General features: G+C 64.0%; 58 protein-coding genes. 45 read left to right on the plus strand and 13 right to left on the minus strand.

Annotated elements, in window-relative coordinates:
• The 4 genes from WA904_RS13435 to WA904_RS13450 form a co-directional block, all read right to left on the minus strand.
• Positions 1-335, minus strand: a 335-nt coding sequence (locus tag WA904_RS13435) for an amidase family protein (protein WP_425197628.1), incomplete at its 3' end; no start/stop codon positions are given.
• Between the two features lie 2 nt (positions 336-337).
• Positions 338-1315 carry a Bug family tripartite tricarboxylate transporter substrate binding protein gene (locus tag WA904_RS13440; RefSeq protein WP_425197629.1) on the minus strand — a complete coding sequence of 326 codons (978 nt, stop codon included), beginning with the start codon at positions 1313-1315 and terminating at the stop codon, positions 338-340.
• Positions 1316-1350: 35 nt separating this feature from the next.
• Positions 1351-2694 (minus strand): aspartate aminotransferase family protein, encoded by a 1344-nt coding sequence (locus WA904_RS13445; protein WP_425197630.1) that lies wholly within the window; start codon positions 2692-2694, stop codon positions 1351-1353.
• Positions 2695-2710: 16 nt separating this feature from the next.
• Positions 2711-3838 (minus strand): NAD(P)/FAD-dependent oxidoreductase, encoded by a 1128-nt coding sequence (locus WA904_RS13450; RefSeq protein ID WP_425197631.1) that lies wholly within the window; start codon positions 3836-3838, stop codon positions 2711-2713.
• 77 nt (positions 3839-3915) lie between these two features.
• On the opposite strand from WA904_RS13450, the gene WA904_RS13455 reads away from it, so the two are divergent.
• The 5 genes from WA904_RS13455 (at position 3916) to WA904_RS13475 (ending at position 9185) form a co-directional block, all read left to right on the plus strand.
• Positions 3916-4524: a helix-turn-helix domain-containing protein gene (locus WA904_RS13455; protein WP_425197632.1), complete on the plus strand. Its 609-nt coding sequence runs from the start codon at positions 3916-3918 to the stop codon at positions 4522-4524.
• A 575-nt stretch (positions 4525-5099) separates the two neighbouring features.
• Entirely contained in the window at positions 5100-5513 is a 414-nt protein-coding gene (locus tag WA904_RS13460; protein ID WP_425197633.1) for a PepSY domain-containing protein, read from the plus strand.
• Positions 5514-5538: 25 nt separating this feature from the next.
• Positions 5539-6015: a DUF2271 domain-containing protein gene (locus WA904_RS13465; RefSeq protein ID WP_425197634.1), complete on the plus strand. Its 477-nt coding sequence runs from the start codon at positions 5539-5541 to the stop codon at positions 6013-6015.
• A gap of 10 nt (positions 6016-6025) precedes the next feature.
• Complete coding sequence (locus tag WA904_RS13470; RefSeq protein WP_425197635.1) at positions 6026-8233, plus strand: PepSY domain-containing protein; 2208 nt, start codon at positions 6026-6028, stop codon at positions 8231-8233.
• On the plus strand, positions 8214-9185 hold the full coding sequence (locus tag WA904_RS13475; protein ID WP_425197636.1) for an FAD:protein FMN transferase: 972 nt from the start codon (positions 8214-8216) through the stop codon (positions 9183-9185). The genes WA904_RS13470 and WA904_RS13475 overlap by 20 nt, the downstream gene beginning before the upstream one ends.
• An 88-nt stretch (positions 9186-9273) precedes the next feature.
• Here WA904_RS13475 and WA904_RS13480 read toward each other — a convergent pair whose 3' ends face one another.
• The gene (locus tag WA904_RS13480) at positions 9274-9606 is read right to left on the minus strand and encodes a BON domain-containing protein (protein ID WP_425197637.1); all 333 of its coding nucleotides are present in this window, start codon (positions 9604-9606) and stop codon (positions 9274-9276) included.
• A gap of 456 nt (positions 9607-10062) precedes the next feature.
• Between WA904_RS13480 and WA904_RS13485 the strand changes: the two genes are divergently transcribed.
• Together WA904_RS13485 and WA904_RS13490 are read left to right on the plus strand one after the other, a co-directional pair.
• Positions 10063-10371, plus strand: coding sequence for a hypothetical protein (locus WA904_RS13485; RefSeq protein ID WP_425197638.1), 309 nt, complete (start codon positions 10063-10065; stop codon positions 10369-10371).
• 30 nt (positions 10372-10401) lie between these two features.
• Positions 10402-11274 (plus strand): lytic transglycosylase domain-containing protein, encoded by an 873-nt coding sequence (locus WA904_RS13490; protein WP_425197639.1) that lies wholly within the window; start codon positions 10402-10404, stop codon positions 11272-11274.
• A gap of 24 nt (positions 11275-11298) precedes the next feature.
• Here the strand turns inward: WA904_RS13490 and xdhB are convergent, their stop codons facing one another.
• Positions 11299-13686, minus strand: a complete 2388-nt coding sequence (gene xdhB, locus WA904_RS13495; RefSeq protein ID WP_425197640.1) for a xanthine dehydrogenase molybdopterin binding subunit — start codon at positions 13684-13686, stop codon at positions 11299-11301.
• On the minus strand, positions 13683-15266 hold the full coding sequence (xdhA, locus tag WA904_RS13500) for a xanthine dehydrogenase small subunit (protein WP_425197641.1): 1584 nt from the start codon (positions 15264-15266) through the stop codon (positions 13683-13685). The genes xdhB and xdhA overlap by 4 nt, the downstream gene beginning before the upstream one ends.
• Positions 15267-15344: 78 nt before the next feature.
• Here xdhA and WA904_RS13505 point away from each other — a divergent pair, with 78 nt between their 5' ends.
• From WA904_RS13505 to WA904_RS13530, 6 genes are all read left to right on the plus strand, one after another.
• Positions 15345-16274, plus strand: coding sequence for a LysR family transcriptional regulator (locus WA904_RS13505; RefSeq protein WP_425197642.1), 930 nt, complete (start codon positions 15345-15347; stop codon positions 16272-16274).
• A 55-nt stretch (positions 16275-16329) separates the two neighbouring features.
• Positions 16330-17895 (plus strand): ABC transporter ATP-binding protein, encoded by a 1566-nt coding sequence (locus tag WA904_RS13510; RefSeq protein WP_425197643.1) that lies wholly within the window; start codon positions 16330-16332, stop codon positions 17893-17895.
• Positions 17882-18967 (plus strand): ABC transporter permease, encoded by a 1086-nt coding sequence (locus tag WA904_RS13515; protein WP_425197644.1) that lies wholly within the window; start codon positions 17882-17884, stop codon positions 18965-18967. Before WA904_RS13510 ends, WA904_RS13515 begins: the two co-directional genes overlap by 14 nt.
• Positions 18967-19887: an ABC transporter permease gene (locus WA904_RS13520; protein WP_425197645.1), complete on the plus strand. Its 921-nt coding sequence runs from the start codon at positions 18967-18969 to the stop codon at positions 19885-19887. Before WA904_RS13515 ends, WA904_RS13520 begins: the two co-directional genes overlap by 1 nt.
• A gap of 39 nt (positions 19888-19926) precedes the next feature.
• Positions 19927-21078 (plus strand): BMP family ABC transporter substrate-binding protein, encoded by a 1152-nt coding sequence (locus WA904_RS13525; RefSeq protein ID WP_425197646.1) that lies wholly within the window; start codon positions 19927-19929, stop codon positions 21076-21078.
• Positions 21079-21176: 98 nt separating this feature from the next.
• Positions 21177-22217, plus strand: a complete 1041-nt coding sequence (locus WA904_RS13530; protein WP_425197647.1) for an adenosine deaminase — start codon at positions 21177-21179, stop codon at positions 22215-22217.
• Between the two features lie 30 nt (positions 22218-22247).
• Here WA904_RS13530 and WA904_RS13535 read toward each other — a convergent pair whose 3' ends face one another.
• Positions 22248-23060: a response regulator transcription factor gene (locus WA904_RS13535; RefSeq protein WP_425197648.1), complete on the minus strand. Its 813-nt coding sequence runs from the start codon at positions 23058-23060 to the stop codon at positions 22248-22250.
• Positions 23061-23214: 154 nt separating this feature from the next.
• Here WA904_RS13535 and WA904_RS13540 point away from each other — a divergent pair, with 154 nt between their 5' ends.
• The 7 genes from WA904_RS13540 (at position 23215) to dcd (ending at position 29010) form a co-directional block, all read left to right on the plus strand.
• Positions 23215-23601: a surface-adhesin E family protein gene (locus WA904_RS13540; protein WP_425197649.1), complete on the plus strand. Its 387-nt coding sequence runs from the start codon at positions 23215-23217 to the stop codon at positions 23599-23601.
• A 222-nt stretch (positions 23602-23823) separates the two neighbouring features.
• A complete protein-coding gene (locus WA904_RS13545; RefSeq protein ID WP_425197650.1) occupies positions 23824-24912 on the plus strand; it encodes a BMP family ABC transporter substrate-binding protein in 1089 nt (362 codons plus the stop codon).
• A complete protein-coding gene (gene queE, locus WA904_RS13550) occupies positions 24909-25541 on the plus strand; it encodes a 7-carboxy-7-deazaguanine synthase (RefSeq protein WP_425197651.1) in 633 nt (210 codons plus the stop codon). Before WA904_RS13545 ends, queE begins: the two co-directional genes overlap by 4 nt.
• On the plus strand, positions 25538-25900 hold the full coding sequence (locus tag WA904_RS13555) for a 6-carboxytetrahydropterin synthase (protein WP_425197652.1): 363 nt from the start codon (positions 25538-25540) through the stop codon (positions 25898-25900). Before queE ends, WA904_RS13555 begins: the two co-directional genes overlap by 4 nt.
• A gap of 55 nt (positions 25901-25955) precedes the next feature.
• Positions 25956-27245, plus strand: coding sequence for a guanine deaminase (guaD, locus tag WA904_RS13560; protein WP_425197653.1), 1290 nt, complete (start codon positions 25956-25958; stop codon positions 27243-27245).
• 604 nt (positions 27246-27849) lie between these two features.
• Positions 27850-28218 carry an RNA recognition motif domain-containing protein gene (locus tag WA904_RS13565; RefSeq protein ID WP_425197654.1) on the plus strand — a complete coding sequence of 123 codons (369 nt, stop codon included), beginning with the start codon at positions 27850-27852 and terminating at the stop codon, positions 28216-28218.
• Between the two features lie 219 nt (positions 28219-28437).
• Positions 28438-29010: a dCTP deaminase gene (dcd, locus tag WA904_RS13570; protein WP_293592825.1), complete on the plus strand. Its 573-nt coding sequence runs from the start codon at positions 28438-28440 to the stop codon at positions 29008-29010.
• Positions 29011-29205: 195 nt separating this feature from the next.
• On the opposite strand, the gene WA904_RS13575 is transcribed toward dcd, so the two are convergent.
• Entirely contained in the window at positions 29206-29628 is a 423-nt protein-coding gene (locus WA904_RS13575; RefSeq protein WP_425197655.1) for a universal stress protein, read from the minus strand.
• Positions 29629-29661: 33 nt separating this feature from the next.
• Complete coding sequence (locus tag WA904_RS13580; protein ID WP_425197656.1) at positions 29662-30105, minus strand: universal stress protein; 444 nt, start codon at positions 30103-30105, stop codon at positions 29662-29664.
• 107 nt (positions 30106-30212) lie between these two features.
• On the opposite strand from WA904_RS13580, the gene WA904_RS13585 reads away from it, so the two are divergent.
• The 10 genes from WA904_RS13585 to WA904_RS13630 all read left to right on the plus strand — a co-directional run bounded on the left by WA904_RS13585 (position 30213) and on the right by WA904_RS13630 (position 38785).
• Positions 30213-32498, plus strand: coding sequence for a heavy metal translocating P-type ATPase (locus WA904_RS13585; protein ID WP_425197657.1), 2286 nt, complete (start codon positions 30213-30215; stop codon positions 32496-32498).
• Positions 32499-32636: a cbb3-type cytochrome oxidase assembly protein CcoS gene (gene ccoS / locus WA904_RS13590; RefSeq protein ID WP_077595553.1), complete on the plus strand. Its 138-nt coding sequence runs from the start codon at positions 32499-32501 to the stop codon at positions 32634-32636.
• 64 nt (positions 32637-32700) lie between these two features.
• The gene (gene ccoN / locus WA904_RS13595) at positions 32701-34134 is read left to right on the plus strand and encodes a cytochrome-c oxidase, cbb3-type subunit I (RefSeq protein WP_425197658.1); all 1434 of its coding nucleotides are present in this window, start codon (positions 32701-32703) and stop codon (positions 34132-34134) included.
• Positions 34135-34147: 13 nt separating this feature from the next.
• Positions 34148-34777 (plus strand): cytochrome-c oxidase, cbb3-type subunit II, encoded by a 630-nt coding sequence (gene ccoO, locus WA904_RS13600; RefSeq protein ID WP_425197659.1) that lies wholly within the window; start codon positions 34148-34150, stop codon positions 34775-34777.
• 9 nt (positions 34778-34786) lie between these two features.
• A complete protein-coding gene (locus WA904_RS13605; protein WP_425197660.1) occupies positions 34787-34924 on the plus strand; it encodes a cbb3-type cytochrome oxidase subunit 3 in 138 nt (45 codons plus the stop codon).
• A gap of 93 nt (positions 34925-35017) precedes the next feature.
• A complete protein-coding gene (gene ccoP / locus WA904_RS13610; protein WP_425197661.1) occupies positions 35018-35938 on the plus strand; it encodes a cytochrome-c oxidase, cbb3-type subunit III in 921 nt (306 codons plus the stop codon).
• 13 nt (positions 35939-35951) lie between these two features.
• The gene (gene ccoG, locus WA904_RS13615) at positions 35952-37382 is read left to right on the plus strand and encodes a cytochrome c oxidase accessory protein CcoG (protein ID WP_425197662.1); all 1431 of its coding nucleotides are present in this window, start codon (positions 35952-35954) and stop codon (positions 37380-37382) included.
• Positions 37383-37416: 34 nt separating this feature from the next.
• The gene (locus WA904_RS13620) at positions 37417-37692 is read left to right on the plus strand and encodes a FixH family protein (RefSeq protein ID WP_425197663.1); all 276 of its coding nucleotides are present in this window, start codon (positions 37417-37419) and stop codon (positions 37690-37692) included.
• Positions 37693-37718: 26 nt separating this feature from the next.
• A complete protein-coding gene (locus WA904_RS13625) occupies positions 37719-38000 on the plus strand; it encodes a hypothetical protein (RefSeq protein WP_077595546.1) in 282 nt (93 codons plus the stop codon).
• Between the two features lie 155 nt (positions 38001-38155).
• The gene (locus WA904_RS13630; protein ID WP_425197664.1) at positions 38156-38785 is read left to right on the plus strand and encodes a phosphoribosyltransferase; all 630 of its coding nucleotides are present in this window, start codon (positions 38156-38158) and stop codon (positions 38783-38785) included.
• A 34-nt stretch (positions 38786-38819) separates the two neighbouring features.
• On the opposite strand, the gene WA904_RS13635 is transcribed toward WA904_RS13630, so the two are convergent.
• Positions 38820-39290 carry a universal stress protein gene (locus tag WA904_RS13635; protein WP_425197665.1) on the minus strand — a complete coding sequence of 157 codons (471 nt, stop codon included), beginning with the start codon at positions 39288-39290 and terminating at the stop codon, positions 38820-38822.
• A gap of 141 nt (positions 39291-39431) precedes the next feature.
• Between WA904_RS13635 and WA904_RS13640 the strand changes: the two genes are divergently transcribed.
• From WA904_RS13640 to WA904_RS13670, 7 genes are all read left to right on the plus strand, one after another.
• Entirely contained in the window at positions 39432-40901 is a 1470-nt protein-coding gene (locus tag WA904_RS13640; protein WP_425197666.1) for a PAS domain-containing sensor histidine kinase, read from the plus strand.
• On the plus strand, positions 40898-41542 hold the full coding sequence (locus WA904_RS13645; protein WP_425197667.1) for a response regulator: 645 nt from the start codon (positions 40898-40900) through the stop codon (positions 41540-41542). Before WA904_RS13640 ends, WA904_RS13645 begins: the two co-directional genes overlap by 4 nt.
• Before the next feature lie 91 nt (positions 41543-41633).
• Positions 41634-42473 (plus strand): universal stress protein, encoded by an 840-nt coding sequence (locus WA904_RS13650; RefSeq protein WP_425197668.1) that lies wholly within the window; start codon positions 41634-41636, stop codon positions 42471-42473.
• 175 nt (positions 42474-42648) lie between these two features.
• Positions 42649-43053 carry a response regulator gene (locus WA904_RS13655; RefSeq protein ID WP_425197669.1) on the plus strand — a complete coding sequence of 135 codons (405 nt, stop codon included), beginning with the start codon at positions 42649-42651 and terminating at the stop codon, positions 43051-43053.
• Between the two features lie 232 nt (positions 43054-43285).
• Positions 43286-44074 carry a fumarate/nitrate reduction transcriptional regulator Fnr gene (gene fnr, locus WA904_RS13660; RefSeq protein ID WP_425197670.1) on the plus strand — a complete coding sequence of 263 codons (789 nt, stop codon included), beginning with the start codon at positions 43286-43288 and terminating at the stop codon, positions 44072-44074.
• Positions 44075-44090: 16 nt separating this feature from the next.
• Positions 44091-45014: a DnaJ C-terminal domain-containing protein gene (locus WA904_RS13665; protein ID WP_425197671.1), complete on the plus strand. Its 924-nt coding sequence runs from the start codon at positions 44091-44093 to the stop codon at positions 45012-45014.
• Entirely contained in the window at positions 44995-45312 is a 318-nt protein-coding gene (locus WA904_RS13670) for a chaperone modulator CbpM (RefSeq protein WP_425197672.1), read from the plus strand. Before WA904_RS13665 ends, WA904_RS13670 begins: the two co-directional genes overlap by 20 nt.
• 31 nt (positions 45313-45343) lie before the next feature.
• On the opposite strand, the gene WA904_RS13675 is transcribed toward WA904_RS13670, so the two are convergent.
• Positions 45344-45676 (minus strand): ArsR/SmtB family transcription factor, encoded by a 333-nt coding sequence (locus WA904_RS13675; RefSeq protein WP_425197673.1) that lies wholly within the window; start codon positions 45674-45676, stop codon positions 45344-45346.
• A gap of 103 nt (positions 45677-45779) precedes the next feature.
• On the opposite strand from WA904_RS13675, the gene WA904_RS13680 reads away from it, so the two are divergent.
• From WA904_RS13680 to WA904_RS13715, 8 genes are all read left to right on the plus strand, one after another.
• Positions 45780-46640, plus strand: a complete 861-nt coding sequence (locus tag WA904_RS13680; protein ID WP_425197674.1) for an MBL fold metallo-hydrolase — start codon at positions 45780-45782, stop codon at positions 46638-46640.
• Between the two features lie 165 nt (positions 46641-46805).
• Positions 46806-47885 carry an efflux RND transporter periplasmic adaptor subunit gene (locus WA904_RS13685; RefSeq protein ID WP_425197675.1) on the plus strand — a complete coding sequence of 360 codons (1080 nt, stop codon included), beginning with the start codon at positions 46806-46808 and terminating at the stop codon, positions 47883-47885.
• A gap of 7 nt (positions 47886-47892) precedes the next feature.
• Positions 47893-51189: an efflux RND transporter permease subunit gene (locus WA904_RS13690; protein ID WP_425197676.1), complete on the plus strand. Its 3297-nt coding sequence runs from the start codon at positions 47893-47895 to the stop codon at positions 51187-51189.
• A gap of 41 nt (positions 51190-51230) precedes the next feature.
• Complete coding sequence (locus WA904_RS13695) at positions 51231-52502, plus strand: NAD(P)/FAD-dependent oxidoreductase (RefSeq protein WP_425197677.1); 1272 nt, start codon at positions 51231-51233, stop codon at positions 52500-52502.
• Between the two features lie 34 nt (positions 52503-52536).
• Positions 52537-52761 carry a YgaP family membrane protein gene (locus WA904_RS13700; RefSeq protein ID WP_293592775.1) on the plus strand — a complete coding sequence of 75 codons (225 nt, stop codon included), beginning with the start codon at positions 52537-52539 and terminating at the stop codon, positions 52759-52761.
• Positions 52762-52789: 28 nt separating this feature from the next.
• Entirely contained in the window at positions 52790-53236 is a 447-nt protein-coding gene (locus WA904_RS13705) for an OsmC family protein (protein ID WP_425197678.1), read from the plus strand.
• Positions 53237-53351: 115 nt separating this feature from the next.
• On the plus strand, positions 53352-54698 hold the full coding sequence (locus tag WA904_RS13710; protein WP_425197679.1) for a DUF3422 family protein: 1347 nt from the start codon (positions 53352-53354) through the stop codon (positions 54696-54698).
• Between the two features lie 78 nt (positions 54699-54776).
• Positions 54777-55157 carry a rhodanese-like domain-containing protein gene (locus tag WA904_RS13715; RefSeq protein WP_425197680.1) on the plus strand — a complete coding sequence of 127 codons (381 nt, stop codon included), beginning with the start codon at positions 54777-54779 and terminating at the stop codon, positions 55155-55157.
• A gap of 149 nt (positions 55158-55306) precedes the next feature.
• On the opposite strand, the gene WA904_RS13720 is transcribed toward WA904_RS13715, so the two are convergent.
• Positions 55307-55432, minus strand: coding sequence for a helix-turn-helix domain-containing protein (locus WA904_RS13720; protein WP_425197681.1), 126 nt, complete (start codon positions 55430-55432; stop codon positions 55307-55309).
• Positions 55433-55469 lie beyond the last annotated feature (37 nt).

Consider the following 55469-nt stretch of genomic DNA (forward strand, 5'->3'; position numbering starts at 1 on the left):
CGTGCCACCAGCGCGTTGTCGGCCGCCGGCACGTTGCCGCGCAGGCGCACGTTGCCATAGGTGGTGAGCAGGCCCTCTGTGTCCTGCAGGTCCTTGATGCCCATGGGCAGGCCGTGCAGCGAGCCCAGCGGTGCGCCGCGCATCACCTGCGCCTCGGCCTGGCGCGCGGCTTCGCGGGCGCGGGTGAAGTCGGTGGCGCAGATGGCGTTGATGGCCGGGTTCAGGGCTTCGATGCGTGCGATGCAGGCATCCAGCAACTCGACCGGCGAGAGCTGGCGGCTGCCGATCAGGCGCCGCAGTTCGACGGCCGATGTTTCGACGAGAGTGGTATTCATCTTCAATCTATTTTGATCTGCGAGCGTTCGGCGATGGTTTTCATGCGGGCAATGTCGGCGGTGACCATGCCGGCCCAGTCGGGAATGGTGCTGTACGCGGGCTCGAAACCGGCGGCCTTCATTTTTTCCTGGGTGTCGGGGCTGGCCATCAGTGTGGCCAGTGCTTTATCGAGCCGGGACTTGACGTCCGCCGGCAGGCCGCGCGGCGCCACCAGCGCGAGCCAGGCCGTCATGTCGAAACCGGGGTAACCGGCCTCGGCCACGGTGGGCACATCGGGCATCACGCCGGAGCGTTTGGCTGAGGCGACCGCCAGCACCTTGATCTTGCCGCTTTTGAGCTGGGGCGCTGCCGCCACCACGGTGTCGAAGCTCACCGGGATCTGACCACCTATCAGGTCGGTCATCAGCGGCGCACTGCCTTTGTACGGGATGTGCATCATCTTGAGGCCGGTGGCGTTATTGAACATTGCGCCGGCAAAGTTGGAGCTGGTGCCGTTGCCGAAGCTGCCGTAGACAAACTTGTCGGGGTTGGCCTTGGCGGCGGCCACCAGTTGCGGCACGTTTGCTGCCGTCACCGACGGGTGCACCAGCACGGCCAGTGCTACCGAGCCAACCATGCCGATGGCGTCGAAGCCTTTTGCCGGGTCATAAGGGAGCTTGGCCTGCACCGCGGGGTTCAGCGTGAAGGTGGAGTTGGAGCTGATGAGCAGGGTGTAGCCGTCTGGCTTGGCATTGGCCACAGCTGCTGCACCAATGGCGGTACCGGCGCCCGGTTTGTTTTCCACCACGACGGGTTGGCCCAGCTGCTCCTCGAGTTTTTTGCCGAGGATGCGGGCCAGTACATCAGCCGCGCCGCCAGCGGGGTAGGGTGCCACCAGAGTGACCGGCCGTTCGGGGTAGCCGGCCGCGCAGGCGAGTCCGGCGAAAAGCAGGCTGCTGGCAAGGAGTGCACGGCGAAAAGTATTGATGGTGTGTTGCATGGTGAACCTCGTTTAAAAAAGGAATGAAAAAAATGTCAACGGGGGATGGGAATGCCAGACCCGGCTGCCGGCAACAGGGAGCTGCGCGCTGCGACCACTGCCTCCAGCGCGGCAACAAACTCGTCGGCCTGCGCATCGCCGAAGGGCAGCGAGAGCGCGACCAACCCGCGCCGCGCCAGGAAGATGCCGCGCTCCAGCAGGTCGAAAAACAGCAGGGCCTTGACGCGGTCATCGGTGCCAGCCAGGTCGGCCGCGTTGCGCAGCGGCCGGTCGGTGGCGTGCAGTTGCATGACCGAGCCCAGGCCGGTGAATTGCAGGCCCACGGTGTGGCGCTGGAACACACCGTTGAGCCGTTCGCGCAGGTGTTCGCCGCGCTGATTCAGTGCTTCGAGTGCGGTGGGGGTAAGCACCTGGGTCAGGCCGGCCAGGCCGGCGGCCATGGTCAGTGCATTGTTGTTGAAAGTGCCGGCATGGCCCAGCGCATCGGCGCGGCGCGGATCGAACCGTTCCATGACATCGGCCCGGCCGCCGAAGGCGCCGAAGGACAGGCCGCCGCCGAAATATTTGCCCAGCGTGGTGAGGTCCGGCGTCAAGCCCAGCAGCGCCTGCCGCCCGCCGCTGGACAGGCGCGAGGTCATGACTTCATCGAGGATCAGCAAGGCGCCGCATTCACTGGCCAGCGTGCGCAAGCCATGCAGAAAGGTGGGGTCCGCGGGAATGCAGCCGCCGGCGCCCAGCATGGGTTCAACCAGGATGGCCGCCAGTTGCGGGCCGTGGGCCTGTACCAGCGTGCGCACCGCATCGATGTCGTTGTAGAGTGCGACCACGAAATCGTGCGGCACGTTCACCGGCGAGCCGCCACCGCCAAACGACAACACACCGCCGTGGTAGGCGCCGTTGAACACCAGCACCTTGCGCCGGCCCGTGTGCGCGGTGGCCGCAGCCAGCGCCATCAGGTTGGCTTCGGTGCCCGAGTTGGTAAAACGCAGCAGCGCCATGCCGGGAAAACGGCGCTGGATTTCATGCGCCAGCGCGGCCTCGCGCGCGGTGTGCGAAGACAGGCTCAGGCCGTCCTGCAGCGCAGCCACGATGGCTTGCCGGATCACCGCATTCGAGTGGCCGTAAATGCCCGCCGTGAACTCGCCCAGCGCGTCCAGGTAGCGGTGGCCGTCGGCATCCCACAGGTGGCAGCTTTCGCCCCGCGCCATGTACAGAGGGAAGGGCGTGTAGAACAGCACACTGCGCGTGTTGCCCGCGGGCAGCACGTCGGCGGCCTCAAGCAGTAGCAGCTCGCTGGCGGGGTTGTTCGCTCGGTAGCGGGCAGTGGCCTCGGCCAGGGCCGCATCAAGCGCGGCGGCGGGAAAGGTGGGGCTGCTCATGGGAGGTCAGGGTTGGTCAACGCAAGCGGGCCGGTGACAGCGCGGCAGCGTCGACGCCATGTTGAACCAGTTCGGTCGGCAGGGCTACACCGCGCAGCAGGGCATCGGCCAGCGCACTCGCGCCGGCCGCGCTCTGGATGCCGTAACCTCCCTGTGCCGCGAGCCAGAAAAAGCCGGGGCAGGCAGCATCCCGGCCGATCACCATTTCACCGTCAGGCACAAACGAGCGCAGCCCGGCCCAGGTGCTGCTGGGACGGCGGATGCTCAAGGTGGTGACCGACTCGATCTGGTGGATGCCCATGGCAATGTCCAGTTCTTCGGGCACCACGTCGTGCGGCACGGTGGGGTCGGCGTTGGCAGGCGAGCCCAGCAGCTGGCCGGCGTCGGGTTTGAAGTAGTAACTTTCATCCATGCCCACCACGGCTGGCCAGCCGGACACGTCCACACCTTCGGGCGCCTTGAAGGTGAAGGCGCTGCGCCGGTGCGGCACCAGCCCGATGGGGGCAGCACCGAACAGGCCCGCCAGTTCGTCGGCCCAGGCGCCAGCGGCATTGACGACCATGTGGGTGCGCACGGCCTGGCCGTCGGCGAACTGCAGCGTCCAGCATTGTCCGTCGTGTGTGGCCTGCGTCAGCGTGGTGCCGGTGCGCAACTCGCCGCCCTGCTGGCGGAAGCCGCGCAAAAAGCCTTGGTGTAGCGCGTGCACATCAATATCCTGGGCACCCGGGTCGTACAGGCCGCCATGCACCATCTCGGGCCGCAGGCAGGGCACGCGCGCCAGGGTGGCGCGGGCATCCAGCACTTCCAGGCCGGGACAACCTGTGGCCAGTTCGGTGCGGGTCTGCGCCATCAGCGCTTCCTGCCCGGGGGTGGCGACATACAGCGCTCCGCGGGGATGCATGAGGGGCGCTGTGGCAAATCCTTCGGGAGGGTGCTCGTAAAAGGCACGGCTGGCGCAGGTGAGTGCCCGCACGGCCGGCGGGCCGTAACTTTCCATGAACATGGCGGCCGAGCGGCCGGTCGAGTGGTAGCCGGGCTGGGCCTCGCGCTCCAGCAGCAGCACGCTTTGCTGGCCGGCCGCGCGCCAGGCCAGGGACGCACCGGCCATGCCGGCGCCCACAATGATCAGGTCATATTCTCGCATTTGAGAATTCTCACATGCGAGAATCATGCCTGTCCAGTGCCGTCTGTCTGCTTTCAGTTCGAACAAGGGAAAACACCATGCCTGCACGCTCTGCCCGCACCTCCGCCGCTGCCCCCGAGGCCGACCGGGCGCAGCTTGGCCTGCAACTGCGCGAACACCGCAAGGCAAGGCGGCTGACCTTGAAAGACCTGTCCGGCCGTTCCGGCGTGGCGCTGTCCACGCTGTCCAAAATGGAACTCGGCCAAATTTCTGTCAGTTACGAAAAGCTGGCCGCCGTGGCCCGCGCGCTGGCACTGGACGTGGGGCAGCTGTTTGATGCGCGCGCCGCAGCACCGGCTGGCGCACAAGCGCCGTCGGTGGTGTGGTCTTCGGCCGATTCAGGGCCGGCCTACAGCTCGGGCAACTACGACTACCGCATGCTGGCCACAGGTTTCCCGGGCAAACGGATGACGCCACTGTATGGCCGCATCGTGGCGCGCAAGCGGGACCAGTTCCCGGATTTCATACGGCACCAGGGGCAGGAGTTCGTCATGGTGCTTGCAGGCCGCGTGGCCATTCACTTCGAAACCGGTGAAACCATAGAGCTGGGTCGCCACGAAACCGCTTACTTCGACAGCGGCGTGGGCCACATCTACCTTTCCCTGGGTCGCAGCGACGGGCAGGTGGTGGTGGTGATGAGCGAGTAGCGGTAAGGGCTCACTCGGGCCTTGCGGCGGGGACCTTCAGCACGCTGATCGCCCGCATGAAAGGCGGCTCGCCGACGGCCTTGCTGCCGAACACGTTGTCTTCTCGGTTGGACTCGGGCCCAGAGATCCATCCTGAAGCGGACGAAAAACTGGAGATTCGCGTCGAGCAGCAACTGCACGAAGTGAAGAAAAATCACAGGCTCGACCGCTCATTCTTCAAGCCCCGTCTGCCGCCTATATTTCGGACTGCTGGGTAATGGGGTATGAACAGCCCCTGGTTGGCGGGACCCATCCGGGCACCACATTCCCAAGCCAGACAGAACAGGGCAGCGACGGGTCAGCCCAGCTGCACGAGACCACAGGCCCGCGGTTTGCTTTTTGGGTGATGAACAGAAGATGAATGCGCCATTCAGCATGCATACAGGGTGGCTTTTCCACAATCTCATTGAACAAGAAGGCAGAACCATGATGCGTATCAACGTTGCAGCTGGAATTTGGCTGCCGGGCACCAGCCCTGGCATTGGCGGCACCGTAAACCGTTCATCATGTGCTGACCCGTTTTAAAGGACCCTCCCATGAAATACCCCACCTCTTTGCGCCCCGGCTTGCTGGTTTTGTCAGTGGGCCTGGCCGTCCTACCCGCATGGGCCGGTGACGATTGCGATGCGCCGCTCAATCGCTGGCAGACGCGTGAGGCTGTGCGGCAGATGGCAGTCGCACAGGGCTGGCAGATCCAGCGGCTGAAGATCGACGACGGCTGCTATGAAATTCGCGGCACGGATGTCCAGGGACGCACCTTCAAGGCCAAGATCGACCCGGAAACCCTGAAAGTGTTGAAGATGAAGCAAGACGACCACCAACGTTCCCGGGAACGAGATCGTGGTCAGGAGGGTGCCGCGCAGCAGGAACGACCGCCGCAACCGGATGGCGCCGCGGCGCCATCGCCTTTGTTGACCCCTGGCGGCGCGCCGCGCGGCCAGATCCAGTAACCGCCAATCCCACAGGAGCATCACCATGTCCAAACCTCTTTTGACCATTTTGGCCAGCGCCTGCGCGCTGGCGCTTCCCGCACTGGCACACAGCCGACCGGTCACGCTGACCGCCCAGCTCAAGAACTACGGTGGCGACGGCGCCTACCTGGCGGCGTACCTGATCGATGCCAAAGGCGCCTATGTGCGCACACTGTGGGTGGCCGGCGGCAAGGCGAAGTACCACAAGCACTTGTCTGACTGGAGCCGCCTCTCGGCCGGTGACGCCAAGCGCCTGGACGGCGTCACCGGTGCCAGCGTGGGCGCGGGGCGCACACTCAAGGTCACAGCCGATCTGGCGGATGCACTGATTGACGCGGGCTACGAAATCCGCATCGACGCCGCTGCAGAAAACATGCGCGACAGCCCGTCGGAGGTCCGCGTACCGCTGTCCAAAGCCAACGCCGGCAAGCCGCAGGCCGGCAAGCAGTACATCCAGTCGGTGACCTTCCAACTTCAATGAAGGGTCTCGCATGAGCTGGAAAGCCATCCACCGCTGGCTGGGCCTGACCGTTGGCACACTGGCCGTGGTGCTGGGCGTCACCGGCGCCATCCTGGCGATCGATCCGGTGCAGCAGGCGTGGCAGGTACCTGCCACACCGGGCGATTTGGCCGTGGCTACGCTGGTTGAGCGCGTGACGCGCACCGTCCCGGGCGCGGAAGAAATTCGCCACCTGCCATCGGGTGCCATCGTGGTGTTCAGCTTTGCCGGCGACCAGCCGCAGGCGTCATACGTGGACCCGGCCGATGGCCGGGTGCTGGGTGCGTGGCAAGCCTCGGCGCTGCCGCGCTGGGTGAAGAACCTGCACCGCTCGCTGTTGCTCGGCGACGCCGGGCGCTGGGGCGCAGCGGGCATTGCGCTGGCCATGGGTTTGTTGTGCGTCTCTGCCCTGGTGCTGCTGCTGCGGCGCATGGGCGGCTGGCGGCGGCTGGCGGCGCGGGTGCGTGGCTCGCTGGCGCAGCGCATCCACGTGGTCGCGGGCCGTGTGGTGCTCGCCGTCCTGTGCCTGACATCGCTCACGGCGCTGACCATGAGCGCCTCGACCCTGGGCCTCGTGGCACTGGACACCAGGACCGAGCCTGAAGTGCTCTCGGCGGTCAACGGCAAGCCAGCCTTGCCCGGCGCACAGCTCGCCACGCTTCAAGGCCTTGCGGTGCGTGATTTGCGCAAGCTGAATCTTCCCGGCGCCAGCGACCCGGAGGACACCTGGAAGGTCGCCACCGCCCAGGGTCAAGGTTGGATCGACCGGTACTCGGGGCAAATGCTGGCCTGGCAGGACGCCACCTTTGCGCAGCGCGTTTACGACCTGGCCGTGGTGCTGCACACGGGCGAATCCGCCTGGCCCTGGGCCGTGGTGCTCGGGCTCGTGGGCGCCAGCGTGCTGCTGTTCTGGCTGTCGGGCGTTGTCATTTGGTGGCAGGCACGCCGCCAGGCGCCACACATCACGGGCAACACCCCGCTGGCACAGGCCGACGTGCTCATCTTTGTTGCCAGCGAAGGCGGCAGCACCTGGGGTTTTGCCCAGACGCTGCAAGACGCGCTGAACCAGAGCGGCCATCGCGTTCACACCAGCGCGCTGGAAAACTTTCGAACCACGGCCGCCACGCGGCAGGTGTTTGTACTTGCTGCAACCTATGGTGAAGGCCAGGCCCCGGCCCACGCCAGCCACGCCCTGGAGCACATCGCCAGGCTCAACGCCAGCGCGGTGCCGGTGACGGTGCTGGGCTTTGGCGACCGGCAGTTCCCGGCCTTCTGCGCCTTTGCCCAGACGCTGGACCAGGCGCTGCGCGCGCAGGGCTGGCCGGCACTGCTGCCGCTCGAGTGCATTCACCAGCAATCGGGCCAGCAGTTCGCGCGCTGGGGCGTTGCCCTGGCACAGGCGCTGGGCGAACCCCTGGTGCTGGAGCATGTGCCGCGCGTGCCGCCCACTGCAGCGCTCACGCTCATGGCGCGCCAGGACTACCCCGGTGCGACCGGGCAGGCCACGGCGATCCTGCGCTTTGCCTGGCCTGCACAGGGCCCGGGTGCACGCCTGCGCGGGCACGGTCTGGCGCGGTTTGCAGTAGGCGACCTCGTGGGCATCGTGCCGCCGGGTTCGGCCGTGCCGCGCTACTACTCGCTGGCGTCGGGCTGGGAAGACGGGTTTCTGGAAATCTGCGTGCGTCAGATGCCGGATGGCCTGTGCTCTACGCACTTGCTGGGCCTGCAGAAGGGGGACAGCATCACCGCCTTTATCCGGCCCAACCCCGGTTTTGCACTGCCGCGAACGCGGCGACCTGTGCTGCTGATCGGGTCGGGCACAGGCGTGGCGCCGCTGGCCGGCTTCATCCGCCGCAACGACAGACGCAGCCCGATGCACCTGTACTTTGGTGGACGCGACCCGGCGCGGGATTTTTACTTCGGCCCCGAAATTCAGCGCTGGCTCGGCGAAGCGCGCCTGACAACGCTGCAGACGGCTTTTTCCCGCGTGCCCGACGGCGGCGGCTATGTGCAGGATGCCCTGCGCCGAGACGCCGAGCGCGTGCGCGGCCTGGTGGCACAGGGCGCCATCGTGCGCGTTTGCGGAAGCCGCGCCATGGCGCGTGGCGTGGCCGAGACGCTGGACGTGGTGCTGGCACCACTGCAGTTGAATGTATCGACGCTGAAAGCAAAGGAGCGGTATGCCGAAGATGTCTTCTGAGCCCGCCACGGCCTGCAAGCGGACCACCCTGCACGGCCCGACCATGGGCACACGCTGGTCTGCCAGTATCGACGCCGACCACACCATGGACCTGGTGGCCTTGCACCAGGACCTCGCCGCTGCGGTGGGGCAGGTGGACGAGCAGATGTCGCCCTGGAAACCGGACAGCGGCCTCATGCGCCTGAACCGCGCGCCCGTGGACGACTGGGTGGACCTGCCCGCTGAAATACTGGAGGTACTGGACTGTGCGCTCGACGTCCGCCGCCTGAGCGCGGGTGCATTCGATCCGTGCGTTGGGGCACTGGTTGATGCCTGGGGGTTTGGCGCGGTGCGCGATGCACCCGACGCGCAGGCGATCCGCGCCGCACGCCAGCCCTCCCCCCTCACTGCGCACGGGTGCCTGGAGCTGGACAGGCCCTCAGGCCGCGCCCGCAAGTGTGCGCCCTTGCAGCTCGACCTGTGCGGCATCGCCAAGGGCTACGCGGTGGACCGCATGGCCACCGTGCTGCAACAGCACGGTGTGCGGCATGCGCTGGCAGCGCTGGATGGTGAGCTGCGCGCCGTGGGAGCCCAGGCCAGCGGCGTGCCCTGGGCGGTGGCGCTCGAACGCCCCGAGGCGGGACACCGCGCGGTGCACGGGGTCATCGAGCTGGAAGATCTGGCCGTGGCCACCTCGGGCGACTACCGGCGTTATCTGGAGGTGGGCGATGCGCGCCTCGCGCACACCATGGACGCGCGCCGCTGTGCGCCTGTGAACAACGCCGTGGCATCGGTCACCGTGCTGGCGCGTACCTGCATGCAAGCGGACGCCTGGGCCACGGCCTTGCTGGTGGCAGGCCCCGACGACGGTCTGGCCATGGCACAGCGTATGGGGATGGATGTGTTGTTCCTGCTTCGCCGCCCCGAAGGTTTGGTGGAGGTGGGGCTGGGTCGGTTTGGCAGACAGGATTAGGGCCTGTTCGCACTTGCATAAATAGTGTGAACAGGCCCTAGTCAGCACCGCCGCGTCAGGCAGGGTGACCGGATCGCGGGGCTGTGCTTCACTGCTTGACGGTCAACTCATCGTGGATGGTATGGGCGCCCTGGGCGGCCCGTGCGGCGCTGATGGCGGTGTCGATCTGCGCCTGGCTTGACACTACACCCGTGAGCCGAACGTCGCCCTTGGTGGTGACGACAGTGATGTCAAGCCCTGCCAGACCGGGTGCCTTGTTCAGTGCAGATTTGACATGGGTCGTGATATCGGCGTCTGAAACGTTGGCAACTGCGCTGGCAGCCGGAGTCAGCGTCGCGCTCGGGTTCTCTGCCTTGTTGCATGCGGTCAGCAGCAGCGTGCAGCAGGCGGTCAACAGGAAGACCTGGTTGATGGATGTCATGGGATTCCTTCGTGGGGTGTGGGCGATAAAAGCGCTTTGCTCTGCGGCTTTAACCGGCGGGAAAGGTTTAAAGGGTTGAGGGCCAGTGGTCTGCTCTGGACCTTGGCACCATGTTGCAAGCGTGCGGCTGAACCTAAGCTGAACAAGAACGCGCGCTCGGCGGCGTTTGAGGCAATTCGTTGCGTCATTGACCCGTGTGGGTTTTTTGACGGGGCATATTCAGCGGAGAGGGGGAATGTGACCATCCTGGCGAGAATGTTGGAAGTTGTTTCCTGAAATGAAAATAGCCAGATACCCGCATAAATGCTGGATGCATCGCTATCAAATTTGCATATTCCCGAACAGGAAATCGCCATATGAAAGCAAGTTCCACAACGGCCATCGGCCTTGTCCTACAGGATGGGTTGGTCAGCCTGCCTAGAGTTGCAACGATCGGCAAAAGAAGGATTTGTTTTTATGTCTTATGCAGAAACGGGGTCGGGCTTCATCCGCACACATGACGACAGGGCGCTTGACGGCGCGGAATATGGCAAATGGGCCAGTGATTTTGCCCACGCCTATTACGCGCTGGTCAAAGGCGAGGCCGACCTCGGCGACCTGATGGACCAGGGTTACGAGTTATGGCCGGAGCGCATGCATGACTCGCCTCTCGACGTAGCCCAGGAGCGGTTCGATGCCATTCCCGACGCAGCGCGCAGGCGTTATCTCGCTGGAGGGGAGGCCTATGAAGCCTTCGAGCAATGGCAGGCCTCCCTTGCGGACTGAGGCTGTGAGTCGCACTCCGGCATGAGGGTGGTGACGTCTCTTTCCCGATGTCTGTTCTCCCTCGGCGTGCCGGCCCTGTTGTGTTTGCATGTGTCGCCCGCCAGGGCGGACATCTGGGGTTATGTGGATTCGGAGCGGATCCCGCATTTCGCCACCAGCCGCCTCGACGAGCGTTATGAGCTCCTCCTCAAGGACAGCGACGCTGTAGAACCGTTCCGGCCCATGGCCGGCGCAGGACCGGCGCCGAGGGAGGCGCCGAAGACCGTCGAAACGGAAGCTTCCGAAGTTGTTCCGGTGGTTGCCAGCGTCGCCAGCGCCCGCACCGTGTCTCCCAGGTTGCTGGATTTTTTCGAGCAGTCCAGCACTTACAAGGCGGTCAGCCCCTTGCTGCGCGAGGCCTCGAAAACCCATGGCATTGACTATTCGCTGCTGCAGGCCTTGATCAGCACCGAGTCGGGCTTCAACGCCCATGCCGTTTCGCCCAAGGGCGCGGTCGGCTTGATGCAGGTGATGCCGCCTACAGCGGAGCGTTATGGCGTGACGGCAGGCAAGAACAGCACCGTCGCCAAAAAGCTGACCAATCCCAAGGTCAACATCAAGACCGGTGCCAGGTACTTGGCGGACCTGATCAGGATGTTTCCGGGGCGGCTGGAACTGGCACTGGCTGCCTACAACGCGGGAGAAGGTGCGGTACAACGCGCCGGGAACAAGGTTCCCAACTATCCCGAAACCCAGAAGTATGTCAAAACCGTCATGCAGCTCTATACCGGCCTGGAGCCTTCTGCCGACGCCGCAGCCACGGCGACGTCCAACGGTCGGGTGCGTGTGGAAATAGGGGGCGGCAACACGGCACGTAAATCCACGGCACGGCTGGTGGAACCTGCGTCTTCCCGCTCGCGCTGAGTTCCCGGCCCTGGCGGTTCAGTCTCAGCTGTTGCGCAAAGCTTTGAGTACGTTTTCGGCAGTGGCCGGCGCATCCAGCCGGACAGTGCCATCACGCGCTGCCGCCACTGCCTCCTTCAGCGCCTCCAGCACGCTGATCGCCAGCATGAAAGGCGGTTCGCCAACCGCCTTGCTGCCGAACACGTTGTCTTCGCGGTTCGGCTCGGGCCAGAGCTCAATTTTGAAGTGTTCGGGAATGTCGCCGGCCGCCGGGATTTTGTAGGTGCTGGGTGCGTGGGTCGTCAGCAGGCCCTTGTCGTTCCACACCAGCTGCTCGGTGGTCAGCCAGCCCATGCCCTGCACAAAGCCGCCTTCGATCTGGCCGATGTCGATGGCCGGGTTGATGCTGGTGCCGACGTCGTGCAGGATGTCGACCTTCAGCACACGGCTTTCGCCGGTGAGTGTGTCGATGGCGACTTCGCTGCAGGCCGCGCCGTAGGCAAAGTAATAAAACGGCCGGCCAGTCAGCGTGGTCTTGTCGTAATGGATTTTCGGCGTGCGGTAAAAACCGTCGCTCCAGAGCTGGATGCGGTTGGCGTAGGCCATGCGCACCACCTCCGGGAAGGGCCGGCTGCCTTTGGGCGAACTGATGGCACCACCGGCAAACGACACGGCGCCGGCGCCGCAGCCGTCCAGCCCGGCGACGAATTGCGCCAGGTTGTTCTTCACGTTGCGCGCGGCGTACTGCGCAGCGCGCGCATTGAGGTCCGTGCCGGCCGAGGCAGCGGTGGCCGAGGCATTCGGGATCTTGCTGGTGTCGCTCGCCGTGGCCAGCACGTCCTCAAAGGCCACGCCCAGTTCGTCGGCGACGACCTGCGCGACCTTGGTGTTCAGGCCCTGGCCCATTTCTGTGCCGCCGTGGTTCACCTGCACGCTGCCATCGGTGTACACGTGCACCAGTGCGCCGGCCTGGTTGAACAGCGTGGCGGTGAACGAGATGCCGAACTTGACGGGCGTGATGGCGATGCCGCGCTTGATCACCGGGCTTTTTGCATTCCATGCCGAAATGGCCTCACGCCGGCTCCGGTATTGGGCGGAAAGCTCCAGTTTTGATAGCAAGGGGTCGAGGATGTTGTCTTCGACCTTCATCTGGTAGTGGGTGACATTTCGCTCTTCAATGCCATACAGGTTGCGCTTTCGCACATCCAGCGGGTCCAGACCCAGATGCCGCCCGATGTCGCCCAGAATGGTTTCGATCAGCACCACGCCCTGCGGACCGCCGAAGCCGCGGAAGGCGGTGTGGCTTTGGGTGTTGGTTTTGCAGCGGTAGGACGCGATCTCCACGTCCTCGAGAAAATAAGCGTTGTCGGTGTGGAAGATGGCGCGGTCGGCCACCGGGCCGCTCAGGTCGGCACTGAAGCCGCAGTTGGCCGCCATCATCAGCTTCAGGCCCGTCAGCCGGCCGGTGTCGTCGAAACCCACGGTGTAGTCATAAGCAAACGGGTGGCGCTTGCCGGTGACCATGAAGTCATCGTCGCGGTCCAGCCTCAGCTTGATGGGGCACTTGAGCTTGTTCGCGGCAATCGCCGCCCACACGGCCAGATGGCCGGCCTGCGTTTCCTTGCCACCAAAACCGCCGCCCATGCGCCGGCATTCGACGCGCACCGCATGGTTGTCAATGCCCAATGCGTGCGACACCCAGTGCTGCACCTCGCCGGGGTGCTGGGTGCTCGAGTACACCAGCCACTGGTTCTGCTCCTGCGGCACGACATAAGCCACCTGGCCCTCGAGGTAAAAATGTTCCTGGCCGCCCACTTCAAGCTGGCCGCTGAGTATGTGCCGGGCCGCCTTCAGCGCTTTCGCTGCATCCCCGCGTTTGACAAACACGGGCGGCAGCACATAACTTTCGGCCTTCAGCGCATCGCGCACTTTCAGGATGGCCGGCAGTTCCTCGATATTGAGCTGGACCTTGCGCGCGGCACGGCGTGCCTCCATCACCGAGCCTGCCACCACCAGGCCGATGACCTGGCCGATGTGTTCCACGGTACCGGTGGCAAACACAGGTTCGTCATGCACAAAGGTGGCCAGCAACGGGTCGCCGGGAATGTCGCGCGCCAGGATCACATCGCGCACGCCGGGCATGGCCAGCGCGGCCGTGGCGTCCACGCCGAGCAGGCGGCCGTGCGCCACGGTGGAGAGAATGGGCGCGGCGTACAGCGTGCCGCGTGCCTCGCGCATGTCGTCGACGTAGGTGGCGGCCCCGGCGACCTGGGCGCGGGCGCTTTCATGTTTGTGCGAACGGCCGGCGGCGCCGTGGGCGGGTTTGCTCCCGGCAGCAGGAGCGGCCACGGGCGGCACGGGAAGCAGGGGCACGGTCGGGTTGTCGGCGCGGCTGACCGGGCCTTCGTCGTGGTTCCTTTCCCGGGCGTTCATGGGGACTCCTCTACCAGAACGAAGGATTCCAGGTTGATCTGCTGCATGCCCTGGCTCTCCAGCCAGAAGCGCTGCAGCAGGTTGCCCAGCACTTCGCTGCGGTAGGCACCGGATGCGCGCATGTCGGAAATCGGCGAAAACTCGGCGCGCAAGGTCGTGGTGGCTTGCCGGACTGTTTGCAAGGTCCATGGCTGGCCGATGAGCGCCGCTTCGGTACGCACCGCGCGCACCGGCGTGGCGGCCACGCCGCCTGCGCCCAGGGAGGCCGAAGCGACAACGCCGTCCTTCACGTGCAGCCTGATTGCCAGGCACACGGCCGAGATGTCGTCGTCATACCGTTTGGAAATCTTGTACACGCGGAGCTGCTCATTCGCGACCGGTTTGGGCACCTTGATCCAGGCCAACACCTCGTCGGCGGCCATCACGTTTTTCCGATAGCCGGTGTACAGCGTTTCCAGCGGCATCTCGCGATGGCCGCGCTGGCTCATCAGCACGACGTTGGCTCCCAGGGCAATCAGCAGCGGCATGGAGTCGCCAATCGGCGAGCCATTGGCCACATTGCCGCCCAGGGTGCCGGCGTTGCGCACGGGCAGGCCGGCGAAACGGTTGGCAAAGGTTTGCAACTGAGGCCGGTCGGCGACCAGCGCGGCAAACGCGTCGCTGAGTGTGACGGCTGCGCCTATGGCGATGTGCTGCGGGTAATGCTCCACGCGCCGAAGCTCTTCCACCCGTGTCACGTCCAGCACCTGGCCGAACTGCATGTGCATCTTGGTCACCCACAGGCCGACGTCGGTGCAGCCGGCGACCAGCTGCGCGTCGGGGTGCTCCGCGCGGGCGGCCAGCAGTTCTGGCAGGGTACGCGGCGACTTGTAAGTGAAATTGGCCTCCAGCCCTTTGCGGACGGGCGCAAGCAGCTTCAGTTTTGATAGCAAATCCGCTTCGTCGATGGTCACCGCAGGCAAGGCCGCCATCTGCTGTGCGGCGTCAAAAATGGGCCGGTAGCCGGTGCAACGGCACAAATTGCCGGACAAGTCCTGCTGCGCCAGTTCGCGCGTGATGGGGTTTGTCCTTGAGGGCGCGTTGGTCTCCTTCAAGCCAGGGCCGCGGATCTGGCTTTGCCAGTCCGCGGGCGCAGCGGCCCCCTCGGGGGGCAGCGAAGTACACGCAGTGACGAGCGTGGGGGCTATGTAGTTCTGGTACATGCCGAACAGGCTCATGACAAAACCCGGGGTGCAGAAGCCGCATTGGGAGCCGTGGCACTGGACCATGGCTTCCTGGGCGGGGTGCAGTGTTCCGTCGGCGGCTGCCAGGTCCTCGACTGTCCAGAGTGCCAGTCCATCCACCGAATGCGCCAGCTTGATGCAGCTGTTGACCGCCTTGTAGCGCAGGTGGTCGCCTTCTGCCTCGCCCACTACCACCGTGCAGGCGCCGCAGTCTCCTTCGCCGCAGCCTTCCTTGGTGCCGGTGCAAGCCAGGTCCTCGCGCAGCACCTCCAGCAGCGTGCGGCTGGGTGGTACATTGGCGAGCGAGACCACCTGGCCACCCCTGACGAATTGAATGGTTTTGAGAGGCGATGACATGTCCATGTTCACTAGGGTAAACCCAATCGTTCAGGGCAGGTATACCCATCGTCATATTGGAGCGATGCTTAAAAAGGTATGAAAGACCAGGCCTTATTCGACAAGATAGACCTCCATCTCATAAGGGTCTTGAACACCGTGCTGACCGAACGCAGCGTTTCACGCGCCGCCATCCGCCTTGGAATGTACCAACCCGCCGTCAGCGCGGCGCTCAAGCGCCTGCGCGAGCTGGCGGGCGACCCTTTGCTGGTGCGTTCGGGCGCCGGCATGGTGCCTACCGATGCCGGCCTGCGCATGATCGAGCCTTCGGCGCGCATCCTGCGGGCGGCCGAGGTGCTGTTCAGTGACGCCCGCGGCTTTGACCCTGCCACCGCGACGCACACCTTCAGCCTGGCCGCCAGCGATTACATGGACCCGCTGTTCCTGCCCCAGCTGGTGGCGCAGGTCAAGAACCAGGCGCCGCTGTGCCATGTGGACATCCACCCGCTGTCGGGCGAGTCGGACTACCGCACGCGGCTGGCGCAGGGCGAGGTCGACATCGTGGTCGGCAACTGGCCGGCACCGCCCGACGACCTGCACATGGCGCGCCTGTTCGGCGACGAAGTGGTTTGCCTGGTGGCCAAAGACCACCCGGCCGCCCGCCGCGGCTGGGACAGCGCGAACTGGCTGGCCGCCGAACACGTGGCGCCGACGCCCACGCACCCCGGCGCCAAGGGTGTGATCGATGAGCACCTGGACAAGCTGGGCCTGCAGCGCAACATCACGGTGCGCTGCCCGCACTTCGGCCTGATTCCCGCCATGGTGGCCTCCAGCCTGCTGGTGCTGACCACCGGGCGCCAGTACTGCGAGCGCTACACGGCAACACTGCCGGTGAAAATCCTGCCATGCCCCATCGACTTCCCGCGCATGATGTATTACCAGCTCTGGCATGAACGTACCCACGCTTCGGCATCAGCCAAATGGCTGCGCGACCGCGTCAAGGCGGTGGCTGCAGCGCTACGAAAATAATAGCCGCTTGCGCTTGATGCATAAGGGCTAGAGCCTTAAAACATATAGAAAAACAATGTCCGTTTCCACCGTTCCTCCCGATCCGCCTTCCGCTGTTGTGCCGCGCCTGCAGCTCACCGGCATCACCAAGGCCTATCCCGCGGTGGTGGCCAACAGCGAGGTGTCGCTGACGGTGCTGCCCGGCGAAATCCACGCGGTGCTCGGTGAAAATGGCGCAGGCAAATCGACGCTGATGAAAATCATCTACGGCGCGGTCAAGCCGGACGCCGGCCGGGTCGAGGTCGATGGCCGCAGCGTGGTGATCCGCAATCCGCAGGAAGCGCGTGCACTGGGCATTGCCATGGTGTTCCAGCACTTCAGCCTGTTCGACACGCTGACGGTGGCTGAAAACGTCTGGCTGGGCCTCAGCAAAAGCCTGAGCCTGGCCGAGGTGTCGCGCCGCATCATCGCCACCACGCAGGAGTACGGCCTGCAGCTCGAACCCACGCGGCCGGTGCACACGCTGGGTGTGGGCGAGCGCCAGCGCGTGGAAATTGTGCGGTCCCTGCTGACCGACCCCAAGCTGTTGATTCTTGACGAGCCGACCTCGGTGCTGACGCCGCAGGCCGTGGACAACCTGTTTGTCACCCTGCGCCAGCTGGCCGCGCGCGGCTGCAGCATTCTGTACATCAGCCACAAATTGCACGAAATCCGCGCGCTGTGCACGGCCTGCACGGTGCTGCGCGGCGGCAAGGTCACCGGCGTGTGCGATCCGCGCGAGGAATCCAACGCCTCGTTGAGCCGCCTGATGATTGGCGCCGAACCGCCGGCGCTGGAGCACCGCGAGCAGGCCGCCGGCGCCGCCGTGCTGGACGTGCGCGACCTGAGCCTGGAGCGAGAAGACCAGTTTGGCGTGGACCTGCAGCACGTGGCGCTGACGGTACGCGCCGGCGAGGTGGTCGGCATTGCCGGCGTTTCGGGCAACGGACAGAAGGAGCTGCTGTATGTGTTGTCGGGTGAAGACACCCGCGCCGCGGCCGGCAGCATCCAGATAGCCGGGCAGGACGTGGCCCGGCTGGGCCCGGGGCAGCGCCGCGCGCTGGGTTTGCATTTCCTGCCGGAAGAGCGGCTGGGGCGCGGCGCGGTGCCGACGCTGAGCCTGGCGCACAACCTGCTGCTCACGCGCAGCGATGCGGTGGGCCGAGGCGGCTGGCTGCACCTGGGGGCCCTGCAGACGCAGGCGGCCGGCATCATTGCGCGCTACCAGGTCAAGGCCGGTGGCCCGCAGGCGGCGGCACAGTCGCTGTCGGGCGGCAACCTGCAGAAATTCCTGGTGGGCCGGGAGGTTGAGGCCAAACCCACGCTCCTCATCGTGTCGCAGCCGACCTGGGGCGTGGATGTGGGCGCGTCGGCACAAATCCGCGGCGAGCTGCTCAAGTTGCGCGACAAGGGCTGTGCAGTGCTGGTGGTCAGTGAAGAGCTCGAAGAGCTGTTCGACATCAGCGACCGGCTGTATGTCATGGCCAAAGGCCAGATCTCGCCGGCCCTGCCGCGTGCCGACGCGACGGTGGAACTGGTTGGGCAGTGGATGAGCGGATTATGGGCGGACCATGCCGTGGAGGGCGCACATGCTCAAGCTTGAAGCCCGGCCGCAGCCTTCGAAGTTCTGGAGTTTTGGCTCGCCGCTGCTGGCACTGCTGGTCACGGTGGTGATGGGCGTGCTGCTGTTTGCGGCGCTGGGCAAGGACCCGGTGCGCGGCCTGCAGATCTTTTTCTGGGAACCCATCAAGTCACACTATGCGCTGAGCGAGCTGATGGTCAAGGCGACGCCGCTGCTGATCATTGCGCTGGGCCTGGCCGTGTGTTTCCGCTCCAACGTCTGGAACATCGGCGCCGAGGGGCAGTTTGTCATCGGTGCGGTGGCGGCCGGCGGCGTGGCCCTGCTGGCCGACAAGACCACCGGCCCCTGGATTGTGCCGGCCATCGTGCTGGCTGGCATGCTGGGCGGCATGGTGTGGGCCGGTATCACGGCGCTGCTGCGCGACCGCTTCAATGCCAACGAAATCCTGGTCAGCCTGATGCTGGTCTATGTGGCCGACATGGTGCTCAGCTACCTGGTGTTCGGTCCGTGGAAAGACCCGCAGGGCTATAACTTTCCGCAGACCAAGACCTTTGAGGCGGTAACGCAGATCCCGCGCCTGATGCAGGGTTCGCGCGTGAGCATCGGCATCCTGCTGGCGCTGGCAGGCGCGGTCGCCTTGTGGCTTTACCTCTTTCGCACCCATGCCGGCTTTGCGCAGCAGGTTGGCGGCCTGGCGCCCGCGGCAGCGCGTTATGCCGGCTTTTCCTCGCGCAAGGCCTTGTGGGTGGCGCTGCTGACCTCGGGCGGGGCCGCCGGGCTGGCCGGTGCGCTGGAAGTGGCCGGACCCATCGGCCAGCTTACGCCTTACGTACCGGCCGGCTACGGCTTTGCCGCGATCATCGTGGCTTTTGTCGGGCGGCTGCATCCGGCCGGCATGGTGTTTTCGGCAATCTTGATGAGCATGTTTTACATAGGCGGCGAACTCGCGCAGTCGCGCCTGGGCCTGCCCAAATCGCTCACCGGCGTGTTCCAGGGCCTGCTGCTGTTCAGCCTGCTGGCCTGCGACACGCTGATTGCCTACCGCGTACGCTGGACGGGCCGCGTCAGACCCGTCATGAAGGGAGCCCGCTGATGGACTCCACCGCGCTGCTGGTGGCAGCCACCCTGAGCGCCGGCACGGTGCTGGCGATTGCTTCCCTGGGGCTGCTGATCAATGAAAAGGCCGGCATTGTCAACCTGGGCGCCGAGGGCATGATGCTGTGCGCTGCCATTGCCGGTTTTGCCGCCGTGGTGCACAGCGGCAACATCTGGCTCGGTTTTGCGGCTGGCATGGCGGCCGGGGCCGTGCTGGCTGCCGTCTTTGGCGTGCTGGTGATCTGGCTCAACACCAACCAGTACGCCACCGGGCTGGCGCTGAGCCTGTTTGGTGCGGGTTTCTCGGCCTTTGCCGGCATCAGGTACGTGCAGGAAAAGCTGCCCGAGCAAAGCCACTACCCCTTGCCCTGGTTGGGCGACCTGCCTTTTGTCGGGCCGGCGCTGTTTCGCCAGCACCCCATGGTCTATCTGGCCATGGCGCTGACCGTGGGACTGATCTGGTTCTTGTACCGCACACGCGCTGGCCTGGTGCTGCGCTCGGTCGGCGAAAGCCCGGAGTCGGCCCATGCCCTGGGTTACCCGGTGCGGCGCATCCGGCTGGCGGCTGTGGTGGCCGGTGGCGCGCTCTGCGGCCTGGCCGGTGCCTATGTCTCGGTGGTCTACACGCCGCTCTGGGTAGAAGGCATGATTGCCGGCAAAGGCTGGATTGCGCTGGCCCTGACCACCTTTGCCACCTGGCGCCCGGCACGGGTGTTGCTTGGGGCTTACCTGTTCGGTGGTGTGACCATGTTGCAGTTTCACCTGCAGGGGCTGGGGGTGGATGTGCCGCCCCAGTTCCTGACGATGCTGCCTTACCTGGCCACCATCGTGGTGCTGGTGCTGATCTCGCGCAACCCGCGCTGGATCAGGCTGAACATGCCGACATCGATTGGAAAGCCTTTCTACCCCGGTTCATAATGTGTTCTTTTTTCGTTAACCGTCGCTACAGGAGACGACATGACTGACATGCAAAAACGTTCATTGCTCAAGCTGGCTGCACTTTCCGCAGTGGCTTCAGCCGCGCTGATGGGCTGCGGCAAAAAGGAAGAGCCCGCACCGCCTCCGGCCGCCGCGCCTGTCGCTGCGCCGGCGCCGGCCAAGGCCGAGCCGCTGAAGATTGCGTTTGCCTACGTCGGCCCCGTCGGCGACGGCGGCTGGACTTTTGCGCATGACAACGGCCGCAAGGCGATCGACAAGGAATTCGGTGACAAAGTGATCACCAGCTTCGTCGAAAAAGTGCCCGAGTCGGCAGATGCCGAGCGCGTGATCCGCGATATGGCGAGCCAGGGCAACAAGCTGATCTTCGGTACGACCTTCGGCTACATGGAGCCCATGCTGAAGGTGGCCGCCGACTTCAAGGACGTGAAATTCGAGCATGCCACCGGCTACAAGACGGCAGACAACATGCGCACCTATGACAGCCGGACTTACGAAGGTGCCTATATGGCCGGCGTGATCGCCGGCAAGATGAGCAAGAGCGGCAACCTGGGCGTGGTCGGCTCGGTGCCGATCCCCGAGGTGGTGCGCAACATCAACAGCTTCACGCTGGGTGCGCAGTCGGTCAACCCCAAGGTCAAGACCAAGGTGGTCTGGGTCAACGAGTGGTTCAACCCGCCCAAGGAAACCGAAGCCGCCACCGCGCTGATCAACGGCGGCGCCGACGTGCTGTTCCAGAACACCGATTCGTCGGCCGTGCTGCAGACCGCCGAGAAAATGAACAAGCGCGCCTTCGGCTGGGATTCCGACATGACTGCCTACGGCCCCAAGGCCCACCTCGGTTCGGCCGTGATCAACTGGGCTCCTTACTATGTCAAGGCCACGCGGGATGCGCTTGAAGGCAAGTGGGCCACCGGCCAGGTCTGGTGGGGCGTGAAGGAAGGCGCCATCGACATGGTGTCGATTGCCGCCGACGTGCCGGACGAGACCAAAAAACGCATCGACGAAATCAAGGCCGGCCTCAAGGACGGCAGCTTCGTGATCTGGAAAGGCCCCATCATGGACAACACCGGCAAGGAACTGGTAGCCAAGGATGCGGTGGCCGATGACAAGTTCCTCGGTGGCCTGAAGTCTTACGTCAAGGGCGTGGAAGGTAAAGTCCCGGGTAACTGACCGCGATGCCGTGCGGCGGAGCGGCCACGGCCGTTTTGCCGCACAGCGGCAGTGCCCCAAGCCGCCTGCGGGCGGCTTTTTTCGTTTTTGGAGCCGACATGAATTCCGTCCGACCTGTTTCCCCCGAGAAATTGCCCGAGTTGCTGCGCCTGATGCCCAAGGCCGAGCTGCACATCCACATCGAAGGCTCGCTCGAGCCCGAGCTGATTTTTGCGCTGGCAAAACGCAATGGCGTGGCATTGCCCTACGCGGATGTGGAGGCACTGCGCAGCGCCTACGCGTTTACCAACCTGCAGAGTTTCCTGGACATCTATTACGCCGGCGCCAGCGTGTTGCTGACCGAGCAGGATTTTTATGACATGGCCCACGCTTATTTTCTGAGGGCTGCGGCTGACCATGTCGTCCACGCCGAACTGTTTTTTGACCCGCAGACCCACACGGCGCGCGGGGTCAGCATGGAGACGGTCATCAAGGGCTTGCACCGCGCCTGCACCGATGCGCAGGCCGAGCTGGGCATCAGTGCCACGCTGATCATGTGTTTCCTGCGCCATCTCAGCGAGGAAGAGGCCTTTGAGACGCTGGAGCAGGCACTGCCCTGGCGCGATCTGATCATTGGCATCGGGCTGGATTCCGGCGAGGTCGGCAACCCACCCGAAAAGTTTGCCCGCGTGTTTGCGCGCTGCCGCGAACTGGGCTTTCATCTGGTCGCGCATGCCGGTGAGGAAGGACCGCCGGCGTACATCTGGACGGCACTGGACCTGCTCAAGGTCGAGCGTATCGACCACGGCGTGCAGGCAGCCAAAGATCCGGCGCTGATGCAGCGCCTGGCGAAGGACCGCATCGCCCTGACGGTGTGTCCGCTGTCCAACCTCAAGCTCTGTGTGTTTCCGGACCTGGCGCAACACAACCTGCGTCAGCTGCTGGATGCTGGGCTTGCTGCCACCGTGAACTCAGACGACCCGGCTTATTTCGGCGGCTACATGAACGACAACTTCACGCAGACTTTTGCCGCCACCGGCATGGATGCGCAGCACGCCTGGAAGCTGGCGTACAACAGTTTCGAGGCGAGTTTTATCGACGAGCCGGCCAGGCGTCGGCATACCGACAGGCTGGCCGCCTGTTTTGAAACTTTTCGTTGATGCATCCACCCGCAGGCAGGTAGCTGCGACTCAGGAGCTGGCGTCCCGGTTGGTCCAAGGGCCTGCCGCCTGGGCACTGCCCTTTGGGTCTTCCGGTAACCCCACCACCGTCCTGACCGCCCGCATCAGTGCGTCGGCTTCGAACGGTTTGGTGATGTAGCCGTCGGCGCCGCTGGCCAGACCCTTGAGCACGGATTCCCGTGTGGATTTTCCGGTCAGCATGATGACCGGCACATCTTTCAGCGCCGGGTGCTGGCGCAGCCTGAGCAGGATGTCAAAGCCGTCGGCGTCCGGCAGCATCACGTCCAGAAGAATCAGGTCAGGCAAGGGAGGTTTGCGGAACTCGGCAATCACCTCGGCACGGTTGCCCGCCAGCCGGACCTGGAAGCCATCGAAAGCCAGGTAGGTCTGGATGAACTTGGCGAGCATGGGTTCGTCGTCCACCACGATGGCCGACAGCACCTCGCCGGGTGCGAGCTTGCGGGCCGGCCCGCGCGGACGGGCAATGCTCACGTAGTACCCGGCTTTTTTCAGTGAAGCGGCACCCGAATCGGCCTCGGCCTCGGCGCTGGACAGTGCAAGCTGGTTGAGCTGAAAATTAAATTGTTCGGTGAAGGGGTCGATTTCTGCCTGCGCCAGCAGCCCGCGGTCCAGCAGGTTTCCGAAAGTTTTTGCGAAGGTCTCTGCGGGCACGGCCGGCATGCCTGTCCTGATCTGTGCGAGGTTCAGGATGCCGTCGATACGGATCAGCAGCTCAATCTCGGCGGGTGTCAGCTTGGTGGCGCTGCCGCGCAGCTCCTGTTGGCCGCGGGGGGTGAGCTTGTAGATGTCGTTGTCCTGCATGTTCGCTGGCTTTCGTGGATGAATGATTCCTGCTGCCCGGCGAAGGGGCCTCGTTCTTTTTGATTATCCTCGCTTCGTGCCGGGCTGTGCAGTTTCCCGGAGCTGCAGGCTTGCAGGGGCCGGCCGCCTGGTACGGTAGGATTATTCCCACTCCATGAAACGCCTGATCTTCCTCCTTGCCCTGATGTGCCTGAGCGCCGGCGCGGCCGCGCAGTGGACGCCGGTGATGGTGGACCCGGTGGTCATCACCTACATCGATCGCACCACCCTGCGCGGCAGGGGCGGCATGGTCAAGATGTGGTGGCTGATGGACTACCAGCTGGTGCAGATCATCGACGAAAAAGGCTATTTCTCCCGCTTGCACCACAGCGAATTCGACTGCAGGCGCCAGCGCTCACGCCTGCTGTCGGTGGCTCTGTTGTCGCAGCAGATGGGACTGGGTGAGACGGTGTTTGAAGACCCCGTCCCGCGCCGCTGGGAGCCGGTGGCCGGGCAGCCATTTCAGCAAGCTTTGTTTGACATTGCCTGTGTTAGTTATTAGCCCCAATGTCACTGTTGGCCCCCACGCTCCCCGCTGCGTGTGGTTCGCTGCCGCCGAGGGGGCCGCTGTGCCTGCGGACTGGCGAAGCCAGATCCGCGGCCCCTACTGGTAAAGAGGGGGTCTTCGGGACTGCACAGCCTGAGCGGCTAAAATAACAATTCACCTGTGTGCTGTCCCGGCGCGCTGGTGTTTTTGTTTACCGGGGCCATGTAGAGGACCACCATGTATAAAAACCTCGCTGCCGCGCTCGCGGCCGCCTGTTTTATTTCTCCTGCTTTCTCCCAAACGCCGCCGGCTGCCAAAGAGCCTTTGAAAATCGGCTTTGTTTATGTCGCGCCGCTGACCGACGCTGGCTGGGTGCGTCAGCACGAAGAGGGTCGCAAGGCCGTCGAGGCGGCGCTGGGCGACAGGGTGAAAACCAATTATGTTGAAAACGTCCCGGAAGGCGCTGACGCTGAACGCGTGATTCGTGACCTGGCCAGCCAGGGGCACCGGCTGATCTTCACACCCAGCTTTGGCTACATGGAGCCGACGCTGAAGGTGGCGAAGGACTTCCCGGATGTGAAGTTCGAGTCCATCACAGGCTACAAGACCGCGCCCAATGTGGCGGTGGCCAACGCACGTTATTACGAAGGCCGTTACCTCGCGGGCATCGCGGCGGGGCGCATGGCCGCCAGCGCCGGTTATGTGGCGGGCTTTCCGATTCCCGAGGTGATCCAGGGCATCAACGCCTTCGCCCTGGGCATGCGCTCGGTCAATCCGCAGGCAACGGTCAGGGTGGTCTGGCTGGGCGCCTGGTTTGACCCGCCGCGCGAGCGCGAAGCGGCGATGACGCTGTTCAACCAGGGCGTGGAGGTGATGGCCTTTCACACCGGATCCACCGCGGTGATGAGCGCTGCGCAGGAGCGCGGCAAGCTTGCCATTGCCTACCACTCGGACATGCGCAAGGTGGCACCGGATGCGCAATTGCTGGCCGTCACACACCAGTGGGGCGACTACTACACCCGGCGCGCCAGGGCCGTGCTGGATGGCAGCTGGAAAAGCGGCACGCTGTGGGGCGGCGTGAAGGACGGCATGATCCGCGTCGACAGCTTTGGCCCCAGGGTGCCGAAGAAGGTGGCCGACGAAGTGCTGGCGCGCCAGCGCGACATTGCCGCCGGCAAACTGCATCCTTTCCGCACGCGTACGGCTCTGCTCGACAACGAGGGCCGCGAAGTGCTGGCTGCCGGACAGACGCTGTCGGACGAACAGATCCTCGGCATGAACTTCCTGGTGCAGGGCGTGGTGGGCAAACTGGCGAAAACGCCATGAGTTACCAGGTCAAGGAGATTTTCTACACGCTGCAGGGCGAGGGCGGCAACGCGGGCCGGCCCGCGGTGTTCTGTCGCTTTGCCGGCTGCAACCTGTGGTCGGGCCGCGAGCAGGACCGCGCTACCGCTGTCTGCCGGTTTTGCGACACGGACTTTGTCGGCACCGACGGGACACTGGGCGGCAAGTTTGCTGACGCCGGGTTGCTGGCCTGCCAGATCGAAGCCCTCTGGCCGGCCGGGGCAGGGCACCGGCTGGTGGTGCTGACCGGCGGTGAGCCATTGCTGCAAGTTGATGCGCAGTTGATCGACGCCCTGCATGCGCGCGATTTTGCGATTGCGGTGGAAACCAATGGAACAGTTGCGGCACCCACCGGCATCGACTGGCTCTGCGTCAGCCCCAAGGCCGGCGCGCCCTGGGTTCAGCGCGACGGTCAGGAGCTCAAGCTGGTGTGGCCGCAGCCTGGTTTTGACCTGACAGAACTGGAAGCCGCTAACTTCAGCCAGCGCTATCTGCAGCCCATGGACAATGCCCAACGCGCGGACAACACCCAGGCCTGCATTGCCCTGTGCATGCAACGCCCCGCCTGGCGCTTGAGCCTGCAGACCCACAAGATCACAGGCATCCGATGAGCTACACCATCAGCCAGAAGTTTTTCTTCGACGCAGCGCACACCCTCAAGCGCGAGATCGAGGCCGACAGCAGCCGGCGCGTGCACGGCCATACCTACAACGCCGAAGTATTTTTGAGAGGACAGCGCGATCCGGACTCCGGCATGGTGATGGACCTGGGGTTGGTACGACTGGAGATTGAGCAGCTCCGGCAGTTGCTGGACCACCACCTTCTGGACGACGTGGCCGGACTGGGCCCGGCAACGCTGGAAAACCTCTGCCGTTTCATTGCCGGCAAGCTGCAGCCGCGTCTGCCGGCCTTGAGCTCGGTGCGGGTGTGGCGCGAGTCTGTGGGCGACAGCTGCATGTGGAGCCTATAGCCCTTATTGGCTCCGGCTTATGGGTAAAGCCGGCTACTGAAGTATTCTTGCGGGCATGAAAGCCTGGCGCGCCTCACTCCTTTACTTTGCCGGTCCAGCGAAGGCCGTGCTGGAGGCCGACGGCCTGCTCGTCGTGGGCCCGGACGCCGCAGGGCGCCAGGTGGTCCAGGCTGTGGGCGATTTCGCAGCCCTGGCCGGGCGTTATCCCGGGCTGGAGGTGCAGCACCTGCCGGGGCGCATCATTGCTCCCGGTTTTGTCGACATGCATATTCACTACCCGCAGCTCGACGTCATTGGCTCGCCCGCCGAAGGCCTGCTGCCGTGGCTGGAGAACTACACATTTCCGCATGAAAAACGCTTCTCGGCCCCCGACTACAGTGTCGAAGCGGCTATATTTTTCATAGCAGAATTGCTGCGCCATGGCGTCACGACAGCGCTGGCTTTCGCCACCTCGCATCCGGAATCCGTCGATGCGCTGCTGGGCGAAGCGCAGCGGCAGAACCTGCGCATGATCGCCGGCAAGGTGCTGATGGACCAGAACGCGCCCGACGGCGTGCGCGATGCCACCGAGCAAAGCCTGGTCGATACCGAGGCACTGATCTCGCGCTGGCACGGCGTGGACCGGCTCGGTTACGCGATCACGCCGCGTTTTGTGCCCAGCTGCAGCGAAGCGCAGTTGCGCGGTGCGGGCGAGCTGGCCGCCAAATATGCCGACGTGTGGATCCAGTCGCATGTGGCGGAGAACAGGGACGAGATTGCCTGGGTGCGCGCGCTGTACCCGCGGGCACGCAGCTACCTCAGCGTGTATGAACAGTTCGGCCTGCTGCGTCCGCGCGCCGTGTACGCGCATTGCATCCACATCGACGACGAAGACCGCGCGCTGCTGCGCGCCACCGGCACCGCCGCCGCCGTCAGCCCGACCAGCAACCTGTTTCTCGGCAGCGGCTTTTTTGACTACGCTGCTGCCGACCGCGCGGGGTTTCTGTACGGCCTGGCCAGCGACGTGGGCGGCGGTACTTCGTTCAGCCCGTTTCACACCATGCTCGCTGCCTATTACGTGGGCAGGGAAGGGCAGACCAAACCGGGCGTGTCGCTAAATCCGCAGCAGCTGTGGTGGCAACACACCGGTGGCGCGGCCCGGGCGCTGGGCCTGGAAGGCGTGGTGGGCAACCTGCTGCCCGGTTGTGAGGCCGATTTTGTTGTACTCAACCCGCAGGCCACACCGCTGCTGGCGCGCAAGACGGCACAGGCCGGCAGCCTGGACGAGCTGCTGTTCGCGCTGATCGTGCTGGGCGACGACCGCGTGGTCGAGCAAACCGTGATTTCGCAGGCGCTGACGGCCTGAGAGCAGCTGATCCGGAATTCGCAAGCTTAATCCGCTTCCAGTCCTGATGGAGCAAGCGCAGCAAGCTATTAAAAGAAGAGCAGATTGTGGACCTGGGCGGAAACGCTTCTCCGGGTTTGATAAGCCGTCCATGGGCGCTTGTCTGTGCTGACGGTGCTGCGGATCAGGGTCTGATTGCACACGCCGTTTGTCCGGCATGTCCTGCGCCTTGCAGGCCGATACACAAGATAACCAAGCGTCATTCCCCAATCGGGAGTAAAATACGTCCGCTGTTGCAATTTGCTTACCTTTGCAGCAACTGTAGTCTGACACGGTTCGTGGCACCTCATTGCCACCCCGCACCTTTTGGCCGATAGTTCCGGCCCTCCCGGTCGTCAAACTCCCCCAGCGGCGAGCTTCACCCCCGGTCTCTTTTTTTTTCCTCCCGACCGAATTTATGACCTGGGCCAGGTGCCGGATTGATTTCCGGTCCATGGAACCCAGTCCACCTGTACGCTGGCTCCGGCCAGGCGTCAGTTTCGTTGACCGGCTTTCTAACCAGAGCCGTCATACCCGCTTCGTGCGTTTGATTCAAGTGCGCAAGCTTTTTTTGAAAGGTCCCAAAATGGGCAAGAAACTTTACGTCGGCAACCTCTCCTACTCGGTGAACGACGATTCCCTGCAACAACATTTCTCTGAATTTGGCACGATCTCGTCGGCCAAAGTCATGATGGACCGCGACAGCGGCCGCTCCAAGGGCTTCGGCTTTGTGGAGATGTCCAGCGACGCTGAAGCCCAGGCGGCCATCAGTGGCATGAACGGCAAGTCCGTTGATGGCCGTGACATGGTGGTCAATGAAGCCCGTCCCATGGAGCCGCGCACCGGTGGCTTCGGTGGTGGTGGCGGCGGCGGTCGTCGCGAAGGCGGCGGCGGTGGTTATGGTGGTGGCGGCGGCGGTGGTGGCGGCTACGGCGGCGGCCGCAACAACTACTGAAGTCTTCACCTCAGTTCAGAAAACCGGCAACCCTGCCGGTTTTTTTTTCGCCTGGTGCAGCCATGCGTCCGGGACGCAGACGAGTGTTTCCTTGATGCTGAATTGGTCATCAACCTTTAGTGGGCGGGCGCAAGCAGCTATCAAATGCATAGTAATCCGAGGCCGTCCGGACCGTCCGGCGGCTTGCCTACAATCGAGCCAAACTGAGGAAACTTTGGCATGAGCATCAAAAGCGACAAATGGATACGCCGCATGGCCGAGACCACCGGCATGATTGAACCCTTCGAACCGGGCCAGATACGCGAAAGCGAAGGCAAGAAAATCATCAGCTACGGCACCAGCAGCTACGGCTACGACATCCGATGCGCACCCGAGTTCAAGGTCTTCACCAACATCCACAGCACGGTCGTCGATCCGAAGAATTTCGACGAGAAGAGTTTTGTCGACTTCCATGGCGACAGCTGCATCATTCCGCCGAACAGCTTTGCGCTGGCCCGTACGCTGGAATATTTCCGCATCCCGCGCAATGTGCTGACCATCTGCCTGGGCAAGAGCACCTATGCGCGTTGCGGCATCATCGTCAACGTCACGCCTTTCGAGCCTGAGTGGGAAGGGTATGTGACGCTGGAGTTTTCCAACACTACGCCGCTGCCGGCCAGGATCTATGCCGGTGAAGGCTGCGCGCAGGTGCTGTTCTTCGAGAGTGACCCCGATGACGTCTGTGAGGTCAGCTACAAGGACCGCGGCGGGAAGTACCAGGGCCAGGTCGGGGTGACCTTGCCCAAGGCCTGAGCTGACTGCTGTCCGGCACGCTGATCAGCGCGGCGGCATGTTCATGGCCGAATAGCCCAGACTCACGGTGCGGAATCGGCTGCTGCCTCGTCGTTGATGATGGGCACTGCGTCGTGCCACGACACCTCGTCGGCCTGCCACAAGCTTGAGGCCATGGGCCTTCCCGGGGCTTCTGCCCCAAGGACGGCTTCCGTCTTACTTGACCAGCAGGACGGGAATATCCGAGTCGGTGACCACGCGCTGGGCGACGCTGCCCATGACGGCTCTGCCCAGGAGGCCGTGGCCGTGGGTGCCCATGACGATCATGTGGGCCTTTTCGCGTTTGGCGGCACGCAGGATCTCTACTGTGGGCGAGCCCACGACAGCCAGCGTTTTGAATGCAATCTTGTGGCGCTTAAGAAAGCGTTCGATGAGCGCCAGCACCTTTTGCGATTCCTCCGCGTGGAAGGCCGCGACTTCTGCGGAGCCGAGCATGGCCCTGACGCGTCCGGGTACCGGCGCCTGCACATTGAGCACGACCACCTCGTCGTCCGGACCGGCCAGGCTTTCATGGGTAACAAGAAAAGCCAGGGCCTTTTTGGTGTATTTGCTGCCATCGGCGGCGAACAGGACTTTCATTCTTCTTTTCTCCTTGTGCTTGATGGCGCCAGTTTAGCGCAACACCAGCACGGGAACGCTGCTGTGCGTCAGCACATGCTGGGTCTCGCTGCCAAGCAGAATGCGTTTGATGCCCTTGCGTCCATGGGAGGCCATGACGACCAGGTCGCATTTCTGTTTTTTCACGGCGCTGATGATCGATTCGGCCACCAGGTCGGAAGACGCGATGACCGCCCTGGCCTTGATGCCTTCGCCTTGCGCTGCGACTTTGACGGCCTCCACCACGGCCTTGCCCTTGTCTGCCCATTGTTTCTCGATGCGGGCCACGTCTTGCGACGAAATGGTGACACCTCCTTCGAAATAGCTGACGGGGTACCGGGGTACCACGTAAAGTGCGACCAGTTCCGCGCCGATGGCGCCGGCCAGATCAATGGCGCTGCGCACGGCCTTCTTCGAAAGTGTGGAACCGTCGGTAGCGACGAGGATGCGTTTGTACATGTCGGTCTCTCCTGGGTTGATGCGACGTTCGCAGCTTAGGGCTGGCATTGTCCCGCACGCTTGATCCATGTCAAGCGGGTGCGCCTGTCCGACGGTAGGCTTGCCCCATGCAAACTGCCACCCTTTCGCTCAACAGCGACGCCTCCCGGCAGGCCTCGCGCTGGTCCGCGCTGGATGAACGCGCCGAGTGGGAGGGGTTCAGCCGTCCGCTGTCCGGACGGCCAGGCCTCTGGGAGTCCTACCTCGCAATCGAGGGCATGCACTGTGCGGCCTGTTCGCTCACGGTCGAGGAGGTGCTGCAAAAACTCCCTGGCGTCGAGAGCGTGCAGGTCAATGGTGCCAGCGCCGTGGCCCGTCTGACCTGGGCGCCAAGTCAGGGCATGCCATCAGCCTGGCTTGCCGCACTGCAGCGAGCCGGTTACGGCGCCTTGCCTGCGGGCGACATGCTGGCCGCAGCGCCGCGTATTCAGGCCCAGCGCATGATGCTCTGGCGCTGGCTGGTCGCGGGCTTTTGCATGATGCAGGTGATGATGTATGCCTTCCCGGCTTACATTGCCGAGCCGGGCGATATCTCGGCCGAGGCACAAGGGCTGCTGCGCTGGGCTTCCTGGGTGCTGACCTTGCCGGTGGTGCTGTTTTCCTGCTGGCCATTTTTTTCTGCGGCGCTGCGTGACCTGCGCAACCGGCGCATCGGCATGGACGTGCCGGTGGCGCTGGGCATCCTCATCGCGTTCGGTGCCAGTTCGGCCGCCACGTTCGATCCGGCTTCACCCTGGGGCGCCGAGGTCTGGTACGACTCGGTCACCATGTTTGTATTTTTCCTGTTGTCCGGGCGCCTGCTCGAGCAGCGTTTGCGCGACCGCACCGCTGGTTCGCTGGAGGCGCTGATGCGCAGCTTGCCCGACAGCGTGGAGCGGCAGGGCGCCGATGGCATGTTTGAGCGCGTCCCAGTGCGTCGCCTTGTTCCGGGCGACCTGATCCGCCTCCTGCCCGGTGATGTTGTTCCTGCCGACGGGACGGTGACCGCGGGTGAAAGCCAGGTTGACGAGGCGCTGCTTACCGGTGAATCCACGCCGCTGCAGCGGCGCACCGGTAGCGCGGTGATTGCCGGTAGCCACAACCTGAGCGGCATGCTCATGGTCCAGGTGGAGCGTGCCGGGACCGGGACGCGTTATGCCGCCATGGTGGCCCTCATGGAGCAGGCCTCGGTGCAGAAGCCGAGGCTGGCGCGTATTGCCGACCGCATTGCCGGACCTTTTGTTCTGCTGGTGTTGCTGGCCAGCGCTGCCGCCGCTTTCTGGTGGTGGCCGAGTGACCCGGCCCATGCGATTGGCGTGGCCGTGGCTGTGTTGATCGTGACCTGTCCGTGCGCGCTGTCGCTGGCCACGCCGGCTGCAACTCTGGCCGCTGCAGGTGCGCTCGCGCGGCGCGGTGTGCTGGTGCGCCGGCTGGAGGCGCTGGAGAGCTGCGCGGCGGTGGACACGGTGGTGTTCGACAAGACCGGCACGCTCACCCAGGACCGCATGAACGTGACTGTCAGCCGGACCCGTGAAGGCCTTGACCTGGTGCAGGCCTTGCGGATGGCGGCAGCATTGGCGCAGCATTCCCTGCATCCCCTGTCGAAGGCGATTGTTCAGGCTGCAGGCGCCGTGCCTGAGCCCGCGACGGATGTGACCGAAGTGCCCGGCCAGGGGCTGCAGGGTCGCGTCCTTTCCGGTGCCGGCGCAAAGCTGCACGCCGTGCGGCTGGGGTCGGCCGCCTTTTGCGGGGTGCCGCCATCTGCCCAGGCGGTCGACGGCCCCCAGGTGCATTTGTCGGATGAAGCCGGCTGGCTCGCCAGCTTCGACATGGACGAGGTCTTGCGGCCGGAGGCCAGGGCATCAGTGGGTGCGCTGCAGGCTCTGGGTCTGCAGGTGCAACTGCTCTCGGGTGACCTGATGGCCGCTGTGGCTCGGCTGGCTTCGCGCGCAGGCATCGACGAAGCCTGGGGGCAACATACGCCAGAAGCCAAACTGGCCCATGTGCGCGGGCTACAGCAGCGCGGCCGGCGTGTGGTCATGGTTGGCGACGGCATGAATGACGGGCCGGTGCTGGCCTGTGCCGATGTGTCCGTCGCCATGGGCCAGGCTGTGCCGCTGGCACAGGCCAAGTCTGACTTTATTGTTCTGGGCGGCCAGCTGGCGGCCGTGCCTGCGTTGCTGCGGCATGCGCACCGCGCCCATGCCATCGTGCGCCAGAACCTGTGGTGGGCAGCCTTGTACAACGCGGTGTGCGTGCCGCTGGCTGTTCTCGGCTTCATGCCTGCCTGGCTGGCCGGCCTGGGCATGGCGGCCAGCTCGCTGCTGGTGGTGCTCAATTCAGCGCGGCTGGCCCGCATGCCGGAGACCTTCTGAATGGACATTCTTTTTCTTCTGATTCCCCTGTCCGTCATTCTTGCGTTGCTGATCATCGCCGGGCTGGGCTGGGCTGTCTGGCGTGGCCAGTTCGACGCATTGGAGCAGGAAGGCGAGCGAATTCTGCGTTCGGATTGACTTTCATCAACTCAGACCCTCCTCCCGGCAGGGACACTTGAGGCATCACTTAAACAGGTGCTTCATGAACGACAAACAAACATCCGCCGCGATCTATGACGACACCGTCGTCCGGCAGTTCTCCCTGATGGCCGTGGTCTGGGGCGTGGTGGGCATGCTGGTGGGGCTGTTCATCGCCGCCCAGCTGGCGTGGCCAGAGCTCAACTTCGGCATTCCCTGGCTCAGCTATGGTCGCCTGAGGCCTTTGCATACCAACGCCGTGATCTTCGCCTTCGGCGGTTGCGCGCTGATCGGCAGCAGTTATTACGTGGTCCAGCGCACCTGTCATGTGCCGCTGTTTGCCGGCAAGCTCGCTTCGTTCACGTTCTGGGGCTGGCAGGCGGTGATTGTCGCTGCAGCGGTCAGCCTGCCGCTGGGTTACACCCAGGGCAAGGAATACGCGGAACTCGAATGGCCCATCGACATCCTGATCACCCTGGTATGGGTGGCCTATGCGATTGTTTTCTTCGGCACCATCGGCATCCGCAAGGTCAGGCACATTTATGTTGCGAACTGGTTCTATGGTTCTTTCATTCTTGCCGTGGCAATCCTGCATATCGTCAACAGCGCCGTGGTGCCGGCTGACTGGATGAAGTCCTACTCGGCTTATGCCGGCGTGCAGGACGCGATGATCCAGTGGTGGTACGGGCACAACGCGGTTGGCTTCTTTCTCACCGCCGGTTTCCTCGGGATGATGTATTACTTCGTCCCCAAGCAGGCCGAGCGTCCGGTCTACAGCTATCGGCTGTCCATCGTGCACTTCTGGGCACTGATCTTCACCTACATGTGGGCCGGCCCGCACCACCTTCACTACACGGCCCTGCCGGACTGGACGCAGTCGGTCGGCATGGTGTTTTCGCTGATCCTGCTGGCGCCCAGCTGGGGCGGCATGATCAACGGCATCATGACGCTGTCGGGTGCCTGGCACAAGCTGCGTGATGATCCGGTGCTGCGTTTCATGATCGTGTCGCTGTCCTTCTACGGCATGAGCACTTTCGAAGGCCCGATGATGTCCATCAAGACGGTCAATGCGCTGTCGCACTACACAGACTGGACCGTGGGCCATGTGCATTCGGGTGCGCTGGGCTGGGTGGGGCTCATCTCGATGGGCACGCTCTACTACCTGATTCCGCGTCTCTTTGGCCAGAAGCAGATGTATTCGGTCAAGGCGATCGAGGCTCATTTCTGGATAGCCACCATTGGCATCGTGTTCTATATCGCCGCGATGTGGATCGCCGGTGTGATGCAGGGCCTGATGTGGCGCGCCATCAACGCAGACGGCACGTTGACCTACACCTTTGTCGAGTCGGTCAAGGCGACGTATCCCTTCTATGTGGTCCGCGTGATCGGCGGCGTGCTTTATCTGAGCGGCATGCTGATCATGGCCTGGAATACCTGGATGACCGTGGCCAGGGGACGCTCGGTCAGCGTCATGGTGCCCGCACCCGTCCACGCCTGAAGAAAGCTCTACCATGACTGAAAAAAACACCTCCAATGCCGGCTTCACTCACGAGAAGGTCGAGACCAACAACTTCCTGATGATCGTCCTGATCCTCCTGGTGATTGCCGTGGGCGGCCTGGTCGAGATCGTGCCGCTGTTCTTCCAGAAATCCACCACCGAGCCGATCCAGGGCATCAAGCCCTACACAGCGCTGCAGCTCGCCGGGCGCGACATCTATGTCCGTGAAGGCTGCTACAACTGCCATTCGCAGATGATCCGGCCCTTCCGTGCAGAAACACTACGGTATGGCCATTATTCGGTGGCCGGCGAGTTTGTCTATGACCATCCCTTCCAGTGGGGCAGCAAGCGAACCGGGCCCGATCTGCACCGCGTGGGCGGCAAATACAGTGACGAGTGGCATCGCATTCACCTGACCAACCCGCGTGATGTGGTGCCCGAGTCCAACATGCCGGCCTATCCCTGGCTCGAGAAAAACACGGTCAATCCTGCCGGGATGGCGCCCCGCATGAAAGCCTTGCGCATGGTCGGTGTTCCCTACACCGATGCGGAGGTCACGCAGTCGGCCCAGGACGTTGCCAGCAAAACCGAAATGGACGCCCTGGTTGCCTATCTGCAGGTGCTGGGTCGGACGCTCAAATAAGGAACCATGATGGACGTGACTACCCTGCGAATCATCGCAACCTTGGTGAGTTTTGCCACCTTCATAGGCATCTGGTTCTGGGCTTTTTCGCACCGCAACAAGGCCCGCTTCGACGAGGCTGCCCGCCTCCCGTTCGAGCAGGACTGACTGGAACAAGACCATGGACCACCCGATTCACATTTTCCCGTTGACCTCCAGGCCGGCCACCGCCTGTGCCGGGGCAGCGGGTCAGGAGACCTCATGAGCGATTTCAATGGAAACTTCTGGTCGGTGTATGTCGCCGTCCTGACCTTGGTCAGCATACTGGCCTGTGTGCTGCTGCTTTGGATCACCGCCCGCAAGAAGATGGTGGCTCGCAGCGACAACACCACCGGCCACGTCTGGGACGGCGACCTGCGCGAGATGAACAACCCCATGCCCCGCTGGTGGATGTGGATGTTCGTGTTGAGCATCGTCTTCGGCTTGGCCTACCTGGTGATTTATCCCGGCCTGGGCAGTTATGGTGGCCAGCTGGGCTGGAGCACCCGTGGCGAGTACACCGCCGAGGTGGCGCGCGCCAACAAGGATCTGGAACCGCTGTATGCCCAGTTCACCGCCAAGCAGCCTCCCGAGCTGGCTGGCGACCCTGCGGCGATGGCTGTGGGTGAACGCCTGTTCATGAACAACTGTGCCCAATGTCATGGGTCGGATGCGCGCGGCAGCAAGGGCTTTCCGAACCTGGCGGATGCGGACTGGCTGCACGGCGGCATGCCCGCAAAAATTGCGGAGACGCTGACAGCAGGCCGGCAGGGCAATATGCCGCCCATGGCAGCGGCCGTCGGCACGCCTGATGATGTCAAGAACGTGGCCAACTACGTGCTTAGCCTGTCCGGCAGTCCGCACGATTCTGTGCGTGCACAACTTGGCAAGGCGAAATTCACCGCCTGCGCCGCCTGCCACGGCATGGACGGCAAAGGCAACCAGGCGCTGGGTGCGCCGAACCTGACTGATGACATCTGGCTGCACGGTTGGGGCGAGCAGGCCATCGTCACCATGATCAACAAAGGCAAGGTCAATGAAATGCCGGCCCAGGCAGGCAAGCTGACCGAGGCCCAGATTCAGGTACTGACTGCTTACGTCTGGGGCCTTTCGAACAAGCCCGTCCCGGCGGCGAAACTCTGAACCGGAGGGTCGTTTGCAACCGTCGTCCGCCCGCAAGATCATTCCCATTGTTCCCGTGGGAGGTGACGATGCACCCGAGTCGCTGTACGAATCACAGAAGAAAATCTATCCGCGCTCGGTCAGCGGCCTGTTTTCGCGCTGGCGCTGGGGCTTTGTTTTCCTGACCCAGCTGGTGTTCTACGGCCTTCCATGGCTGGAATGGGGCCAGCGGCAGGCGGTGCTCTTCGATCTGGGGGCGCGCCGGTTTTACATCTTCGGCCTCGTCCTTTACCCGCAGGATTTCATTTATCTGACAGGCTTGCTGGTTGTCAGCGCGCTGTCTCTGTTTCTTTTCACTGCCGTGGCGGGGCGCCTGTGGTGCGGCTTTGCCTGCCCGCAGACGGTGTACACCGAAATCTTTCTCTGGATTGAACGCAAGGTGGAGGGCGACCGCAGCGCACGCATGCGGCTGGATGGCGCACCGATGTCGGCACAAAAACTCGGCAAGAAGTGGCTCAAGCACGCGCTGTGGATCAGCCTGGCAATGTGGACCGGCTTCACCTTTGTCGGCTTCTTTTCACCGATCCGCGAACTGGGCATGGATTTCCTGAAGATGGACATCGGGCCATGGGAAGCGTTCTGGGTGTTCTTCTACGGCTTTGCGACTTATGGCAATGCCGGTTTCATGCGCGAACAGGTGTGCAAATACATGTGCCCGTACGCGCGCTTCCAGAGCGCCATGTTTGACCGCGATACGCTGATCGTGAGCTACGACACGGCGCGTGGCGAGCCGCGTGGTGCCCGTTCACGCAAGGCTGATGCTGCGGCCCTGTCATTGGGCGCCTGCGTGGACTGCACCTTGTGCGTGCAGGTCTGCCCGACTGGTATCGACATTCGTGAAGGCCTGCAGTACGAATGCATAGGATGCGCGGCGTGTGTCGATGTCTGTGACACGGTCATGGACAAGATGAACTACCCGCGTGGCCTCATCCGCTTCAGTACCCAGGCAGCGATGGCGAACAAGTGGAGCGGCCCGCAAATTGTCAAGCGTGTGCTGCGGCCGCGTGTGCTTGTCTATGGTGCCGTGCTGCTCGCCTTGTGCGTGGGTCTGCTCTGGAGCCTGGTGGCCCGTACGCCCCTCAAGGTGGACGTCGTGCGCGACCGCGCCGCGCTGTCCCGTATTGTTGCCGGGGGCAAGCTCGAAAACGTCTACCGCCTGCAGATCATGAACGCCACCGAGCAGCCGCAGCGCTACCGCATCGCCGCCGCCGGGCTCGAGGGCTTGGTGCTGGCATCGGATGCTGAAGTGGATGTCGGCCCGGCTGAGTCGCGCTGGGTTGCGGTGCGCTTGCAGATTCCTTATGGTTCCGCCACCCCCGGCTCGCATCCGATCGAGTTCAGCATAGGTGATGCGGCAGGCCAGTCCCATCTGGCTGAGAAGTCGGTATTTCTCGTTCCGCGCTGATGAAACAGGCAACAACAGATTCAAGGAGTCCCTCATGAGCCATTTGATTCAAGCTCCCCCGGTGGCCGCCTCTCCCTGGTGGAAACACGGCCACGTCTGGCTGCTGATTGCTGGCCCTGCCGCCGTGGTTGTGGCTGCTTTCGCCACTGCCTGGATAGCCGTCAGCAACCCGGACCCGGTGGTGGCGGAAGACTATTACCGTCGCGGCGTCGAGATCAACAAGACGCTGGCGGCACGGGACAAAGCGTTGATGCCGGCCTTGCAGGGCCGCAACCATGCAGCTACGCCGCCAGTCGCCGGCGCTCGCTGATTCATACGCATTCCAAGGAGACAGCCATGTGGAGCCAGAAACTGATGTGGATCGCGTGGCCTGCGTTCCTGGGGGCGTGCGCGCTGGAACTGCTGGTTTTTGCCATGGTTGATCCGGGTGACCTCCATTGGTCGGGTGAGCCGCTGAGACTCTCGCGCCAGGGCGTGTACACCGCTGCCTTTTTTGTGTTCTGGGCGATCTGCCTGGTCTCCAGCGCGCTGACCAACCTGCTTGGCATGTCATCGGCCGAGGTCAATCGCTGTCCCGTGCTTCCGGGCGAACGTCCGGACAGTTGCCGGCCGCAATAGCCCTGCGCTCAGGCTTGGCTGCAGCTTGCAGGCAGGCGCGTCGTTCGGCCTGTTGCGCCTGCGGCGAGAGGATGCCGGCGCGTTGACCTGAGTCAATCCTTGCGGTACGCGTTTGCTCCAGACTCAAACCAATTTCAAGGGAGTCCAGAAACGCCATGTTTGCCGATCGGTTCGCTGCCGGGTATGCATTGGCCAGAAAACTTCTGGCTTATGCGGGGCGCAGCGATGTTGTTGTGCTGGCCTTGCCGCGCGGGGGAGTGCTGGTGGGTTGGGAAGTGGCCACTGCACTGAGTGCCCAGCTCGACTTTCTGATTGTGAGCAAGCTCGGTGTGCCGCATCGTCCCGGGCTGACCTTGGGAGCCGTTGCCAGTGGCGGTGCGTGTTACATCAATCCACAGGCCGTGGCGGGCAGCGGCCTGACTCCGCAGCAGCTGGAGCAACTCATTGCAACCGAAAGCCGCGAACTGGCGCGGCGGGACGCGGGTTATCGGGGTTCGCGGCAGCCTGTGCGCATCGAAGGCCGCACGGTGATCGTGGTCGATGACGGCCTGGTAACCGGAGCGTCGATGTGCGCCGCCTTGCTGGCTCTGCGAGCTTCCAAGCCGGCGTGGATCGTGGTGGCGGTGCCGGTCGCGCCTCCTGGAGCCCAGGAGCGTATCGGGACGGCCGCCGATGAATTTGTCTGTGCCCTGAGTCCTGCGGATTTCAGCCGTGTCGGGCAGTATTACCAGAACTTCGAGCCTCCCAGCGACGAGGAAGTGCGCGCCTTGCTGGCCAGGGCCTGAGGCGATACCGGCCGCCTTCCTGCCGCGTGGCGTTTCAGCCTGGTTTGGTTTTGCTGTTCTCAGCCGAACGAACGACGAGTACAGGCACCGGTGCCTGCCGGAGGATCTGTTCGGCGCCGCTGCCCAGCAGGGCGCGGCCAACGCCGCGTCGCCCATGCGTGCCCAGGACGATCAGGTCGGCGTTCCACTCCCGGGCGGCTCCTGCAATCACCTCGGGAAGTCGTTCGCCAAGTTTGTCGAACAGCATCGAGTCGGCTTGCACGCCGGCCGCCTTGGCGATGTCCAGGCCATCATGGAGGATGTGGTTTCCGGCTTCCTGCATGATCCCGAGCAGGTCGCCCGAATATCCCCCGAACTGCTCGTAACCGGCAAGATAGGTCAGATCCTCCAGCACGTGCGCCAGGCGTACGCTGCCACCGCCTTCTCTGGCAAGCTGCAGCGCGGCTACCAAGGCCTTGTTGGATGTTTCGCTGCCGTCCACGGGCACGAGTATTCGCTTGTACATGACTGCTCCTTGAGGTTCAGGGATAAAGATCCAGTCTGAGTCGGACACCGGGGAGGGGGGTTGATGTGGGTCAACCGTATCCAGCTATTCCCCCACGGCCTCTGGGTAAATGAATACTTTCGTTGATTGCTACACTGGGCCATGGTTTCCTCCCTGACGGACAGTCTCGATGCGAATTCCCGGGCTTATAACCCGGGCAGCGCGGCCGCATTGCTGGCCGGCGTGCTCGACTCGGCCATGGACGCCATCATCACGGTGGACGAACAGCAAAACATCATTCTGTACAACCGTGCCGCCGAGAAGATTTTCGGCTGGCCCCGCGAGGAGGTTTTGCACCAGTCCCTCCACAGGCTGATTCCCGACCGGTTCCGGCAGGACCATGCCCAGTATGTGGCGCGTTTTGGAACTACCGGGGCGACGTCCAGGCGCATGGGGACGCTCAATGTCATTTACGGTCTGCGCGCCAACGGTGAGGAATTTCCGCTGGATGCATCCATTTCCCATCTGGACACGCCCGACGGGAAACTTTTCACCGTGATCCTGCGTGATATCACGGAGCGGCTCCAGGCCCAGGAAGAGCATTTGCGGCTCGCAGCCCTTCTGGACTCAGCCATGGACGGGATCATCACCGTGAACGAGGCGCAGTCCATCGTGCTGTACAACCGGGCGGCTGAAAAAATCTTTGGCTGGCCCGGTGAGCAGGCCTTGGGCCAGCCCTTGAACAAGCTGATACCCGAACGCTTCCGAGCCAGCCACGGGGCGCATATTCAGCGTTTCTCTGCAACCGGCGTGACGTCCAGGCGCATGGGTGATGGCACCGTGATTTACGGCTTGCGCGCCAGTGGCGAAGAGTTTCCGATGGATGCCTCGATCTCCCAGCTCGGTACAGCGGACGGAATGCTCTATACCGTGATCCTGCGCGATGTGACCGAACGCGTCCGTGCGCAGGAGGAGCGCATTGCCTTTGCCGCGGCTGTCAATTTGGCGCGTGAAGAGGAAAAAACACGCGTGGCGCGCGAGCTGCACGACGAACTGGCCCAGTCCATGACCGCCCTGAAGATGGACACGATCTGGGTGCGCGACAACACACTTCCTGCATCCGGTGCGGCCAACGCTAAGCTGACGGACATGCTGGCCATGGTGGACGGCATGGTCGCTTCAACTCGGCGCATTGCTGCAGATCTGCGCCCGCTGCTGCTTGACGACCTGGGCCTGTTGGCGGCGATTGAATGGCTGGCTCACAACTTCATCCAGCGTACCGGCGTGAGCTGTACGCTTTCGGCGGATGAAGACCTGGAACTTCAGGAACCCTACGCCACGGCAGTCTTCCGGATCGTGCAGGAGGCGCTGGCCAATGTGGCCAAACACGCTGACGCGACCCAGGTTACTGTGGCTATTGACATGCTCCCCGGCGTGATCTCGCTGACGGTGCACGACAATGGCCGCGGCTTTTCCACCGAAGAGCCGCGCAAGCCGCAATCGCTGGGGCTGATGGGTTTGCAGGAGCGGGCGCTGCTGCTCAAGGGAACAGTCGACATCCACAGCGCGCCGGGGCAGGGCACACGCGTCGAGGTGAGTATTCCATTGCCCGAAGGAGAGCACGCCCCATGATCAGTATCGTGATCGCCGATGACCATGCGATCGTTCGCGAAGGCCTCAAGCGTATCGTCTCATCCGCGGATGACCTGCGTGTGGCGGGTGAGGCGGCCGACGGAACGGAGGTCATGCAGCGGGTGCGCGAATCCGACTTCGATGTACTGGTGCTGGATCTGTCCATGCCGGGTCGCAGCGGCATGGAACTGATCAAGCTGGTTCATGCCGAGAAGCCCAGGCTGCGTATTCTTGTGCTCAGCATGCACCAGGAGCTGCAGTATGCCGTGCGCGCCATCAAGTCCGGTGCCAGCGGTTACCTGACCAAGGAAAGCGCGCCGGCACAGCTGGAGCAGGCCATACGCAAGATCGCCGCGGGTGGCGCCTTCATCAGCGCCGAGGTGGCGGAGCAACTGGCCCTGAGCGCCATGCCGGGCGGGACTTCCGCGCCGCATGAGTCGCTGTCGAACCGGGAGTTCGAAGTGTTTCGCCTGATCGCGGCCGGTGTATCGGTGACGGACATAGCCACCCGCCTGAAGCTTTCCGTCAAGACCATCAGTACCCACAAAGCCAACCTGATGCAGAAAATGGGGTTGCAAAACCAGAGCGACCTGATCCGCTACGCCATCAAGCACGGCGTGTCGGACCCGCTGGATCCCTGACCCTGTTTTCGATGGGGCTTGACTTCTGTCAAGCCCGCGGTAATGCATGTCCCCTAAGGTGAGGGGAACGCAATGACCAAGGAGACGGCCCATGACGACATCCCTGAAACAACTGCTTGTTCACCTGGACGCTTCGCCGCAGGCAGCGCAACGCCTGGAGGCGGCGTGCCGCATCGGTCAGGCGCACGGCGCCGCCGTCACGGCGCTTTACGCGGTGACGCCCGGTTTCGTGGAGTTACCCTTTGCACCGGAGATCGGGCCGGGCGTGGCGGCATCCCTGCAGGAGAGGGACGACGGATTGCGCACGCGGGCCCGGGCTGCATTTGACAGGGTGCTTGCGGCACACGGCATGAAAGCGGCATGGGCCGAAGTGGGCAACGATCCCATCATGGGTGTATTTGCCCAGCAGGCCCTGTACGCAGACCTGCTGGTGCTGGGGCAAGCGGCCCCGGCGGAAAAGCGGGCGGACGGCGTGCCCGCCGACTTTGTCGAGACGGTGCTGGCATCCAGCGGCAAACCGGCCCTGGTCCTGCCCTATATCGGCACCTCATCAACCCTTGGTGAGACGGTGGTGGTGGCCTGGAAACCGACACGCGAGGCGGCCCGGGCCGTCAGCGCTGCCCTGCCCCTGCTGCAGCGGGCCAGGCAGGTTCATGTCCTTTCCTGGTCGGACGAGGATGAGGCGGTCGGCGGTGAAGGGTTGAGCCTGGGCGGCTATCTACAGCTGCACGGCGTGAAGACCATCTGGCATCAGGAGACACAGGAGCCCGATCTGCTTGGTGAACTCCTCCTTTCGCGTGCCTTTGACCTGGAGGCCGACCTGCTGGTGATGGGCTGTTATGGCCACAGCCGCGCACGCGAATGGGTGCTGGGCGGTACGTCCCGCACGGTGCTGCGCTCCATGACCCTGCCGGTGCTGATGGCGCATTGAAGTTGCAGTGAGAGTGCCGGTCCACGGCTCACGCGGCCGGTACCTGGGGCCTTGATGCGCTAGGAATATTCCTAGCAGGGCTCGGAAGGGAAGCGCCCCTAATCCGGACTTCTCCGAGGGGTTCATTCAGCCGCAGCCTATGGTTTCCGGCCCCGGCTCCGGCCACAGTAGAGCCATGTCTCAAAGCTTGGTTCCCGTCAAAGTTTTTCTCGCCGACGACTCGGTTCCCATCCGGGACCGCGTCGCCGCCATGCTCGAAGCAAGCGCCATCGCAGTGGTGGGCCAGGCCGGGACGCCACAGGCATCCATAGACGGCATCCTGGCCACTTCACCCGATGTGGTGGTGCTCGACGTCCAGCTCGAAGGCGGCCAGGGCCTGGAGGTTCTGCGGGCCATTCGCCAGGCAACGCCGGTTGTCGCATTTGTGGTGTTCAGCAGCAACTCCGGCCCGGCTTACCGCAAGCGGTATGCGGCCGAGGGTGCCGAGGTGTTTCTTGATAAAAGCACCGAATTTGACCAGCTCGTGGACGTCGTCAAAAAAGCGTCGCGCCCCGGGTCTGCACTGATTTCGGCTCACTGAAGGAGAACGCCGTGCCCAGTGCAACTCCCATCACCATCAGGCGGCCTGCACCCGACTTTGCGAAAACCGCCGCGAAGGCTGAGTGTGCCAGCGCACAGACGGCTGCTGATCCATGGGCGCAACCTGCCCTCAAGAGGTGGCCGCCACTGTTTGCACCGTCCTTGCACGTCCACCATCACCTGGGCGTCCTTACGCCCCACGCATTTAATACCCCAGCTTCAAGGAGAACCTCATGTCCGCAGCCACCATGCATACCATGACCGCCCCCATTCGGGTCATTCCTCGTCAGGCAGCCCTGGTTTCGGGATCGGTTGCCCCGCTCGTCACACATTGTTCCACCTGCCATCTGCGCGACCTGTGCTTGCCTTGTGGCCTGGCGGGCAGCGACGTGGAGCGCCTGGATGACCTGATGTTCAGCCGCCGCAAGGTGAAGGCCAGCCAGACCCTGTACCGTGAGGGCGATCGCTTCCAGTTTATTTATGCGGTGCGCAGCGGTACTTTCAAGTCCAGCCTGACGCTGGCCGATGGTCGTGAGCAGGTGGGCGGGTTTTACATGGCCGGTGAGCTGATGGGCCTGGACGGCGTGGCCAATGGTTCGCACGCCAGCAGCACCACCGCGCTGGAAGACACCGAAGTCTGCGCCATTCCCTTTGCCCATTTTGCCGAAGTCGCGGCCGGCAATCCCGGCATGCAGCACGTGGTTACCCGGCTGATGAGCCGCGAGATCGTGCGGGAGCACAGCCTCATGGTGTTGCTCGGCAGCATGAATGCCGAGGAGAGGCTGGCGGCTTTTCTGCTGAATTTGTCACAGCGCCTGAAGGCGCGGGGTTACTCGGCCAGCGAGTTTCACCTGCGGATGTCGCGTGCCGAGATCGGCAGCTACCTCGGCATGACGCTGGAGACCGTCAGCCGGACTTTCTCGGCTTTCCAGCAGCAGCGCCTGCTGGAAGTGGACAAGCGGCACATCCGCATCACCGACCTGGATGGCCTGACCCGGGCTTTCGAGACACGCGTCCATTGACGCGGCGCGCGGCGCCATGAAATACAAGGACTACTACGCAACGCTGGGTGTGCCGCGCGATGCGGATGCCGAACAGATCAAGAAGGCCTATCGCAAACTCGCGCGCCAGCATCACCCGGATGTGTCCAGTGCGCCTGAAGCCGAGGCTCGTTTCAAGGAGGCCGGCGAGGCCTACGCGACACTGAAGGATCCTGAAAAGCGCGCGGCCTACGACCAGCTGGGCCGCCGCCCCGCAGGCGAAGAGTTCGCGCCGCCACCACAGTGGAGCCACGACTTTGCGAACGACCAGGCGTTCGAAGGTGTCGATCTGGCGGATCTGCTGGCCGCCATGGGACGGGGGCGCGGTCCGTCCCGCGGTCCTGTTCCCCTGCACGGGCGCGACTATGAAACCAGCGTCCGCATTCCGCTGGAGGATGCCCATCGCGGCACCAACGTCAGTCTGGAGCTTGCTGACGGGGAAGGGGGGCGCACGCTGGAAGTCACCATTCCGCCGGGCACCACGGATGGCCAGAAATTGAGGCTGCGCGGCAAGGGCGGAAAAGGCCGCAACGGTGGAGCTGACGGAGACATTTACCTTCACATCACGCTGGCGCCGCATCCCGTGTTTCGCGCCGACCATCACGACCTGCATTTCAACCTGGCACTCGCTCCCTGGGAGGCGGCACTGGGTGCGGACGTGGAGGTGCCGACGCTGGACGGGCCGGTGATGCTCACCGTGCCGCCGGGAACACGTTCGGGCCGGAGGCTGCGGCTGCGTGGCAGGGGCATGGCCAATGGCCGTGAGGGTCGGGGTGACCTTTACGCCACCGTGCATATCGATGTGCCCGCCACATTGTCCGAACGCGAGCGGGAACTGTTCAGGGAACTGGCAACGACCTCGCATTTCAACCCGCGCGTGCTTGCGGGCAAGGAGAAGTCTCATGGAACAGCAACTGCTTGACGTTGCCTGGCTTGATGCACGCGAGGTGATCACTCTGGCCGAGCTGGCACGGATCTGCGCCCTGAGTCCGGCTGAGCTGGATGAGCTGGTGGACGATGGCGTCCTGGTGCCGCTGGAGCACGCCCGGCAGGAACGCCTGTTCAGCGCCGAATGTGTGATGCCCCTGCGCACGGCCAGCAAGCTGCGCCAGGATTTCGACCTGGACCTGTTCACGGTTGGGCTCCTGCTTGGCTACCTGAACCGTATCGAGGCGCTGGAGCGCCAGGTGCGGACATTGAAGGCGCACATGCCGGACTGACAGCCGTCAGACCGTGGCCGGGTGCTGATATTCAGCGCTTCTTTTTTGTGGGCACGCTGCAAAATTGGTCGTACAGCACCCCCAGCACGCTCAGCGCCTGCGGGCTGTCGATCTGGTAATAAATGGACTTGCCGTCGCGACGGGTACTGACCAGGCCCTCGTCGCGCAACACGCCCAGCTGCTGCGACAGCGTGGGTTGCATGACACCGACAAGTTCCTCCAGTTCGCCCACGCGCATCTCGCCCTGTGCCAGCTGGCACAGCAAGAGCAGGCGATCCGGATTGGAAAGCACTTTCATCAGGCGACAGGCCGCATCGGCGGAACTGCGCAGGCTGCCGAGATCCATCACTGTGTCCGCGGGCATGGGATGCACTCCTTTTGATTTTCGACAATGACATTATATTTACATATATAATGTTTGTAAATAGAATGTTAAAACTGAAATCGAACAAGCAGGAGAGTAGAACATGACACCCATCGTCACAAGCTTTTTTGATCCTGACACCTGGACTGTCAGCCATGTGGTCTACGAGAAGACGGGGGCGCCCTGCGCCATCATTGATTCCGTCCTTGACTATGACCCGAAGTCTGGGCGCACCCGCACCGCCTCGGCAGACAAGCTGGTGGCGTTTGTGCATGCGCAAAACCTGCAGGTGGCTTGGATTCTCGAAACCCATGCCCACGCGGACCACCTCTCGGCTGCGCACTACCTGCGCGGGAAGCTGGGCGGGAAAATCGCCATCGGCGCGGCCATCACCCAGGTGCAGGATGTCTTCAAGCGTGTTTTCAACCTTGAACCCGGATTCCGGGCCGACGGGCACCAGTTCGATCACCTGCTGCAAGACGGCGAGACCTTTGCCGTCGGCGCCCTGCAGGCCCAGGCTTTGTCGGTTCCCGGGCACACCCCGGCCTGCATGGCCTATCGCATCGGCGATGCGGTGTTCGTCGGCGACACCCTGTTCATGCCCGATGTGGGAACAGCCCGTTGTGATTTCCCGGGTGGAGACGCACCTGCCCTGTACCGTTCGGTGCGCAGGCTGCTCAGCCTGCCGCCCGAGACCCGCCTGTTCATGTGCCATGACTACCCGCCCGAGGAGCGGTCCCCCGTCTGGGAAACCACGGTGGCCGAGCAGCGCGCCAAAAACATCCATGTGCATGACGGCGTGAGTGAAGAAACGTTCGTGAAGATGCGTACTGCCCGCGACGCCACGCTTGACATGCCCACCTTGATCCTGCCTTCGGTGCAGGTCAATATCCGCGCCGGCGAGCTGCCGCCAACCGAAGACAACGGCGTGTCCTATCTCAAGATTCCCCTCAATGCGCTGTGATTCAACACCGTTCCTTCATCGGCAGAAAGTGATGCGATACCGGAAATGCGACGGGAGATTGATGTGACGCAAATGCGGGAGCAGCGCCTGAACACACCATGGGTAAACAGGCGGTCGGCCTGCACGGCAACGGGCGATGGCCGCACGCATGACAAAGGAAACATGATGAAAATTTTTAAGCTTCCGGTTTTTCAGGCGCTGGCCGTGGTGTCGGGCCTGGCGCTCAGCGCGGGTCCAACGCTGGCCACCACAGCCGTTGAGGTACCTGTGGTGCAGATCCGCGCACAGGCAGTGCCCACCGGTTTCGAGCTCGACGGTCTGGTCCAGCCGGTGCAGCAAAGCACCTTGTCGGCACAGGCGTCGGGACGGGTGGCGTCGCTGCTGGTGAAGGCCGGCGACCGTGTTCGTGCCGGGCAGTTGCTGGCCACCATCGATGACCGGGAGACCCTGACCGGTGTCCAGCGCAGCCAGGCACAGGTGGCGCAGGCCGAGGCGGAATTGCGTAATGCCCGGGCGAACGCCGAACGCTCGCGGGAATTACAGGCCATGGGTTTTGTCAGCAAGGCCGCGCTTGACACCGCCAATACCCAGCTCAGCGCCGCACAGGCCGGACGCGACTCGGCGGTCGCCGGAGGCCGGCAATCGGCGCTGGCGCAGGGCTTCACGCGCGTGACCGCGCCTTACGACGGCTGGGTGTTGCAGACCCTGAGCGAAGCCGGCGACCTGGCCTTGCCGGGTACGCCCCTGCTGACGCTGTACGCGCCCCTGCCTTTGCGTGCAGTAGTGCAGGTGCCGGCGTCGCTGGGCGAGATCGCTCGTTCGGCGAGTCAGGTGGAAATCCAGATTCCGGCCGGAAAGTCCGCGTCGCCGCAGTGGCTGGTGCCGGTGGCGCGCAGCGTGCTGCCATCGGCGGACCCGGTGTCCCAGACCATCGAGTGGCGGCTGGAGCTGCCGACGGCCGGTGCGGGCGGTCTGGTGCCCGGCCAGCAGGTGCGTGTGCGTTTTGTCGGCGGCGCTTCGGACCGCATGGTCGTTCCGGTCGCCGCAGTGATGCGGCGCGGAGAGCTGACAGCCGTGTATGTGGCGGCAGGCCAGGGTTTTGCCCTCAGGGCAGTCCGCCTCGGTGCCGACCATGGAACGGCGGGTGTGGAAGTGCTGGCTGGTCTTTCAGCCGGTGACAGCGTGGCGCTGGACCCGGTGCGTGCCGGTCTGTCCGGTGCCCGTCCGCAGACCGCTGCGCGCTGAGGTGGCCATGAACGACCCCACATCTTCCGGTCCCGCCCGTCTTGGCGCCTCGGGGCGCATGGCGGCGGCCTTCCAGTCCAATGCGATCACGCCGCTGCTGGCGCTGGTGGCCTTGCTGCTGGGGCTGTTCGCTGTGCTGGTCACGCCGCGCGAGGAAGAGCCGCAGATCAACGTGACCATGGCCAACGTGCTGATTCCCTTCCCCGGGGCCAGCAGCGAAAACGTGCAGAACATGGTGGCGCGGCCTGCCGAGCAGGTGCTCAGCCAGATTGCAGGCATTGAACACACCTATTCTGTGGCCCGCCCCGGTCTGGCCGTGCTGACGGTGCAATTCAAGGTGGGCGTGCCGCGCACCGAGGCGCTGGTGCGCCTGTATGACGTGCTCAACGCCAACCAGGACTGGCTGCCGCGTGACCTGGGCACACTCGCGCCCATCGTCAAGCCCAAGGGCATTGATGACGTGCCGGTGCTGGCCGTCACGCTCTGGAGTGCGGACGCGCTCGCCGCCAACGATCTCGAGCGGGTGGCCAGCACGCTGGAGATGGAGCTCAAACGTGTGCCGGGCGCTCGTGAGGTGCAGACCCTGGGCGGCCCAGGCCGCGCCGTGCATGTGTGGCTGGACCCGGTGCGCCTGCGTGAACGCGGTGTTGATGTGCTGGGACTCAAGCAGACACTGGCCGCGGCCAATTTCGGCATGCCCTCGGGCTCGGTGCTGGACCCTTCGCGCCAGCCGGCCCAGATGCTCAGCGTGGAAACCGGCGAGTTTCTTTCGTCGGCCGAAGACATCGGCTCCCTGGTCGTCGGTGTCAGCAAGGGCAAGCCGGTCTACCTCAGCGAAGTGGCCCGCATCGAGGCTGGCGCCCGGCTGCCACAGCGTTATGTGTGGTTCACGCCGGGCGCAGCCGGGACAGCTGGCGGCACGGATGCCGCGCGGCAGCCGGCAGCGGGGCAAGTCTATCCGGCAGTGACCCTGACGGTGACCAAGAAGCCAGGCGAAAACGCCGTGGATGTGGCGCGTGCGGCCAACGCCCGGCTGGAGGCGCTGCGCAACACGGTGATCCCGGCCAACATCCAGACCACCGTCACGCGTGACTATGGCGAGACCGCGGCGGAAAAAGCCAACAAGCTGATCCAGAAGCTGGCCTTTGCCACCGGCTCGGTGATCTTGCTGGTGGGCTTTGCCCTGGGCCGCCGGGAGGCCGTGATTGTCGGCGCGGCCGTGATCCTGACGCTGATGGCCACGCTGTTTGCCAGCTGGGCCTGGGGCTTCACACTGAACCGCGTGTCGCTGTTTGCGCTGATTTTTTCCATCGGCATCCTGGTGGACGACGCGATCGTGGTGGTGGAGAACATCCACCGCCACCAGCAGCTGTATCCGGAAAAGTCGCTGGCTGCCATCATTCCCGGCGCGGTCGACGAGGTGGGTGGCCCGACCATCCTGGCCACCCTGACGGTGATTGCCGCGCTGCTACCCATGGCTTTTGTGAGCGGATTGATGGGGCCTTACATGAGCCCGATCCCGATCAACTCCAGTCTCGGCATGGCGATTTCACTGGCCATTGCCTTCACGGTCACACCGTGGCTGGCGCTCAAACTCATGAAAGCGCACGGCCCGGGACACGGTCACGAAGCCGCCGCGAAGCCGGGCGGACTGGGTCCCAAGCTGCAGCGTTTCTTCACGCGCATCCTCACGCCCCTGCTCGACAGCGCGCGCAAGCGCTGGCTGCTGCTGGCCGGCATCCTGGTTGCCTTGCTGCTGTCGGTCGGGCTGACCATGGTGCAGTGGGTGGTGCTCAAGATGCTGCCCTTTGACAACAAGAGCGAGTTCCAGGTGGTGGTGGACATGCCGGCCGGCACGCCGCTGGAAAACACCGCGGCTGCCCTGCACGAGCTGGGCGCTTTCCTGGCGCAGCAACCCGAGGTGCGCGACCTGCAGGGTTATGCCGGCACCGCCAGCCCGATCACCTTCAATGGCCTGGTGCGCCAGTACTACCTGCGTGCCGAGGCCGAGCAGGGCGATCTGCAGGTCAACCTGGTGGACAAGGCACACCGCAGCGACAAGAGCCACGCGATTGCCCAGCGCCTGCGCCCGGAGCTGGAAAAAATCGGCGCGCGCCATCAGGCCCGCATCAAGGTGGTGGAAGTGCCGCCCGGCCCGCCGGTCATGAGCCCCCTGGTGGCCGAGGTCTACGGCCCGGACGAGGCCGGCCGTCAGGCGCTGGCCAGGCGCATCGCCGCTGCTTTTGCGGCCACGCCCGACATCGTGGGCATCGACACTTCGCTCAAGGAAGACGCCCCACGTGCCCACCTCACGGTGCACCGCCAGCGTGCCGAGTCGCTGGGCATTCCGGTGGCGGCGATTGCGCAGACGGTGCAAGGTGCACTCTCGGGCGCGGATGCCGCCTATATGCATGACGGCCAGTCCAAATACCCGGTGCCGGTTCGCCTGCAGCTGCCGCTGGACAGCCAGGTCGGGCTCGATGCCCTGCTGGCCCTGCCCATGAAAGCCGCGAATGGCCGCATGGTGCCCTTGTCCGAGCTGGTGCAGGTGGAACGCGGCGTGATCAACAAGCCGCTGTTCACCAAGGACCTGCAGCCGGTCAGTTATGTGTTCGGTGACATGGCGGGGAAACTCGATTCTCCGCTGTACGGCCTGTTCGGCATCCGGCCCAGGCTGGCTCAGGCGGCCCTGCCTGAAACCGGCGAACTGGGTGAATACTGGATCAACCAGCCGCCTGACCCTTACCGCGAGTACGCCATCAAGTGGGACGGCGAATCGCAGATCACCTACGAAACTTTCCGCGACATGGGCACCGCCTACGGTGTGGGCCTGATCCTGATCTACCTGCTGGTGGTGGCGCAGTTCAGGAGTTACCTCGCGCCGCTGGTGATCATGGCCCCCATTCCGCTGACCATTATTGGAGTGATGCCGGGGCACGCGCTGCTCCATGCCCAGTTCACGGCCACCAGCATGATCGGCATGATCGCGCTGGCGGGCATCATCGTGCGCAATTCCATCCTGCTGGTGGACTTCATCGAGCTGCAGGTCGCGCAGGGCATGGCCTTCAAGGAGGCCGTGGTGAGTTCGGCCGCCGTGCGCGCGCAGCCGATTGCGCTGACCGGCCTGGCCGCCATGATCGGCGCCTTTTTCATCCTGGACGATCCCATCTTCAACGGCCTGGCCATTGCGCTGATCTTCGGCATCCTGGTGTCCACGCTACTGACGCTGGTGGTCATTCCGGTTCTCTATTTCGCGCTGTACCAGCATCGGGTGGCCCCGCCGGCTGCGCGCATTGAAGCCTGAGCAACGGACTGATTTTTCAACCTGAACCAAGGAGACATGACATGGCCAACATCATCATCATGGGTGCCGGAATAGGCGGCATGCCGGCTGCCTACGAAATGCGGGAGCTGCTGCCGCCCGAGCACAAGATCACGGTGGTCAGCGCGGTGGATTATTTCCAGTTCGTGCCCTCCAACCCCTGGGTGGCGGTGGGCTGGCGCAAGCGGGACGACATCGTGCTGAAGATCGCCCCCCTGCTGGAACGCAAGGGTATTGCCTTTGTACCCAAGGCCGTCACCACCATCGATGCCGAGGCCAGGCGCCTGACGCTGGAAGGCGGCGACAGCCTGGACTACGACTACCTGGTGATCACCACCGGGCCCAAGCTCAGCTTTGACGAGGTTCCCGGTGCCGGCCCCCACGGCGGGCACACCCATTCCGTGTGCACCGTGGCGCACGCCGAGGCGTTCTGGGCGGAGTACCAGGACTTCCTCAAGAACCCCGGCCCGGTCGTCATCGGTGCCATGCCGATGGCCAGCTGTTTCGGGCCGGCCTACGAATTCGCCTTCATCCTTGACGCCGACCTGCGCAAGCGCAAGCTGCGCCACCTGGTGCCCATTACTTTCGTGACCAGCGAGCCCTACATCGGCCACCTGGGCCTGGGCGGTGTCGGTGACAGCAAGTCCATGATGGAGTCGGAGATGCGCGGCCACGACATGAAGTGGATCACCAACGCCAAGACCACGCGTGTCGAGGACGGGAAAATGTTTGTCACCCAGGTCGATGACCTCGGCAATGTGTACAAGGAGCATGAAGTCCCGTTCAAGCTGTCCATGATGCTGCCGGCCTTCAAGGGCGTGGACGCGGTGGCGGCGGTGCCGGGGCTGTGCAACCCGCGCGGCTTTGTGCTGATCGACGAACACCAGCGCAGCAAGGCCTGGCTCAACATCTTTGCGGCCGGCGTCTGCGTGGCCATCCCGCCGGTGGAGGTCACGCCTGTGCCGACGGGTGCGCCCAAGACCGGTTACATGATCGAGACCATGGTGACCGCGATCACCCACAACATCGCCGACGAAATTGCCGGCCGGCCAGTGCAGGCCAAGGCCACCTGGAACGCGATCTGCCTGGCCGACATGGGCGACACGGGGGCAGCCTTTGTGGCCTTGCCGCAGATACCGCCGCGCAACGTGAACTGGTTCAAGAAAGGCAAGTGGGTGCACCTGGCCAAGATCGCGTTCGAGAAGTATTTCATCCGCAAGATGAAGACCGGCAACTCGGAGCCGGTGTATGAGAAGTACGTGCTCAAGCTCCTGGGCATCGTGCGCCTGAAATAGAACCAACCTTTTTTTTAACTCTCTGGAGAATTTCATGACTGTCGAACGTTACATCCGCATCATTGCCGGCCTCTTCATCCTGGCTTCGCTCGCACTCGGCATCGAGGGCAGCCCGCTGTTTGTGAGCAAGTGGGCCCTGGCCTTCACCGCCTTTGTTGGCTTCAACCTGTTCCAGTTCGGGTTCACCAACATGTGCCCCCTCGGTTTCATTCTCAAGAAGCTGGGCGTGCCCGAGTCCAAATTTTCTTGCGGTACCTGAGCCTGTTCATCTTCAACCCGGAGGCGCCATGAGCGACACCCTCGTCCAGGTCAGCCTGGTTCAGCAGCACGACTACCGCTTTGACATCCAGTTTGGCGGGGCGATTCCGCTGCTGACCGGCGATGAACCGGCGCCACTGGGGACGGGCCTCGGGCCCTCGCCGGTGCAGTTGCTCAGCGCCGCCGTCGGCAACTGCCTGAGCGATTCGCTGCTGTTTGCGCTGCGCAAGTTCAAGCAGGCCCCGGAGCCGATACGTTGCGACATCACCTCGCAGGTGGGCCGCAACCCTGAAGGGCGCCTGCGTGTGCTGGCCATGACGGCGCAGTTGACGCTGGGTGTGCCGGCTGCCTCGCTGCAGCGCCTGGACCGCGTGATTGAGCAGTTCGAGGCGTTTTGCACCGTCACCCAGAGCGTGGGGCAGGGCATCCCGATCACCATCGAAATTTCTGACAGCACCGGCCAGCGCCTGAAATAAATAGCACCGGTCTTCCATGCCTTCCGCTTCCTGGCCCTTGGGGGTTCCTCATGAAAAGAGGGTCCAGCCCTTGCCGGGAAAGCGCAGGCAGCTATCAAAACGGTAGTATCGGGCTATGACTTCAAGCCTGCCATCCTCTGCAGATTCCTTCTCTGCGTCTTTCGCCTTGTTGCCGCCCGACGATGCGCAGCGTGCCGTGCTGCACAACGAGCTGCATGCACGGCCGTCGGCCCGCGTGCGGCTGCCGGCACTCATCATTTATGTGGCGGTCCTCAACGCCGGCGTGACGCGCGAGCAGGAGTGGGCGCACCTGCACCGCCTGCCGGGTCAACAGGATTTGCCGCTGGACAGCCTGAGCGGCAACTTCCTGAGCCTGCGCTGCGAAGGCTACACCGTGCAGTGGGAACGGCACACCGAATTCACGCGTTACGCCGTCGTGCAGCCGTTGCCCGCCAGTGCGCTGCTGGGTGCCGCCGAGCCGGCCCTGTTGTCGGCCCCGGTGGTGGCGCCGGGCTGGTTGCCCGGCATTCCGGGGCGTACGGTGGCGGCCATCCAGCTGGCCCTGGTGCACGGTGACCTGTCCGGCGAGGAGGCGCTGATGGCGCAGGCGCTGGCCTGGTTCGGCGGCCGGGCCGTGGTGGCTTCGCAGCTGGGCAACGGCCACTCGTGGGCGGTGACTGAATTCCACCTTGGCGCCGACGGGTTCGAACGCATGCTGGTGATCGCCCCGCCGGGCACGACCGACATGCGCGCCGGCCGCATCTCCCAGCGACTGCTGGAACTCGAGACCTATCGCCTGATGGCGCTGCGCGGCCTGCCCGTGGCAAAAGCGCTGGGCCCCATGCTGGCCGGGGCCGAGGGGCAGCTGGCCGACATCACCGCGCGGCTCGAAAACAAGTCGGCCTCCGACCAGGACCTGCTGGACACGCTGGTGTCGCTGGCGGCCCGGGTGGAGCGTGCCACGGCCGAGCATAACTACCGCTTCTCCGCCACGCGGGCCTACAGCGCATTGGTCGGCCAGCGCATCAACGAGCTGCGCGAAAAACCCATTCCTGGCACCCAGCTCCTCGGCGAATTCATGCAGCGGCGCCTGTCGCCGGCCATGGCCACGGTGGCGGCGACGGCGCAGCGGCTGGCTTCCCTGTCCGAGCGGGTGTCGCGCACCAGCGCGTTGCTGCGCACGCGTGTGGACATCGCCACCGAGGTGCAGAACCAGCAACTGCTGGAAAAACTCACGCGCGGGCAGGAACTGCAGTTGCGCCTGCAATCCACGGTGGAAGGCCTGTCGATTGCGGCCATCTCTTATTACGTGGTGAGCCTGCTGCTGTATGCGGGCAAGGCATTCAAGGCCGCAGGGGTGCCCGTCAACCCGGAGATTGCCGCCGGTGCCCTGATTCCGCTGGTGTTGTGGGGCGTGTGGCGCACCACGCGCCGCATCCACGAAAAAATCCGCGCACCCTGAACTTCCGGGATCCGGCGCACGCGCCGGCTGTCGACCTATCCCAGATCCGATTCTTCACTTTGCTACCAGGAACACCCCATGAAAACCGCCCATGATCTCGTCGCCGCGGCCAAAACCCGCGTGCAGGAAATCGCCGCGTCAGACGCCGAAACCGCGGTGCGTGATGCCGACGTGCTGGTGGACGTCCGTGAAGCCGACGAATACGCCGCCGGTCACATTGCAGGCGCGGTCCTTGTCCCGCGCGGCCTGCTCGAGTTCAGGTTCAGCAGCACGCCGGCGCTGCAGCCGAGAGACCTGAAGATCGTGCTGTACTGCAAGACCAGCGGCCGCGCTGCCCTGTGCGGCGCCGCCCTGCACGAGATGGGCTACCTGAACGTGCAGTCGATAGCCGGCGGCATCGATGGCTGGGTGGCGGCCGGCAAGCCGGTGGTCAAGCCGGAAGCGCCGTCCTTTGAATGATCACGCCCGAGCCGAAGCTGGTTGAAGAAGCGCGTCGTGCGGCGGTGCGGGAAGATCCTGAAATTTCAGTGAAATAAGCTCCCAGCCCTTGTTGGTACTGCGCAGGCAGCTATCAATCAAGGAGCAAAAACGCCTGATATCGGGCCGGGTCAGTTCTGTCCCAATGCCCTGAGCTTGCGGTAGAGCGAGCGCTCGCTGATGCCCAGCCTGGCCGCGAGTTCAGCGCGGCTGCCGTGATGGGTGGCCACCAGTTGTTGCAGGGCCGACTGCGCCATCTCCTGCAGTGCGCCCGGCCTGGGCGCGGTGCTTGCC

The sequence above is a fragment of the Polaromonas sp. genome, assembly GCF_049790275.1.
Lineage (GTDB): Bacteria > Pseudomonadota > Gammaproteobacteria > Burkholderiales > Burkholderiaceae_C > Polaromonas.

Excerpts from the sequence above, each read along its gene's own strand:
- WA904_RS13530 (WP_425197647.1), top strand. The coding sequence starts at position 21,177 with ATGAATTCCGTCCGACCTGTTTCCCCCGAGAAATTGCCCGAGTTGCTG.
- xdhB (WP_425197640.1), bottom strand. The coding sequence starts at position 13,686 with ATGAACGCCCGGGAAAGGAACCACGACGAAGGCCCGGTCAGCCGCGCC.
- WA904_RS13620 (WP_425197663.1), top strand. The coding sequence starts at position 37,417 with ATGAGCCATTTGATTCAAGCTCCCCCGGTGGCCGCCTCTCCCTGGTGG.
- WA904_RS13460 (WP_425197633.1), top strand. The coding sequence starts at position 5,100 with ATGAAATACCCCACCTCTTTGCGCCCCGGCTTGCTGGTTTTGTCAGTG.
- WA904_RS13710 (WP_425197679.1), top strand. The coding sequence starts at position 53,352 with ATGACTTCAAGCCTGCCATCCTCTGCAGATTCCTTCTCTGCGTCTTTC.
- WA904_RS13475 (WP_425197636.1), top strand. The coding sequence starts at position 8,214 with ATGCCGAAGATGTCTTCTGAGCCCGCCACGGCCTGCAAGCGGACCACC.
- WA904_RS13665 (WP_425197671.1), top strand. The coding sequence starts at position 44,091 with ATGAAATACAAGGACTACTACGCAACGCTGGGTGTGCCGCGCGATGCG.
- ccoO (WP_425197659.1), top strand. The coding sequence starts at position 34,148 with ATGACTGAAAAAAACACCTCCAATGCCGGCTTCACTCACGAGAAGGTC.
- WA904_RS13645 (WP_425197667.1), top strand. The coding sequence starts at position 40,898 with ATGATCAGTATCGTGATCGCCGATGACCATGCGATCGTTCGCGAAGGC.
- WA904_RS13510 (WP_425197643.1), top strand. The coding sequence starts at position 16,330 with ATGTCCGTTTCCACCGTTCCTCCCGATCCGCCTTCCGCTGTTGTGCCG.
- WA904_RS13695 (WP_425197677.1), top strand. The coding sequence starts at position 51,231 with ATGGCCAACATCATCATCATGGGTGCCGGAATAGGCGGCATGCCGGCT.
- WA904_RS13705 (WP_425197678.1), top strand. The coding sequence starts at position 52,790 with ATGAGCGACACCCTCGTCCAGGTCAGCCTGGTTCAGCAGCACGACTAC.
- WA904_RS13715 (WP_425197680.1), top strand. The coding sequence starts at position 54,777 with ATGAAAACCGCCCATGATCTCGTCGCCGCGGCCAAAACCCGCGTGCAG.
- WA904_RS13455 (WP_425197632.1), top strand. The coding sequence starts at position 3,916 with ATGCCTGCACGCTCTGCCCGCACCTCCGCCGCTGCCCCCGAGGCCGAC.
- queE (WP_425197651.1), top strand. The coding sequence starts at position 24,909 with ATGAGTTACCAGGTCAAGGAGATTTTCTACACGCTGCAGGGCGAGGGC.
- fnr (WP_425197670.1), top strand. The coding sequence starts at position 43,286 with ATGTCCGCAGCCACCATGCATACCATGACCGCCCCCATTCGGGTCATT.
- WA904_RS13690 (WP_425197676.1), top strand. The coding sequence starts at position 47,893 with ATGAACGACCCCACATCTTCCGGTCCCGCCCGTCTTGGCGCCTCGGGG.
- WA904_RS13445 (WP_425197630.1), bottom strand. The coding sequence starts at position 2,694 with ATGAGCAGCCCCACCTTTCCCGCCGCCGCGCTTGATGCGGCCCTGGCC.
- WA904_RS13450 (WP_425197631.1), bottom strand. The coding sequence starts at position 3,838 with ATGCGAGAATATGACCTGATCATTGTGGGCGCCGGCATGGCCGGTGCG.
- WA904_RS13565 (WP_425197654.1), top strand. The coding sequence starts at position 27,850 with ATGGGCAAGAAACTTTACGTCGGCAACCTCTCCTACTCGGTGAACGAC.
- WA904_RS13700 (WP_293592775.1), top strand. The coding sequence starts at position 52,537 with ATGACTGTCGAACGTTACATCCGCATCATTGCCGGCCTCTTCATCCTG.
- WA904_RS13630 (WP_425197664.1), top strand. The coding sequence starts at position 38,156 with ATGTTTGCCGATCGGTTCGCTGCCGGGTATGCATTGGCCAGAAAACTT.
- WA904_RS13470 (WP_425197635.1), top strand. The coding sequence starts at position 6,026 with ATGAGCTGGAAAGCCATCCACCGCTGGCTGGGCCTGACCGTTGGCACA.
- WA904_RS13575 (WP_425197655.1), bottom strand. The coding sequence starts at position 29,628 with ATGAAAGTCCTGTTCGCCGCCGATGGCAGCAAATACACCAAAAAGGCC.
- WA904_RS13720 (WP_425197681.1), bottom strand. The coding sequence starts at position 55,432 with ATGGCGCAGTCGGCCCTGCAACAACTGGTGGCCACCCATCACGGCAGC.
- WA904_RS13625 (WP_077595546.1), top strand. The coding sequence starts at position 37,719 with ATGTGGAGCCAGAAACTGATGTGGATCGCGTGGCCTGCGTTCCTGGGG.
- WA904_RS13535 (WP_425197648.1), bottom strand. The coding sequence starts at position 23,060 with ATGCAGGACAACGACATCTACAAGCTCACCCCCCGCGGCCAACAGGAG.
- WA904_RS13540 (WP_425197649.1), top strand. The coding sequence starts at position 23,215 with ATGAAACGCCTGATCTTCCTCCTTGCCCTGATGTGCCTGAGCGCCGGC.
- WA904_RS13505 (WP_425197642.1), top strand. The coding sequence starts at position 15,345 with ATGAAAGACCAGGCCTTATTCGACAAGATAGACCTCCATCTCATAAGG.
- ccoS (WP_077595553.1), top strand. The coding sequence starts at position 32,499 with ATGGACATTCTTTTTCTTCTGATTCCCCTGTCCGTCATTCTTGCGTTG.
- WA904_RS13650 (WP_425197668.1), top strand. The coding sequence starts at position 41,634 with ATGACGACATCCCTGAAACAACTGCTTGTTCACCTGGACGCTTCGCCG.
- WA904_RS13605 (WP_425197660.1), top strand. The coding sequence starts at position 34,787 with ATGGACGTGACTACCCTGCGAATCATCGCAACCTTGGTGAGTTTTGCC.
- ccoP (WP_425197661.1), top strand. The coding sequence starts at position 35,018 with ATGAGCGATTTCAATGGAAACTTCTGGTCGGTGTATGTCGCCGTCCTG.
- WA904_RS13440 (WP_425197629.1), bottom strand. The coding sequence starts at position 1,315 with ATGCAACACACCATCAATACTTTTCGCCGTGCACTCCTTGCCAGCAGC.
- dcd (WP_293592825.1), top strand. The coding sequence starts at position 28,438 with ATGAGCATCAAAAGCGACAAATGGATACGCCGCATGGCCGAGACCACC.
- WA904_RS13515 (WP_425197644.1), top strand. The coding sequence starts at position 17,882 with ATGCTCAAGCTTGAAGCCCGGCCGCAGCCTTCGAAGTTCTGGAGTTTT.
- WA904_RS13580 (WP_425197656.1), bottom strand. The coding sequence starts at position 30,105 with ATGTACAAACGCATCCTCGTCGCTACCGACGGTTCCACACTTTCGAAG.
- WA904_RS13675 (WP_425197673.1), bottom strand. The coding sequence starts at position 45,676 with ATGCCCGCGGACACAGTGATGGATCTCGGCAGCCTGCGCAGTTCCGCC.
- WA904_RS13680 (WP_425197674.1), top strand. The coding sequence starts at position 45,780 with ATGACACCCATCGTCACAAGCTTTTTTGATCCTGACACCTGGACTGTC.
- xdhA (WP_425197641.1), bottom strand. The coding sequence starts at position 15,266 with ATGTCATCGCCTCTCAAAACCATTCAATTCGTCAGGGGTGGCCAGGTG.
- WA904_RS13585 (WP_425197657.1), top strand. The coding sequence starts at position 30,213 with ATGCAAACTGCCACCCTTTCGCTCAACAGCGACGCCTCCCGGCAGGCC.
- WA904_RS13670 (WP_425197672.1), top strand. The coding sequence starts at position 44,995 with ATGGAACAGCAACTGCTTGACGTTGCCTGGCTTGATGCACGCGAGGTG.
- WA904_RS13635 (WP_425197665.1), bottom strand. The coding sequence starts at position 39,290 with ATGTACAAGCGAATACTCGTGCCCGTGGACGGCAGCGAAACATCCAAC.
- guaD (WP_425197653.1), top strand. The coding sequence starts at position 25,956 with ATGAAAGCCTGGCGCGCCTCACTCCTTTACTTTGCCGGTCCAGCGAAG.
- WA904_RS13480 (WP_425197637.1), bottom strand. The coding sequence starts at position 9,606 with ATGACATCCATCAACCAGGTCTTCCTGTTGACCGCCTGCTGCACGCTG.
- WA904_RS13640 (WP_425197666.1), top strand. The coding sequence starts at position 39,432 with ATGGTTTCCTCCCTGACGGACAGTCTCGATGCGAATTCCCGGGCTTAT.
- WA904_RS13555 (WP_425197652.1), top strand. The coding sequence starts at position 25,538 with ATGAGCTACACCATCAGCCAGAAGTTTTTCTTCGACGCAGCGCACACC.
- WA904_RS13520 (WP_425197645.1), top strand. The coding sequence starts at position 18,967 with ATGGACTCCACCGCGCTGCTGGTGGCAGCCACCCTGAGCGCCGGCACG.
- WA904_RS13525 (WP_425197646.1), top strand. The coding sequence starts at position 19,927 with ATGACTGACATGCAAAAACGTTCATTGCTCAAGCTGGCTGCACTTTCC.
- WA904_RS13545 (WP_425197650.1), top strand. The coding sequence starts at position 23,824 with ATGTATAAAAACCTCGCTGCCGCGCTCGCGGCCGCCTGTTTTATTTCT.
- WA904_RS13465 (WP_425197634.1), top strand. The coding sequence starts at position 5,539 with ATGTCCAAACCTCTTTTGACCATTTTGGCCAGCGCCTGCGCGCTGGCG.
- ccoN (WP_425197658.1), top strand. The coding sequence starts at position 32,701 with ATGAACGACAAACAAACATCCGCCGCGATCTATGACGACACCGTCGTC.
- WA904_RS13655 (WP_425197669.1), top strand. The coding sequence starts at position 42,649 with ATGTCTCAAAGCTTGGTTCCCGTCAAAGTTTTTCTCGCCGACGACTCG.
- WA904_RS13685 (WP_425197675.1), top strand. The coding sequence starts at position 46,806 with ATGAAAATTTTTAAGCTTCCGGTTTTTCAGGCGCTGGCCGTGGTGTCG.
- WA904_RS13485 (WP_425197638.1), top strand. The coding sequence starts at position 10,063 with ATGTCTTATGCAGAAACGGGGTCGGGCTTCATCCGCACACATGACGAC.